A 57,159-nucleotide genomic window follows, 5' to 3' on the forward strand; every position below is an offset into this window, starting at 1 on the left:
ACCGTTGCTGCTTAGCTGGCCCAGGCTGTTGTAGGTACGCAGCACGTTGAGCGGCAAACCGTCGAACAGCATCCCTTCGTCGGCGCTTTGCAGGACCAGGTTGCCAGTGGCGGTGTTGACGTAGCTGCGCTGGCCGGCTTGGCCGAGCGAAGGCGAACCGCCTTGCGCGGTACCTAGCTGTGTCAACGACGTATTGCCCAGGCCCAGACCGTTGCCCGTGATCACTGCGACCATTGTGGTGCTCCCAGGAGAAAAACCACGACCGCCACCGCGGCGATCGTTTTGCGGGAGTACTAATCTGGGATTTGATGAAAAAGTTTAGGGCAAAATGCCATGACTTATGGCATAGATGCGTTTTTGTCCCAATAGGGACATGCCATTAAATTAATGACAAACAAAGCCATCGCCATTGCTTTGGTCGAGCTCATAACTTCAGATAAATTCGTCGCTTATACACGGCAAACGCAATAAGCCACCACAGAACTACGAAGGCGATGGCCCATGCAAGCGATGCGATGCAAGCGGCAGCCAAGAGCGTGATCCAACTAGCGAATAGATGTTTATAGAGCGGCTCCTTACCAACCGAGTGCAGGCAGCATGCCCTGCATCAGTTCAGAGCCAGCATAGGCGGCGATGTGTTCACTGACTGCTCTTGGCTGTGCTAGCAGGAACCAGCGAAATACTGTCGATGGCATACAAAGGTCCATCGGTCGGTGCCGTGAATATCAGGCAAAGCGTGTGCTCACCATGCTGCGCAGTCAGTGCAGCGTTGAGTGCGAAACGCCTTGCACTGGATGCAGGATTCGGCAGCGGCGCCTTCGCCAACACCGGGCCATCGCAGCGATCCTGATGCACGACGAACTCGCCATATGGCGTGCTATGCGGCCGTGACACCACCAGTTTGATGTCGTGCGCAAGCGCGTAGTTGCGCTCCAGGCGCACTGCTTCGAGATGAATCGAGCGGATGCCATCGAGCGGTGCCGCCGGATACTGCTGGCAAGTATCGAAGACATTGACGGCATACACCGGCGTCATGCTGGTGGCATCTGGCATGGGTTGCACATGCAGGCGGAAATCGCTGCCCGCGCAGTTACTGAGTTCCATGCCCATCTTCGTCAGTAGATGAGTGCGATCGATCACTCGGGTACGCGTACCGGCAAGTACGCTGCCATCGCTTCCATAAGTTGCTGCCTTGATGGTCGAAGGCCATGTGACGTTGAAGGGCTTGATGTAGAGCGGTGCTTGTCGGTCTGGCGCACTGCCGTCCGTGGTGTAGTGGATCTCCCCATAACCAGCTTGATTAGAAAGCGTTACTTCCGCTTTGCCGCTCTTCAATGCAGCGTTGGTGTCAAACTGGATGACAGGCGCAAACGCACTATCCGCGACATCGACGTTTTGCATGGCGTAGCGTTGAAACTGTGCCGACAGGCGCGCGAGAAAATCTTTCCAGTCGAGCGAAGATGTGGGCGACCACACGATTTCGCTGAATGCATCCAGGCGTGGGAAAGCTGCGCGCTGGACGTGTCGCATACTCGGCATGTGCTCGGTCCACGCGTTTGCCTGGGCACCCAACACGTGCGCTGCTTGTGCGGCGTTCAACACGGAGGGCACGGGGTTGAAGCGATAGACGTTTTCCAGGCTGCGCACCGGATCGCGGCCAGCCGTTTCGTCGGGCAAATTGCTTTGCAAGCTATCGAGGTATAAATCGGGCGCGGGCGACATCACCACGTCGTGACCCAGCTTCGCTGCCTTGATCGCACCGTCGGTGCCGCGCCAGGACATCACCGTGGCGTCGGCCGGCACGCCGCCGTCGAGGATTTCATCCCAGCCGATCAGGCGACGACCATGCGCCGCAAGATAGCTGCCGATGCGGCCGATAAACCAACCTTGCAGCGCATCTTCATCTTTCAAATGCAGCGCGTGGAGCTTTGCCTGGATGGCGGGCGAAGCCTTCCATTGATCCTTGATGGCCTCGTCGCCGCCAACGTGGATGTAATGCGACGGGAACAGCGCCATTACTTCATCGAGTACGTTGTCGATGAACTGGAAAGTCGCATCGTCAACGTTATAGAGATAGGGATTCACGCCCCAATCGACCGATACCGGCGGACGCTTGCCGGTTACGCCGATCTGAGGATAGGAAGCGACGGCGGCCTGCGCGTGGCCGGGCATGTCGATTTCCGGCACCACCGTGATATGGCGCGCAGCGGCATACGCCACGACGTCACGAATCTGATCCTGCGTGTAGAAGCCGCCATAGCGTTGCGGCTCACCATCGTGTCCCGCGTCCGGCGGTGTGCGCCAAGCGCCGATGCGCGTGAGTTCCGGATAACGCTTGATCTCGATGCGCCAACCCTGATCGTCGGTAAGATGCCAATGCAGCACGTTGAGCTTGTGCTGGGCCATCTGATCCAACAGCTTCTTCACATCCTCGGCTGATTGGAAGTGGCGGGCGGAATCCAGCATTACGCCACGCCAGGCGAAGCGCGGTGAATCGCTGATGTGCAGGGCCGGGATATTCACTTCGCCATGCTTCGAATTCGGCGTCAGTAGTTGGAACAGTGTAACTGCGCCGTAGAAGAGGCCAGCGTCATCGCTTGCTTCGATGCGAATACCTTGCGGAGTGACGTCGATCGTGTAGCTCTCGGCGTGCGAAGCGGCACTTTTAGAATTGTGCTGGAAGACGATGCCACGGTTTTCGCCCGTCGTTTCCACCACATTGAGATGCAGTCCGCGCGTGTGCTCGACCAAATCGGCGAGATACTGTGCTGAGCTGCGCGCTGCCGCATCGTTTGCAGGGATGAGGATGGGCGTACCGTCGTCTACCTTGAACGAACCGCTGTTCTGTTGAAGCTCCTCGGGCCGGGGTATGAGCGACACGGGAGCAGCCTGAGCCAGGCAACAGATGGTTAAGCAAAGAAGCAGAACGGCAGTTCGCATACGTTTTCCTACTGATCTATTAAGGCTTCTATTTCCAGAAACATCGGCGCCCATTCTGGTTCGGCAATGCGCATCCGTTCTTTGCCGTCATTCCCGCGAAAGCGGGAATCCATCTTCGCTTTTGCATCAGAGGGAAGTGGATTCCCGCTTTCGCGGGAATGACGGCCTTAAGAGTTGAGCATACCGAACGCGAATGTGGATACCCACGCCTTATGCAAATTAGTCATGCGGCAAGCTCACTGCATACAGATACCACGCATCATGTGGCAGCCATTGCTCGGTCCAGCGCCAGTCATCGTCACGACCGGTCTGCGCATAGCCCAGGTTGAAGGCAATACCGTCTTCGTCATCGAGCCCTGCTGTGATGCCGTTGGTGATGGCACCCGGCGCACTGGTGTACTCGTAGGAATGAAAGAACATATATGGCGCGTTGCGCTGGCCGCTGCCCATCAGCATGCTGGTGTTGTATGGGTTGCGACCAAGGATCCAGTGCAACTGGCTCCAGGCGTAATTTTCAAGCTTGGCATGAAATGCTGGATCGTCGGAGAACAGCGGCGCAGCCATGCGCGCAGCTGCGGCTAACGAAGCGATGCGCGCATTTTCACCCTGCCACCAGGGTGCTGCTTCCGTGTCATGCGGAAAGAAGAAAGCAGTGCGCACCGTGCCGTTGCCCATGCGTACGAGTTGTCGCGCATAGCCGAACGGGTTGTTGACTTGATCGGTGGCCTGCAATTCGTAGCTCAGTGAACGACGCACGGCATCACGCACTTCCTGCTGCCGTGATGGCGCGGCGATCAGGTCGTATTCCAGCAAGGCCACGACTGGCAGACCGGCATCGGAGGGATGGAAGAACGGACGCGTATCTGCATCGGCGCGCCAGTAATCCCTTTGCCCGTCGTGTGTGATCAGGCGCGCCATCAAACTCTGCGCACGATGGTCGGCCGCTTGGCGCCAGGCTTCGTCATGCGTGGCGCGGTATAGCTCAGTTGCTGCAAGCAGCGCGCAGTAGTCGTCGATGATGTTTTCTACGCCGTCGTTCAGCAGCTCTTTGTTGTGTGCGTCCAGAAAGCGATATGCCGTCTCGGCAGCGTGCAAATAATCTTGGCGAGTGAAATCGCCATCGATGTTCATGCTGCTGGCAAGCGCCAGTGCGGCGATCGCCATGCCGCCGCCCGCACGAAAGCTGGACTCGTAAGCATGCGGTCCATGTGGAGGTTGCTCTACTTGCGATCCCACATCGCTCGCACTGCGCTTGATCTGCGTGCGCCAATTGGGATCGCCGATACGGCGATCTTGCGCCAGCTTGTCCTTACCCGGTGCGTCAATCGATTCGTAGAAGGAACCGTCGGGCCGCTTGTCGCGCACCAGGAAATCCGCGCCGAACAAACCCTCATCGAGCAAGCGACGCAGGTACTGCCGAAAATTGGGGTCGTGCCGTGCGTCGAGTTGCTGGTAGCTGCGCAGCAGACTCCATACCACTAGCGGCACCTGTTGCGTGTTGAAGTAGGACGTGAGGTTCTGGTGCGACAGATGGATGCCGTAGTCTCCGGTGGCGTCATACCAACCACCGTGAATATCCAACGTGCCCGGCCGGCCATCCGGGTACGGTAGATGGCGATCCGCCTTGTCCATCTCGCCGCTGGCGCGTTGGCCTTTGAAGTAATAGATGACGTTGGAGAGCGTGTTGCGCTCCAGTACGTCGTCTTGCACCTGGAATTCGTCGGAGCGTACACAGGTGCCGTGATCCTTCAACTCAAGGACATAGCGACCTGGTGTTTTTACCGATGAGAAATCGGCTCGCCAATACTGCTGACTGCCCCATTTGCTCACGGGGCCTGTATCTTGCAGCGTGCCCGAATACACGGGCTTGCCGCTACTGGCGTCGATCACCTGGAAATCGCGCAGCGATTGCCCGGTGTCGGCCGAAACGATTGCCTGCTTGGCGGCTTGTCGCTCGTAGCCGACCTGGTCAACCAGGATGGTTGGCGCCGCTGCCCATCCCTGCAATACATAGAAACCCAGGCACGCGACAACCCATTGCGCGACAGACTTCATCCGCCAACTCCTAGTGTGGCATCTCGCAACACCTATACAACGGTGTTGCGAGCAGTCTTTGCCATCGACTTCCCCAAAAAAATGGACCTGGCAAACCTTCGCCAGGTCCTTGGCGGGGAAGAAGAAAGGTGGTGCGTTACATCAGAGCTTGAAGTGTGCTTCGAGCATGAATTCCCGACCGCTCGCGTACTCGTTGAGGAGTTCCGCACTGGTCTGCCCGAGGTACTGCCTATACGTTGAGTTCAGAAGATTCAGCATGTCAAACGACACGGAGAAGTGCTTGTTGAAGGCATACGCCGCAGAAGCATCCAGCTCCTTGTAGCTGGCGGTATAAGAGTCCGGCGCACCGGCCACATAGCCACCGGCCAGATACTTGCTGCGGTAGTTGTAGGAGAGGCTTGCGCTGTACGGGCCAAGCTCAAAATACGGCGCCAACGTATATGAGTTCCTGGAGTTGTAAGGCAGGTCGCCACCCGAGGCAGTGCGTGCATTGGAGTACGTGTAGTTGGCACGGACGCCAAAGCCGCTATCGCCAAATGCCTGTTGATAGGTGATCGCGCCGCCCCTGACCTTCGCCCGGCCGCCATTGATGGGAGCCGACACACTGTATGTACACATGCCCGACGTGGTGCACGACCCGTTGTTGACCAACATCTGACCGATCGGCCCCGGATAGAACGTGCCCCACGAGCCGTTCTCGCGCTGTTCGAACGACGACGCGTTGACGACGTAGTTCAGCACGTTCTTGTAGAAGGCGGATACCGCAACGAGCGAGTGCGGATTGAAGTACCACTCGGCGGAGAGATCCGCATTGAGCGAACGGTAAGGCTTCAGATTCGGATTGCCGCCGGTGGCGGTGAGCGTGGTGTCGTTGGCTTCGAAGTAGGGCGCCAACTGATTGTAGGGTGCGTAGGCAATGGTTTCCGACGCTGCGCCGCGCAGGATGATATCTGGCGTCAGGTTGTACGCGATATTGAATGCGGGCAACCAGTTGTTATGCGTGGAGGTCTGGCCGACGTAGCCGGTCCCCGGCCCGAAATTGCAATCCCACGAAACATTGCCGTCTGCACCCGGCGTCAGGCAACTGCTCGGAATGTAATAGCCATACGAGGTGACCTTGGTCCGCACCCAGCGCACACCGATATTGCCGTGCAAATTATCGTTACCGAAATTCACCTGACCATAGACGGCAGTGTTCTGCTGCTGCACGTTGAAGGTGTTGTCCCAGTAATCCACCGGGTCGTTCGCCACGAGCGGGCCGTTGTTGAGCACAGCGTTGTAGATGCAGGTGTAGCCACAGGTCTGAACGTGCTGGACCGAGCTACCCGTCAAGCCGATCGATGAGGCACCCTGCAGGTTGGTAAGACCGCCATAGCCAATCTGGTTCAGCGTCATATTGGGCACGCCGCGGTAGATCAACAGACTCTGGCTTTCCCAGTGCGAGGCATAACGGGCACCCACTTGCAGCTCGTTGAAGAAGCCGTCGAAATCCTTGCTGAAATCAAGTTGACCGTATTCGTCGCGCGCCTTGTACAGCTTGTAGCCGATGTTGCCGCCAAAGTCGTTATCGGCCCAGTAGTTTGGATTGTTGGCCGTGGAAGCATCCGTATACGTAAAGCCGTTCGGTATGCTCCAGTTGAAGCCGCCACCGTAGAACAGTTCCTTGAAGGCCTGGCTGATGTGATTTTCGGACGTGCTTACGCCAACCTGTCCACCGAGACGCCAGCCATCCCCATAGTAGTTCGCACGCAGGTCGATACCCTTGGTGCGGATGAATGAATGACGCGCATCGTTGTCCTGGAAGCTCTCGGCGGTACTCGTGCAACTGGTCGCCTGATAGCACGGTGTACCCACCTGAGTACCGGACGTGACAATGCCATTGGGGCCGGCCGTCAGATGCGAGATGCCCGCGAAGTTGAAGCCGGCAATCGGGTACAGCGAGGTATTGAGGTTGTTCAGGCTGTCATTCATGTACATCAAGCTGAGCGTGCTGTCGAAATGCTCGTTCGGCTTGTACTGCAGATTGACCAGGATGCTGTTGCGCTTCTCGATCTGCTGGAAGTTGGCGGAGTTGATTTCCGTCGGCATCTGATCGGAGCCCTTGAGCTGACCAGACGCGACCTCAGCCGCAATGGCGGGATTCACCGCAGCAATGGCCGACACCGGCGTGTAGCTGAAAATTTCCTGGCCCTGGCGCGAGGTGTCCTGCTCATAGTGCTGCGCGGAGACATCGACGCCGAAGGTCTTGGCATCGTTGTGCCAGCTATAGAACACCGAACCGTTCGGACGGTTCTTGTCGGTCATGTCGTTGTAGTTCGTGCCGAACGAACCGCTAAGCGTGTTGGCCGGCACATCGAGCGGCTGCACCGTGTGCATGAACACCGAGCCACCAAGACTGCCTTCCGGCAGACGCGCTTCGGGGCTTTTGTAAACTTCCAGCTTGCCCAGGATTTCCGCCGGCAGCAGCGAATAGTTGAAGCCGCGGTTCGGGCTGTCGCCATACAACCACAGAGCTTGCGCGACCGGGTGTCCGTCGAGGTAAGACAGGTTCAAGCTCGGATCGATGCCATCAATGCTCACGCGCTGGGTCGCGGCAAGAGAATGGTCGAGCGTGACGCCGGGCACTTCCTCCAGCGCTTCAGCCACGTTGGTGGCGGGGAACTTGCCGATGTCTGTTGCGGTAATCGCATCGACGATGGCGTCGGCATTGCGCTTGGTATCCATCGATGCCTGCAAGCTGGCGCGGATACCGGTGACGGTAACGGTCGCCAGCTGTTTGACATTAGCCTTCCTGGCTTGCTCTGCTGATTGCTGCTCAGTCGTCTGCGACGTCTGCGTAGTGGTTTGTTGACTCGTATCCTGTGCATGTAACGCACCGGACAGACAACATAGGCCGGCGATAATGCTCGCGGCAAGCAGGGTCTTGCGCTGTGACATGACTTCCTCCCCTCAGAGGCGTTTTTTCAGCACGGAAAATGTTCGCGGCATGTCCGTACTGCGTGGCGTTATGGGCTTGCGCCCGGTTCGTTTCTAAACTTCCTCTACCCTTTACATCGCTGCAGCACGCGCATCAGTGCGCGTGCTGACCATCTAGATACAAGCCAGCGGCGCCGATGACGCCGAGCTGGCCGTGCTCCATCAGTCGTACAGGTACCTGTTGCAGAAAAGGGCGCATCACGCCCTTGTTGAAAAAGCGCTCGGCAAACGTGCTCGACAACAGCAGATCGCGGATCTGCGGCAGAATGCCGCCGGCCAGATACACACCGCCGCGCGCGCCATACAGCAGCACGAGATCGCCAACAAAGCTGCCGAGCAATCCGCAGAACACATTCAAGGCTTCGATCGCCGCTGCATCGGTGCGCTCCACCGCGCTGCGCGTTACATCGGCCGGCAACTGCAGATTTGGCTTTGCACCACGCAAATCGCAGATTGCGTTGTACAGATTGAGCAAGCCCGGGCCGGACAGCGCATGCTCGTAAGACACGTAAGCGCGCTCGCGTGCAAGCCAGCGCAGAATGTCGATTTCCAGTTCGTTGCCAGGCGCAAGCGACACTTGTCCTGCTTCCGTCGCCAATACGGTGGCATGCGGCTTACCAGGTAGCAGCACAGCCGAACCGAGACCCGTGCCCGGTCCCATCACCAACACCGGACCTGGCGCTTGCGGCGCACTGGTTTCGATCACCGCCACGGTGTCGGCCTGGGTCATGAACTGGGTGGCGTAGGCGACCGCTTCGAAATCGTTGATCACCGCCAGGCTGGATATGCCCAAGCTCTCGCGGATGTCGCGAATGGAGACCGGCCACGGCAAGTTGTCATTGACGATCGAATCGCCCAGCACGTAACCGGCGCTGGCCACGGCACAACTTTCCACGTGTGTGCCGGCGTTGAGCTGGCCGACGAAATCTTTCAGAACAGCAGTGAGGCTGGGCCATTCGGCGCAGGCATAGCGGCGATATTCCAGCACCGTGACGGGGCGGCGACCATCCGGACGCGGACTGACCAGCCCGATGCGCGCATGCGTACCGCCTACATCGGCTGCCAGAAATGCCAGCTCCGGCGATGGTGCCGATTGCGCCTTGCCATGTACGACAGCCTGAGCCACGCCCCCTCCCTCACATTTTTTGTCGTGCCCGCCCTACCGAAGTTGCCGGCTTACCCGTCTAGGCACGTCTTGATGTCGGAGTCTGGTCAGGAATGACAACGCTGTCAACAGGTCGCAACACATGCCGTACATCGACTTGTGCCGCACCGCGAAACGGCTGTCTGCATGGTTACAGATGAAATTTTTTAATTCTTTGACAAGCAATGCTTTTTTGACCAATGATCTAGGTCGAATGGCCTAGATTTCGTGCTGCTGCGATGCATCACGCATGAAGGCCAGAGAGGAGCAAATGACGCACGTTGTCGGCGTCGCGGAAAGCCTCCGATTGACAACGTTGTGCCTTGAGGACAATAAAGGTCGGTACGGTGATGTCGGTTGCCGACATCGGGTTCAGCCACGGGGAAATTGCTACATGTCGTCCACCACATACACTGCCGACGCACGCACGTCGACCTTGCTGCCGATGATGATCATCGGCGTGCTGTTCTTCATCATGGGATTTTTCACCTGGCTCAACGGGCCACTGATCTCGTTCGTCAAGGTGGCTTTTACGCTGGACGACATCAACGCTTTCTTGGTGCCTTTTGCGTTCTACGTGTCCTACTTCGTACTCGCGTTGCCCGCGGGTGCAGTACTCAAGCGCACGGGTATGAAAAAGGGCATGGCGCTGGGCCTTTTCATCATGGCGATTGGCGCGGCGTTGTTCGGAGAATTCGTGCGCATTCGCATCTATCCGGGTGCACTGACGGGCTTGTTCCTGATCGGCGCAGGTCTGTCGTTGCTGCAGACGGCGTCCAATCCCTACATCAGCATTCTTGGTCCGATCGACAGCGCCGCACAGCGTATTGCACTGATGGGCATCTGCAACAAGGTGGCCGGTGCATTGGCGCCGCTGGCATTCGGTGCGCTGGTGATGACGGGCATCGATACGTTTCTGGGCCAGGTGACCAACATGGCCGAAGGCCCGGCACGCGAAGGCCTGCTCAATGAATTTGCCGCGCGTGTGTTCTGGCCGTACATGAGCTTGGCCGGATTGCTGGTGGTGCTGGCGATCTGGATCCTGCTTTCCTCGCTACCGGAAATCAAACCGTCCGGTGCCAACAGCGAACGCTCGATCGGACACAGCAAGGGCGGCATTTTCAGCTTTCCTCATTTGTGGCTGGGCGTGCTTTGTCTGTTCCTCTACGTTGGCGTGGAAGTGATGGCGGGCGACGCCATCAACACCTACGGCCAGGGCTTTGGTCTGCCGCTGCAAGTGACCTCGCACTTCACCACTTACACCATGGCGGCCATGCTGGCCGGCTACCTCTTCGGCTCCGTACTGACTCCGCGCGTCATCTCGCAGCAGAGCTATCTGGCTGTATCCGCGGTGCTCGGCGTGGTGTTCGCTATCGGCGCCTACGTCACGCACGGCTACGTATCGGTAGCCTTCGTCGCCGCACTGGGCTTTGCCAACGCCATGATGTGGCCGGCCATCTTCCCACTGGCGATTAAAGGCTTGGGCAGCCATACCGAGCTGGGCTCTGCGGTGCTGATCATGGGCATCGTAGGCGGGGCACTGCTGCCGCAGGCTTTCGTACACCTGAAGCAGCACATCGATTTCCAGCTCGCCTTCGTGATTGTCATCGTGCCGTGCTATCTCTACATCCTGTACTACGGGATGCGTGGCCATAACGTGGGCACGCACGCCGGCTAAGGCAGCTTCGTGAAGTCAGGCATCGCACGCTTCATCTCCATTACACCCCGACATCGGGCGGGTCATTGGGCTACGATGCCCACCCGATACCCGGGAGGATCTCTCGTTGCACAGTCCCACCATCAAGGACGTAGCCAAGCACGCCGGCGTTTCGTTGAAGACGGTTTCCCGCGTCATCAACCACGAGGCGGCGGTACGGCCCGAAACCCGCGAAAAGGTGGAACGGGCGATCGAGCAGCTCGGCTATCGTCCGGACCCTTCCGCGCGCAGCCTGCGCAGCAGTTCCCATGCGTATGCGATCGGCCTGGTTTACGACAATCCGAACGCGCACTACGTGATCGACATGCAGAACGGCGTGCTGTCGGCCTGTCGCGAACGTGGCTTCGGCCTGCAGATCTACCCGTGCGATTCCACTGCGCCAGGCTTGGCGGAAGAACTGGTTTCGCTGGTGCAGCGCGCACGCTTGGCGGGTTTGATTCTGGCGCCGCCGATGTCGGAACAATCGGCGCTGCTCGCCACACTGAAAGCGCACGACGTGGATTTCGTGCGCATCATCGCTGCCCGCGAGGATCCCAAGGACGGGATGCCCTGCGTGTACGTGGACGACCACGACGCGGCCTATGCGATCACCGAGCATTTGATCCAGCTCGGGCATACACGTATCGGCTTCCTGTGGGGCGAGCCGCATCACCGCTCCAGCCCGGAGCGTTACCAAGGCTATGCGGACGCGTTGAAGGATTACGGTATTCCACTCAACCGCAAGCTGATTCTTCCCGGCCGTTACGCGTTCGACGATGGTTTTCGCGGTGCGCGCAAGCTGCTTGCCTTGAAGGAACCGCCCACCGCAATCTTCGGTTGCAACGACGAGATTGCCGCAGGTGTGCTGGCCGCAGCACGTTCCGCGGGTTTGGATGTGCCGTGGGATCTTTCCATCGCGGGGTTCGAGGACAGTCCGTTCTCCAAGCAGGCATGGCCAGCATTGACCACCGCGCGGCAATCGACCAGCGAAATTGGCAGGCATGCAGCGCTGCATCTGATCAGCGGCTTGCAGCAGGATGCCGATCTGCCCAACGAAGGCTTTATGCCGGAACTGGTGGTGCGTGGATCGACGGCGCCGCCGCGGCAGACCTGACGATTACACACTCGACGAGAGTGCCCCCTCTCCCCTTCGGGGAGAGGGCTGGGGTGAGGGGCCGCACTAGCCAAGTTCTCACCTCATTCTCGAAAAACTTTTTTATCCATCTCCGACGCCATTGCCTGCAATACGGCGAGGTTCGCCCCTCACCCCAACCCTCTCCCCCATCCTTAATCAAAGATGGGGGAGAGGGAGCAGCGTATCCCGCGTCTTGTCTTTTCCGGAGCCTCCATGAAATCCGCTCGTGACACCCTGATGTACAACGAGGCGCAGGAAAGCGCCGCTGCTGTCGAACGACAGCTTGCGCAAAACGCATCGATCCTGAAAGCGCTCGGTGAACGCCTGCGCGCCAATCCGCCGCGCTTCATCGTGACGTGTGCACGTGGCAGTTCCGATCATGCCGCGGCGTATGCGAAGTATGTGTTCGAAACGCGACTCGGCTTGGTGACTGCATCGGCGTCGCCATCCATTTCCTCCATCTACGATGCGAACTTGAAGCTGGATGGCGCATTGTTCGTGGCGATTTCGCAATCTGGCAAAAGCCCCGATCTGTTGCGCAGCGCGGAAGCCGCAAAACAAGCCGGCGCCTACGTGCTCGCCTTGGTAAACGTGGAGGATTCACCGCTCGCAGCGCTGGCCGACACAGTGATCCCGCTGCGCGCTGGCCCCGAGCAAAGCGTTGCCGCTACCAAGAGCTATCTCGCCACGCTTGCCGCCGTACTGCAGTTGACGGCGCATTGGTCCAACGACGCGGCATTGCACGCCGCCATCGCACGCCTGCCCGACGATTTGCGTCGCGGCTGGGAAGGTGACTGGACCCCGCTGGAACAAGGCTTGGTCAATGTGCACAACCTGTTCGTGGTCGGCCGCGGCTATGGTTTCGGCGCAGCGCTGGAAGCAGCGCTCAAACTCAAGGAAACCTGTGGCCTGCACGCGGAAGCGTTCAGCGCAGCGGAAGTAAAACACGGCCCGATGGCGCTGGTGGGTGAAGGCTTTCCGGTGCTGTTCCTCGCACAGGACGATGGCACGCTGGAAAACACCTTGGCCGTCGCCAATGAATTTCGTTCGCGCGGCGCACGCGTGTGGGTGGCCGCACCCGGTGCACAAGGTGCCGATGCGCTGCCACTGCCCAGCGGCATCGATGCCATCGTGACGCCGCTGCTCGCCGTGCAAAGCTTCTATCGCGCTGCGAGCGCATTGTCGCTTGCACGTGGCTACGACCCGGATGTACCGCCGCATCTGCGCAAGGTCACGGAGACCGTGTGATGCCCCCGAATCCGATCATTGCCCTCGTCAACGGTCGCGTGCTTGGCGATCACGGTCCGCGCGAGGGCTTGGCCGTATTAGTGCGTGGCAAGCGTATCGTCGCCATCGTCGCGCATGACGATGCACGCGTCGCCGAGGCACAGAAGCACGATCTGCATGGTCATCTATTGCTCCCAGGCTTCATCGATGTGCAAGTGAACGGCGGCGGCGGCCTGCTGTTCAACGATTCGCCCACGGTGGAAACGCTGCGTGGCATCGCCGAAGCGCATCGCAAGTACGGCACCACCGGCATGCTGCCCACGCTCATCACCGACACGGCCGAGAAAATGCGCGCCGCGCTGCAAGCGGTGGACGATGCGATCGAGCAACGCATTCCGGGCATTCTCGGCATCCACGTGGAAGGCCCTTTTCTTGCCAATGCACGCAAGGGCATTCACAACGCCGATCTGTTTCGCCTACCCGACGACGACGACATCGAAGCACTGATCGCACCGCATAAAGGTCCGGTGATGCTGACGCTCGCGCCGGACCAGGTGCCGTTACCGGTGATTGCACGTCTCGCCGGCGCAGGTGTTGTCGTCGTTGCCGGACACACCGCTGCCGACTACGCCACCACGCACGCCGCGCTCGATGCAGGCGTGCGCGGCTTCACTCATCTCTATAACGCCATGACACCACTCGCCAGCCGCGATCCAGGCGTGGTGGGCGCAGCGCTGGATGATCCAGATAGCTGGTGCGGCCTGATCGTGGACGGCCATCACGTGCATCCGGCTACCCTGCGCGTGGCGATCGCCGCCAAGCCGCGCGGTAAGTGCGTACTGGTCACTGACGCGATGCCGCCGGTCGGCAGCGATCGTCCGGAATACGTGCTCAACGGCCAGACCATCGTGATGCGCGACGGCATCTGCCAAAGCGAAGCTGGCGTGCTGGCCGGCTCCGGCCTCGACATGGCCGGCGCCGTACGCAATTCCGTGCAGATGCTCGGGCTGCCGTTGGCGGAGGCATCGCGGATGGCCAGTAGCTATCCCGCAGCGTGGATCGGGCTGGATCGCACGCATGGGCGCATCGCTGCAGGCTATCAGGCGGATTTTGCCGTAATGGATGATGCGCTGGTGGTGCGTGAGACGTGGATGGGTGGAGTGGCTTATCCAGCCGCCGCATAGACTGAAATCGTAGGTTGGGTTAGTGCAGCGTAACCCAACATGTTCCATGCGGTATTGTTGGGTTACGCTGCGCTAACCCAACCTACGGGTTGTCGGTTCATCCAAACGGCTTGAACGCGAGAACATCTTCATGCATCACATCGACCACGCCACTCAACACGCTGTACAGCGCTTTCTCGCGCTGATCGCGCCTCGCTATGCGATGGAGGGCGCGATCCTCTATGGCAGCCGCGCACGTGGTACCCACCAGCCTGATAGCGATGCCGACGTGGCGATCTTGCTTCGTGGAGAGCATCAACGCTTCGTGGCCACGAAACTGGCAATGGCCGATACGGCGTTCGATGTCCTACTTGAAACAGGCATCAACATCTCGCCGTTGCCTGTCTGGTTAGACGAATGGGAGCATCCTGAGGATTTCTCCAACCCCGAGCTGCTTCGGAATATCGCCAAAGAAGGTGTTCGTTTGTGAGCCGTGCCCTGGCACCGACAAGCTTGATGACCAAAGCGAACAGGGCTTGCGAGTCGGCCCGCCTGTTATGTGAAGCAGGAGACGCAGAGGGCGCCTGTAATCGCGCTTACTATGCGATGTTCGATGCGGCTCGCGCCGCCTTACTGGCCTCGGGCGCACCCGTGCGCTCAGATATCGGTAAAACGCACGGAGGGCTGATATCCGCCTTCAGCGAGCATCTCGTCAAGACTAGCCGGGTATCCAAAGACATAGGGCGACTATTAAAGCGCGCGGAGGAAATTCGCTTGGTAGCGGATTACACCGGGGATCTGATCGAGCTAACTGACGCTATTGAACTGGTCGATCAAGCCGAAATCTTCGTTCGCGAAATGCGCAAGATTTTCGTGGAAAAACAATCCAACGAAGCTCAGCGCAAATAGACGCCGTCTACATGTACAGGATGTTAGGGTTTGCACCTCAACCTACAAAGCATTCCGACGGTCTCATAGAGGCTGTGCACACGACAAGCTTGCTACTGGTACACGCGCAACCGGTTGAAGACCCATCCGTAATACGATTTGACCAGGCTCTTGTCTGCACAATCCGCATACATACCGTTGCACCGCTCCCGCAACGATGTCAGGGCCGAAAAATACGAATCCATCGGCAATCCAGCAGCCTTCAGCACCATTCCCGGCAGATGCGCGATATCAAGCATGGGATAGGTCGGCAAGGCCGCGCCGGGAACATTGCTCTTGATCATGTAGTAGGTGAGGTAGTCCTGATACGGCACCAGTGCAGGCGGCAGCTTGCGCGGCAACGTGCGCATCAGATCATCGAAGGAAGGCTGATGGTCGCCGAAGTGCACCAGCACAGTGGGTTGCTCGCGATCGAGGAAATCGTGTTCCAGGCCTTTCATCGCCACGTCCGAATCATGCAGGCGCTGCAGGTAGGTATCGAAGTTCAACGCGGTGGCCGGCGGCAGCCCCTGCAGCAGGTTCTGGAACTGCTTGGGCAAGGTCGACATCGGATCGTTGTGCGGACCATGCTGATTGATGGTGAGGACCATCAGGAAGATCGGCTGACCCGGCTTCTTCAGCTTGTCGTAGACGCGCTTGGCGGCGTCGAACATCTGAGCATCCGTTTCATCCCAGTCGTCCAGGCCAAGCTCGCCGGCGCCGAAGAAATGATCGATGCCGTAGGCTTTGTAAGCATCGCGGCCGTTGAGGAATTCGCCGTGCGTGGGATACACCGCCACGGTCGTATAGCCCAATTTTTTCAGCTGCAGCGGTAGCGAATTGCGCACATGCGGCGCCAGTACATACGGTGCGTACATGCCGCCGGGGCCGAAGATATCCTGCGGCATGCCGGTAAGTGCGGCGAACTCGCTCACCCAAGTGCCGCCGCCGAAAGTATGCACGCGCATCACGCCTGTGCCGCGTGTGCGTTCGTCCGGCTTGAACATCGCCAGCTGGCATTCGGGCACCGTGCAATGCTCAAACGGAGCCGGATCGAAGGTGCTTTCTTCCAGCACCTGCACGATGTCGGGATAGTGGCTGGGATCGACGTTTGAAGGCAGTTCGGTGGCGGTTGCCTGCCAGTCACGCGCGGCTGTCGCGTCATCCGAAGCCGCAGGCACGTGCACGCTGGAATCGCGCAGATTCACGAAGAAATTGGTGAGATCCGCATCGTCGGACATCTTCTCCCATGCACCGCGCGCATGCACTTGCTCGAACGGTCCGGCAGGAAGCAGGCAGATCCAGAACACCAGCGCGCATAACGCAATGCCTCCGATACGCAGCAAGGTTCGCGGCAGCTTGCGCCAGTGCAAAAACAGCTGCCGGTCGCAATACCACGCCAGCCACAACACGATGGGCACAGCGATGCCTACGCAAAGGCCCACGCTGTAGATGTCCGGATAGCGCCGCAGCGTTTCGAACAGACTAGAGCGCACGTAATACACAAAATCCGCCGGCATCAGCGGCGATTCCAGGTATTGCTCCTTCAGCACCGTGATGGCGCGCAGCAGCAGGAACAAGCCGCTGCTGAACACCAGCGCGAAGGCCATGCGCGTGAACACGAACAACGCAATGCCGAACACGCTCAGCATCAGCGTGAGCACAAACAGGCGCTGCTCCAGCAAGGGCTCCTGCCATGCGGTGAACCACACGCAGATGGCAAAGAACGCCAAGGCGCAGACCGCAGTCACGCGGCTTCGCTGGGCGCGAAACAGAATCAACGGCATGGGTGGCTTTCCCCTTATGGTCGCGCCGGTGGGGACGGCGCGTTGTCCTGGTTGTCAAAATACCGTCATTTTAGGTGGCTTTCGGTACCGGAGCATGTGCCTGGCCAGGCGCGGGCTGTCACCCATATCTGCTAGGTTCATGCATTTACCGTTGCCGAACCTCCCCATGGCCCACCGCTCCTACCTGCCCGCCCTCGCCGCCGCCCTGTTTCTTGCCGGCTGCGCAAGCCAACCGCATCCGGCGGAACAGCCTCGCACCCAGCCACTGCCGGACGGCCTGCGTGCCGACGTGGCCGTGCTGGAAACCACCGACCTGCATTCCAACATCCTCAGCTACGACTACTACAAGCAGAAAGCCGACCCGACGCTGGGCTTCGAGCGCACCGTCACCCTGATCCGCAAGGCGCGCGAGCAATTCACCAACAGCCTGCTGTTCGATGCCGGCGACACCATCCAGGGCAGCGTGCTGGCCGATTATCAGGCCCAGGTACACAAGGTGGATTGCAGCGAAGAGCTGGCGATCTACAAGGCGATGGATGCCGTGGGCTATGACGGCGGCACACTCGGCAACCACGAATTCAACTACGGCTTGCCCTTTCTCTCGCAAGTAACCGGCACGCCGATGAACGTGGACGGTGGCGCCGCACAACGCTGCGCCGGTCCGCACTATCCGCTGGTGCTGGCAAACGTGTACAGCACGCGCGACGGCAAACCGATCGTCCAGCCGTGGACGGTCGTGACGCGCCAGATGGCTGCGTTCACGCCCGATGGCAGCAAGATCAGTGTGCCGCTGAAGATCGCCATCATCGGCTTCACACCACCACCGATCATGCAGTGGGACAAGCAACATCTCGAAGGCAAGGTCACCGTCACCGGCGTGGTGGAAGCGGCGCAGAAATATCTGCCGGAGATCCAGGCCCAGCATCCGGATCTGGTCATCGCGATTCTGCACGGTGGCATGAACACATCGCCGTATACCCCGGATATGGAAAATGGCGGCTGGCACCTCGCTGGCGTGCCCGGCATCGACGTGCTGCTGATGGGCCACGAGCACACGGATTTCCCCGGCCCGCGTTTCGAGCACATGCAGGACGTGGATGACGAACACGGTTTTGTGCGCGGCGTGCCGGCGGTGATGGGCGGCTTCTTCGGCAAGGATCTCGGCGTGATCCGGCTTGCGCTGGTGCGCCAGCAAAATCATTGGGCGATCGACAAGAACAAAACCTTCAGCCAGGTGTGGCCGATCTGTCCGCCGATGCTGATCAAGGGCAAGCCTACCGTTACGCCTTCGAACTGTGTGCCGGCCGATCCACAGGTTTCGCTGGTGGTGGGCAAAGTGCAGCAATCGGCGATTGATTACGTAAACACGCCGATCGGCCAAAACACCGTGCGCATGAGCAGCTATTTCGCCGACGAGGGTGACATGAGTGCACTCGCGCCAGTGAATGCGGCGCAGATCGATGACGCGAAGCGTGAACTCCTTACCTCACACCCCGAATTGGCGAACACACCGGTGCTTGCGGCAGCTGCCGCGTTCCGCAACGGTTTCGGCGGTTCGGACGATTACACCGATGTGCAAGCAGGCCCGCTCACGTTGCGCAATGCTGCAGACCTTTACTTCTATCCGAACACGTTGTCGGCGGTGAAGATCGACAGCGCAACGCTCAAGGCGTGGCTGGAAAAATCCGCCGAGCGCTTCAATCGCATCGATCCGAATGCAGACGGCGAGCAGCAGCTGATCAACGCGAAATATCCGGGCTTCAATTTCGATCAGATCCAAGGCGGCATCAGCTATCTCATCGATGTTTCCAAGCCGGTTGGACAGCGCATCGAAAAGCTGCGCTATCAGGGCAAGCCGGTGCAACCATCACAGACGTTCGTGGTAGTGACGAACAACTATCGCGCCAGCGGCGGCGGACGTTTTCCAGGATTGGATGGCAGCAACATCGTGCTGGCTTCGCCAGATGGTACGCGTGAGATTCTTGCGGACTGGCTGAAGGCGCATCCGACGCTTAGCGCCGATGATTTGCCGCGTGCCTCTTGGCATTTTGCACGGCTGAAGACGCGCGGGGCAGTGGTGTTTACGTCCGCGAGCGACAAGCAGGCCGTGGCGGAAGCGGATGGATTGCGCGATGTTCGCCAGCTTCGTGACAACGGCGATGGGACGGCCGTTTACGCAATCGATCTCTCGCATTAGTCGCTTTACTCCCTCTCCCATCCTTAATCAAAGATGGGGGGAGAGGGGACTACATCGCGTGGGGCGATGACACAGTTTCTCCTGAAACTTTTCCCACTTGACCTCATGCAATAGTTTCATTAGGCAACAGTTGACAGCCGCTGCAGCGCACAACTATTGTCGAGCCCATGTCGCACGCATCCACGCCAGCACGCATCGAATTCGCACCGGTCATTACCGGTCGTATTGGCGCTGCAGCGACAACAATTATCGCCACGATTATTACCTCCACTACCGGAACCGGAACGACTGGGTCTGGGGTGGTGTCTGTGCGCGAATAGTCTTCACACGCAAACGGTCCCGCCCTCGACGAGGCGGGCCGGCACTCCCGAACCGCCAGCGAGTAAGGGGCCTCTACCGGAGGCCGTCATGGAAAGCTGTGCATCACTCATCGCCGAACATCCCCATCGTCTGCCTCCCCTGCAGGCCGCCGTTTCACGACGACGAACGCTCGCTGTCGGCCTCATCGGTCCGGGCCGGGTCGGCAGTGTGCTGTTGGCGCAATTGCGTGCTGCGCAGGAACGTCTGCTGCGCGAAGCAGGATTGGAATTAAAACTCTGCGGCGTGGCCGCCAGTCGCCGCATGTGGCTGGATTGCGACGATCCGGAACTCAATGCGCAGCATGACGCCCAGACGTGGCGCCCTACCGATCTTGATCAATTCGCCGCGCACGTTCGTGCCGATGGCACGCGCCACGCCATGCTGATCGACTGCAGCGCGAACGATATGGTGGCTTCGCAGTATCCCTACTGGCTCGCCTCCGGTGTGCACGTGGTAACGCCGAACAAACTCGCCAGCAGCGGCCCGCTTTCGCGCTGGCAATCGATTCGCGCAGCAAGCCAGCATGGTGGCCGTTTCCGTTACGAAGCCACGGTCTGCGCCGGCCTTCCGGTGGTGCAGACACTGCGCGATCTCCTCGACACGGGCGATCAACTGCTTTCGGTGGAAGGCATGTTCTCCGGCACGCTCGCCTGGCTGTGCTGCCATTACGATGGCAAACGTCCCTTCTCCGCACTGGTGCGCGAAGCGCATGCGCTGGGTTATACGGAACCCGATCCGCGCGACGATCTTTCCGGGATGGACGTGGCGCGCAAGCTGGTGATCCTCGCGCGCGAAGCCGGCTGGCCGATGTCCTTGCATGATGTGACGGTAGAAAGCCTGGTGCCGCCCGAACTAGCCGAGGTGCCACTGGAGGAATTCATGGCGCGGCTGGACGAAATGGACGCGCCGATGGCTGCGCGCATTGCCGAGGCTCATGCCGGTCAGGGCGTGCTGCGCCATGTCGCCAGCCTCGACCGCAACGGCCGCGCGCAGGTCGGTTTGCAGGTGCTGCCAGGCACTCACCCGTTCGCGCACACGCGGCTTACGGATAACATCGTGCAATTCCGCACACAGCGTTACCGCGATAATCCGCTGCTGGTGCAAGGTCCTGGGGCCGGTCCGGAAGTCACGGCGGCCGGGATTTTTGCCGATCTGCTGCGCATTGCCGAATCGCTGGAGGTGCGCGCATGAACGCTCCTTTTGCCGTGAAACCCGCCATGCCCGTGCAACGTCTGCAAGCTGCCTCCGCTACCGCCTTTGCCAGCGTCGGCAACGTAGGCGTGGGGTTCGACATCCTTGGGCATTGCATCGCCGGTGCAGGCGACCGCGCCGATGTGCGCCGGATCGATGCGCCGGTCGTACGCATTGCGAGCATCGACGGCTGCGTGGAAGTGCTTCCCACCGACGCTGCGCAGAACACGGCAGGCGCCGCACTCATGGCGTTGCGCAAAGCGCTCGGCCTGCAACACGGCTTCGAGATTTCGCTGCACAAAGGCATCGCGCTGGGCTCGGGCATGGGTGGTTCAGCCGCTTCGTGCGTGGCTGCGCTGGTCGCGGCAAACGCGCTGCTGGAACGGCCGCTGTCGCGCGAATCGCTGTATGGCTTTGCGGTAGAAGGTGAAGCGGTTGCCAGCGGCGGACGCCATGGCGATAACGTAGGCCCCATGTTGCTGGGTGGCCTGGTGCTCGCTACGCGTGATCGCCTGGTACGCCTTCCCGTGCCGGCAAGCTGGCACTGTGCACTGGTGCATCCGCACGTGGTGTTGGAAACGCGCAAGGCGCGCGCGGCGCTGGCCGGCGATTACGCGCTTGGCGAATTCGTGGCGCAGTCGGCCAATCTTGCACTGGTGCTGGCGGGTTGTTTCAACGGCGATGCGGAGCTGGTGCGCGAGGGTTTGAACGACGTGTTGGTTGAACCGCGCCGTGCACCGCTGGTACCGAATTTTTCGCGCGTAAAACAGGCGGCGATGGATCACAAGGCGCTGGGTGCCAGCATTTCAGGCGCTGGGCCAAGCGTGTTCGGCTGGTTCGAACATCGCGCTGGAGCCGAAGCTGCCGCCGAAGCCATGCGGCACGCATTTGCAGAAGTTGGGCTGGATAGCGATACCTTCGTTTCGCCGGTCGACGGACCCGCCGCAACGCTTGTTCCTTCGACCGACGCAGGTGCGAACGCATGAGTGCAAGCTTGCATTATCTGAGCACGCGCGGCACCAGCCCGGTTGCCACACTAAGCGAAGCCATCGCTGCGGGTCTTGCCCCAGATGGTGGCCTGTACGTGCCGGATCATCTTCCGAAGCTTAGCGTCGGCGATTTCAAACCGGACGGCAGCCTTGACGAAACGGCCTCGATGCTGCTTGCGCCTTTCTTCGCCGGTGATGCACTGGAAGCCGAATTGCCCGCAATCTGCGCGGAGGCGCTTACGTTTCCAACGCCGTTGCGGGCGCTGCCGCAGCATCCGAAAACGTCAGTGCTCGAACTCTTTCATGGGCCAACAGCGGCGTTCAAAGATGTCGGCGCACGCTTTCTAGCAGCTTGTCTGCGCCGCCTGCGTGGCGATAGCGCCGCACCACTGACCATCCTGGTGGCGACCTCTGGCGACACGGGCGCAGCCGTCGGCGCTGCGTTCCATCATCAACCTGGCGTCGAGGTGGTGATCCTTTATCCGGATGGTCGCGTGTCACCGCGACAAGCGCATCAGCTGGGCTGTTTCGGCGACAACGTGCAGGCACTACGCGTACAAGGTCGTTTTGACGACTGTCAGCGCATGGTGAAAGCCGCGTTGAACGACACGGCCCTGCAAGCCCAATCACCTCTTTCTTCCGCCAACAGCATCAGCCTTGGCCGCCTGCTGCCGCAAATGAGCTACTACGCGCACGCTGCAGTGGCGTGGTGGCATGCGCATCATGAGCCGCTTAACCTGATCGTCCCCACCGGCAACCTCGGCAATGCACTAGCGGCGGCGTGGGTGCGAGCGATGGGTCTGCCGCTTGGAAAAATCCGCCTTGCGTGCAATGCCAACGCCACGTTGCCGGATTTCTTTGCTGGAAGCGACTACGCACCGCGTGAAGCGGTAGCGACGTTAGCCAATGCTATGGATGTGGGTGCTCCCAGCAATTTCGAGCGTCTGCGTTGGACGTTCCCGCAAGCAGATGTGTTGCGCGAGCAACTGCAAGCGCAGAGCGTGGACGATCGAACGATCTCCGACACCATCGCCTTGCACGCACGCGAGCACAGTGAAGTGTTCTGCCCGCACACAGCCACGGCAATCCATGTGTTGGATCAGTTGCGTGCCGCGGGTGATAGCTCACCGTGGGCCGTGGTTGCTACGGCGCATCCCGCGAAGTTCGAGAGTGTGGTTGAGCCGTTGATCGGCAAGTCCGTGGAAGTGCCACCCGCATTGGCAGCCATGTTGCAACGGCCGGCTTCTGCAGAGCCGATGGTGGCTAGAGACGAAGCATTACGCGAATGGCTATTGGAAGAAGCCGCGCGGCACGTAGATGCCGCCCCCTGAAGTCATCCTCACAGCCGTCATTCCCGCGAAAGCGGGAATCCATTTTGCCATGGTGCAAAAAAGCAGAGATGGATTCCCGCTTTCGCGGGAATGACGGCTATGAGGAACTATCGACTAACTGCCAAGCGCCTCACCATTCGTCTCAATCACCTTCGCATAAAACTTCGCCGACGCCTTCGGCGTCCGCTTCAAGCTCGCGTAATCCACGTGATACAAACCGAAGCGTTTGGCAAAACCCAGTGACCATTCCAGGTTGTCCAGCAGCGACCACGCGTAATAGCCCTTGAGATTCACGCCCGCCTCGATGCACTGATGCAGCGCGCGCAGATGTTTACGCAAATAGGCGATACGCAGCGGATCTTCCACCACATTGCCCTCTGCCACCGGCGGATCATAGAAGGCCGCTCCATTCTCGGTGATGTACAGCGGCAGATCGCCATAACGATCCTTGAACCACATCAAGGTGTCCACCAGCCCCTGCTCGTAGACCTCCCAATCGGTTTCGGTGTGCGTGGCGTTCGCCTGGCGCACGCGTGTGGCATGGCAGGGATAGCCGTCATCATCATGCTTCACCACCGAACGGGTGTAATAGTTGATGCCAACGAAATCCACGGGTTGCTTGGTGAGCTGGAAATCCTCGGCCGGGAAATCGGGCCATGCATCGCCGAAAATCTCCTTCAGTTCCGGCGGATAGGAGCCGAGCAAGGCGGGATTGGCGAACTGCTCGTTCATATAAGCGTGCGCACGGCGCGCGGCGGCAACGTCTGCGCGACTCTGCGAAGCCGGATACTTCGGTTCGATATTGAACACCACGCCGATCTGATGACGACCCATCGCGCGATAGACCTGGATGGCCGCACCGCTTGCCCGCATCAGGTTGTGCGCCACGATCGGCGCCTCGTATTTGCTGCGATGCCCCGGCGCAAGCGCGCCATGCAGGTAACCGCCATCGGTGACCACCCACGGTTCGTTGATGGTGGACCAGCGCTTCACCCGATCATCCAGCGCATCGAACATCACCTGCGCATACTCGGCGAACCAATGTGCGACATCGCGGTTCAACCAGCCGCCGCGATCATCGAGCGCAGCGGGCAAGTCCCAATGAAACAGCGTGGCGTTAGGCTCGATGCCGTTCGCAAGCAGTTCGTCGACCAGGCGCGAATAGAAATCCAGGCCTTTCTGATTCACGCGGCCGGTGCCCTCCGGCAACACGCGCGCCCAGGCAATACTGAAGCGGTAGCTCTGCAAACCCAATGCGCGCATCAGTTGCACGTCGTCCTTGTAGCGACGGTAATGATCACAAGCCACATCGCCATGATCACCGTTTGCCATCATGCCGGGCGTGTGCGCGAAGCGCTGCCAGATGCTGGGGCCCGCGCCATCGGCCAACGGCGAACCTTCGATCTGGTAAGCCGAGGTGGCAGCGCCCCACACGAAACCGACCGGGAAGCGATAGCTACGGGTCATGATGCGAAACTCTCCATGCCGCAATGCGGCTTGATGTAACCGATTACGCGGTGAGAATAACCCATTGCTACGGAACGGACTGCATTTCGATGGCGACAGTTAGTCTTGAGCAGGTGCGCAAGGTCTATCCCAACGGCCATGTCGGCGTCGAGGAGGCGAGTTTCACCATCAAGGACGGCGAGCTGCTGGTGCTGGTTGGTCCTTCTGGCTGTGGCAAGACCACTCTGCTCAGGATGATTGCCGGCCTGGAATCGATTTCCTCCGGCACGCTGCGCATCGGTGAGCGTGTGGTCAACGACGTTGCGCCCAAGGATCGGGATATCGCGATGGTGTTCCAGAATTACGCGCTGTATCCACACATGACGGTGGCGGAAAACCTTGGTTTCGGCCTGCATTTGCGCGGCAAACGCAAGGAGGAGATCGACCGCCGCGTGCGCGAAGCTGCGCGCGTGCTCGAACTGGAGCAACGCCTGGATGCAAGGCCGGCTGCGTTGTCCGGTGGCCAACGTCAGCGCGTAGCGCTGGGTCGTGCGCTGGTACGCGAACCGAAGGTGTTTCTGCTCGACGAACCGCTCTCCAATCTGGATGCCAAGCTGCGCCTTACGATGCGCGTGGAGATCGCGCGGCTGCATCGGCAACTCGGCACCACCACCGTCTACGTCACGCACGATCAGGTGGAAGCGATGACGCTCGGGGAGCGCATCGTGGTGCTCGATGGCGGCAGGATTCAGCAGATCGATACGCCGATGAATTTGTATGCGCGGCCCGCCAATCTGTTCGTTGCCGCTTTTTTGGGTTCGCCGGCCATGAATCTGCTGCGTGGGCGGCTGCATCGGGAAAATGGCTGGCAGTTGATGCTGCCGAACGCCACGCTGCCACTCAGCTTGTTCCCCGGCCAAGGCGCGACCCTCGAAACATGGAACGAATGCGAGATCGTGCTGGGTGTGCGCCCGGAAGATCTGCAACCGGCTGCGCCGCACGCTGCGGCGCTGGAAGCGCAGGTGGAGGTCATTGAGCCGGTTGGCAACGAGGTGTTTCTCAATCTGCGCTTCGGCGATCAGCGCATCGTTTCGCGCGTACCGCCGCAGCAGATGCCTGCGCCGAGCAGTTCGCTGCATCTGGGCTTTCATCCGGAGCGTTTGCATTTCTTCGATGCAGAAAGCGGCGCGCGCATTGAGTAACACCATGATGTCGTCATTCCCGCGAAAGCGGGCACGCGGGGAGAGCACATGGATGTGCTCTGCTCGCGTGCCCGCTTTCGCGGGAATGACGGCTATGCCGGGGGTGAATGGCATCATCGCAAGCATCACCCTTTCACACTGCCTAACAGCAAACCTTCCAGGTAATACCGCTGCAACGCCAGAAACAGCACCAATACCGGCGCCACGGTGATCATCGAGCCGGCCATCATCAGCTCCGCATCCGTCGCGTGTTCGCGCGCCAGCGACGCCAAGCCCAGCGGCAAGGTGTAATGCTCCTGCCCGGTCAGCACGATCAACGGCCACATGAAGTCGTTCCACGCGAGCAGAAACGTATAGATCGCCAGCGTTACCATGATCGGCTTGAGCAACGGCAGCACGATGCGCACGAAGATGCGCAACTCGCCTGCGCCATCGATACGCGCTGCCTCAAGCAACTCATCAGGAATGCTGCGCGCATACTGGCGAACCAGGAAGATGCCGAATGCACTGGCCATCGCCGGCACGATCACGCCGCCATAATTGTTCACCAGGCCCACGGGCTTGAGCATCAAAAACAAAGGCAGCATCGCCACCTGCGCAGGAATGGCCAGCATCCCGACCACGGCCCTGAACAAGGCATCGCGCCCGGCAAAGCGCAATTTGGCGAAGGCATAGCCAGCCATCAGATTCAGTGCGAGCGACAACACCGTAATCGCCGTGGATACCAGCAGGCTGTTGAGCAGATAGCGCCCCATGCCTGCGCGCACAAACAATTCCTGATAGTTGTGTAGCGTCGCATGCGCCGGCAGCAACGGTGGCGGCAATGCACCCGCCTCACCCGGCTGCATCAGCGATACGGACAGCATCCACAGCATGGGAAATAGCGCGACGAAGGTACCGCCGATCAGCAAGCCGTTGATCAAAGCCTTGGCGATGCGCGGATTCATGCTTCGGCTTCCTTGCGACCAAGCCGCAACATGCATGCCGTGACGACGAACATGATCAGGAACAGCAGGAAGGCAATGGCGGAAGCGGAACCGAGGTTCCACCATTTGAAGCCTTCGTTGTACATCAGATACAGCACGCTGACCGTGCTTTGCAGCGGGCCGCCCTCGGTAATCACGTACGGCTCGGCGAACAATTGGAAGTAACCGGAAACGGTAAGAATGCCCACCATCCACAGCGTCGGCGCGAGCATCGGCAAGGTGATGTGGCGAAACTGCCGCCAGGTGGACGCACCATCGATCCGCGCCGCTTCATAAAGCTCAGCTGGAATGGCCTGCAAGCCCGCCAACAGGATGATCATGTTGTAGCCGAAGTTCTTCCACACCGCGAACAGGATGATCGCGGGCATCGCCCAATGTGGATCGCCCAGCCAATCGACGGGATGAAGGCCGATCCAGCCCAACGCGTAATTCACCAACCCGTACTTGGTGTTGAACAGGTAACGCCAGACCACCGCCACCGCGACCACCGTGGTGACCACTGGCGCAAACAACGCAGTACGGAAGAATGGTTTGCAACGCGCAAGCGGAGAATGGAGTAGCAGCGCAGCGCACAGCGAAATTACCATCGACAGCGGTACACCCACTGCAACGAAATACACGGTATGCCCGAGCGCCGACCAGAACAACGGACGGTGCAGCAACGTCCAGTAGTTGCCGAGTGCGACAAAGCGCAGATTATGGATATCGGCCAGCGCGTAGAGATCGTAATCAGTGAGGCTCAACACGAATGCGCCGATCACCGGCAACAGGAAAAACACCCCTAGCACGATCGCGGCTGGCGCGAGAAACAACCATGCGGAGCGCTGGGCACTCATGGCGGCGCACTCGACGTGTGTTGCGCTCGATCCAGCATCCAGCGCCGCTTTTCCAGAATGCGGTCGGCACGCCGATCGATTTCGGCCGCAGCCTGATCGATGCTGAGATCACCCGCGACGGCTTGTGCGGCGACGAGTTGCATTTCGTTAGCGATCTGCTCCCATTCCGGCACCGGCGGTGTGGGCTTTACGTGTTCCAACTGTTCACGGAACGCCTGCGCCTTGATATCGCTGCGCAAGCTGCCTTCGTTCCACGAGCTGCGCCGCGGTGGCATGTCGCCCAGCAGATCGTAGAAGCGGCTCTGCACTTCGGGACGCGAGAGGTATTCAATCAGCTTCCACGCCGCATCCTTGTTTTTGGCCTTGCGGAAGATCACCAGACTGGAACCGCCGGCAACCGCTGCGCCCGGACCATCCGACCCTGGCAGCAACGCCGTGTTCCATGTGCTCTCTGCCGAGGATGGCAGACGTTTACGAAATTCGCCGATGTTCCATGGGCCGGAGAAGTAGAAACTGTACACGCCGCGGCCGAATTCGACCCACGGATTGCCAGCTTCGACGTTGGTGATGGGCGGCGCTTGATGCAGGCGAAACGTATCGACGTAGAACATCAGCGCGCGCTTGAAACCCGCGCTTTCGAAGTTGCCATAGCGGCCGCCATCGCGCAGCAGCGGGTCGGGTTGCTGCAGCGCCAGCGACATCAGCTGCTCGTATTCATTGGTAGGCAGCAGGATGCCGTATTGGCCGCGCTCAGGATGACTCAATGCGGCGAGCATGCGCCGCCAATCGTTCCAATCGCGCGGCGGCGCATTGAAGCCTGCCGCTTTCAACAAATCGCTGCGATAGAACAGCAGGCGCGTGTCGACGTACCACGGTATGCCATAGAGCGCACCATCGTAGACATTGGTAGACCAGATGCTGGGAAAGTAGTCGTCTGGATGGATGGTCTTTGAGTTGGCGACGCGCGTCTGCAACGGCTCCAAGGCACCAAGTGCAACTAACTCCGGCAACCACGTGTTGCCGAGTTGGGTCATGTCAGGTGTGGAGTCACCAGCGAAGGCTGTGAGTAGCTTCTGATGCGCGGCGCTGAGCGGCAGTTGCTGTAGCGATACGTGGATGTCGGGGTTTTCGCGTTCGAATTCCGGCAGCAGTTGGGTGATGGCTTCGCCTTCGCGGCCGATGGTCCAGAAGGTAAGGGTGCGGGGATCGGAATTTTGTGCACATGCAACCAGACACACATAGACCAGCATTACAGCAATGATTTGCCAAAATGCGGACCGCGCCCTTCCCCCTTCTCTGAGATAGTTGATCTCCTTGGGGCCGTCATTCCCGCGAAAGCGGGAATCCATCTTCGCCTCTGCATCAGGGCGAATGGATTCCCGCTTTCGCGGGAATGACGGCGGGGCAAAATGGATCTTCATGGAAAGATGTAGATACCCATGCCTCTGGATAGAAGAAGTACGCGGAAAGGCGGTCACCTAGTTGTGTGTTCCAGCCACCCTCCCGAGAATCCTGCACGCTGAAGCCCCTTCCGGATATACGGATTCCTGCGCATCACGTTCCACACAAAATCACTACGCCAGTTTTCGATCATCAACACGATCGGCCCCTGATCGATGCCGATCTGCAACGTATCGAACCAGCCTTTTCCGCGTACCACCCTACCCTCTTTGGGTGAAGCATCCGTATCCAAGCTAGGATTGAACGCATCGACGAAACCGTAGCGATCGTAAACATCGTCCCCGTAACGATCTTTCATCGCTTGCAACGCCGGCACCACGACGTCCGGTGCGAAAGCGATGGAGCCGCCCGCTGCAGTGGGCGCGATGGTGCCGTCGTCGGAAACATAGTCCAGGCCGGCACCACGCGCGGTGTAACCATCGAACTTGTGCTCCTTACCATCGGGAAGGCGCAAGGTGATGTCGCCAGGACCATTGCACGCCGTGAGTCCCCACACGTTCGCGTCATAGCCCTTCCAGTGGCCGGGATTGGCGACCGCATACGCACGCTGCGCGTAGACGGCGCGGCGGCCGTTCTCGAAGTAGTCCAGTCCGTGTTCGCGACTCCACGCGTCGCGAATACCACGGAAGTCCACCCACGCTTCACTGTATTGATGGCCGAACAACGGTGCAAAGTTGAGAAAGGTCTGTCCGTAGAAGCTGCCCCATTGCGCGGGATAGCTGCTCGTCCATGCCGGCCAGGCTTTATCGGAAACCGTATGCGTCGGCGAACCCAAGGCGAGGATGTAGACCAGCATGCCCTCGTCATAGCCTTTCCAATCCGCATCGATGAACTTGCCGCCCGGCGTCCAGCCCATGCTGATCAGCGGTGCGCGCGGCTGCATCCAGGTCCAGTCGACGCGTCGATAGATGTCATCTGCTAGCTTGCGGATTTCCTTTTCCTTCGACGTATCACGGTCGTAATAGCTCTGCGCGAACAGCACTCCACCTAGCAATAGCGTGGTGTCGACGCTAGACAGCTCAATCGAGCGCTCGAAGCGCTTACCGGTCTGCATGTCCAGGAAGTGGTAAAAGAAACCGTGATAGCCAGAGGCATTATCTTCGCTGTCGTTTTGCGGGGCATTGGCAAAGAAGCGCAACGTGACCAGCGTGCGATCGACCGCTTGCGCACGCGTAATGTAGCCACGCTCCGCACCAATGCCGTAAGCCGTGAGGCCGAAACCTACCGAAGCAATGCTTGAGAACGAAGGACCCGGATAGTGATCGGGTATCAAGCCGGTGGCAGGATTGGCGCTATCCCAGAACCACTGGAACGTGCGTCGCTCCAGATCCTCCACCATAACCTGCTGCGGTTTGGAAAAGCTCTCGAAGCTGTGCGCGGCCGTACGCGTCCACGCCAGCTGCGTCGCGCCACTGCAGAACACTAGGGCGGCAAGCAGCGCTTTCAGTGCGACAACTCGAAGAAGTCGGGAGGTCATGCGTGGGGACTTTACTCAAGAACATAGGAAAAGGCTCGCGAATTCCGGTACGTCGAGGGGACGCGTACCGGAATTCGAGAGCACTCCCTTTCCATAGGGAGCAAGCGTCATCAGAACTTCACGCCCAGCGTCAGCTTCACTTCGCGCGGCGTGCCATAGATGTTACCGGTGGGGTCATACGACACCAGAACCTTGTTCAACACACTGTTCTGGCCGGGGTTGTAGATGTAATCGCTATAGTTGTTCCAGTTGAACGCGTTGAGCAGATCGAAACGCACGTATCCACTTACGTTCTGATAGATCTTGAAGTTCTTGGTGATCTGGAAATCGATCGAGCGATAGCCAAAGATCGGACCACTCAGGAAGCGTGAACCTGAAGGTGTGTAGGAATACGGGAGGCAACCACTGCCGAGACTACCGTTGCCCGGAGCCGGCGCACCATAGCAAGCGAGATTGATGCCCGGAATAGGCGTGGCCAACGTGAGCTTGTAACCAAACAGAAGTCCCCATGGCGCATCGTTCGAACCGGAAACCACTAAGCGATGCTTGGCCACGGCTGAAGTAAGGTAGGGATAATCTTGAATGGTGGCTTCGTCGAACGCGTATTGATCGGTCACATCCTGGTTGTCGTTGTTCTGCTTCGCCTTCGTGTATGTGTAGGCGATGTTGATGCCCCAGCCCGATTCCGGCGTGTAGGGTTTCTGCGCCGAGATCAGCACCTGCTGCGTCTTCTGCGTCAGGCCATTGTTGGCGATGATCAGATTGCCAAAGCCCGGAATACTCTGGCTCCACGGCTGGCCGCCACCCTGCCAGAAAGCCCCGTTGGGCCAGCGGTTGCCAAGGGTGAACACCACACCCTGGAAACGATTGACCTGCGCCCACGTCACATCGGTGATCCAGTCACCGAGCTGGTTGCGCATGCCAATGCTGACCTGATCGGAGTACGGCGTTTTCAGATGATTGTTCATCAGGTCCACTTCGCGGCCCGCAGTGGTGCCGGTCAGCAGTCCCTGCAGCACACCGATACCGCTCAGATAAGCCGGATTCCACGGAATGCAATTCGGGCTCGGCGTGCACGAGTGGTATTGGTTGGGGAACGTGATGGTCGCTTCGGCCAATGCCAGCTTGGTTTGTTCCAGCTGCAGGATCTCGTAGATGGTGCGGTCATAGGAACGACCGACGCCACCGTGGATCACATGCTGCTGATCACCGTTGATGTCATACGAGAAACCAAAGCGTGGCTGGAATTCATTCTTCTGCGCGTGACGATTGTGCCCGTTGCTGATGTAGTCGTTGACGTTCACTCCGCCCAATGCCAGCGATTGCGCATAAGTCACGCCTGGCGCTGCGTTCGGATTCTGCGAATACAGCGCATTGACCACCGATTGCGGCGTGACGAAATTGAGGTACGACGGTGTTTCTTCGTAATCCCAGCGAACACCCAAGTTCAACGTGAGATGCTGATCCACCGTCCAATCGTCCTGGATATACGCACCGAACTGTTTGTCATTGGTTCTTACGATCGGGCTGGTGCCAGGTAGCGCAATCGGAAACAGCACCTGATATGGCTCTGATAGCGTGCCCGTGGGCGTGACGTCATACGTGAACTGCGGATTGAACTCACCCGCGTCCTGCGCGATGAGCTGAATCAGCTTGTACTTGGCGCCCATTTTGATGACGTGATCGCCATGCCATTCAAGATCATTGAACGTCAAGTCATCCTGAATCGCTGGACCTTTCTGGCCCTTGTCCTGCGTGCCGCGCGGGTCGGCCGCACCCACAGTCAGGATCGATGTGTTTTGGTCGTTATAAGGCGTATACGTGGAACCGTTGCCGATGTTGATGGCACTCGGCTTGAAGAACGCGTTCTCATAGGTGAGCTGCAGGCGGTTGAACCATGCATCTGCACTGTGATCCCAACGGATATCGAAGCGGCGATCGTAGTTGATTTGATTGAGCGCCGAGGACGCTGCCACACCGGTACCGGTCCCGGTGATGGCGGTTTCATGGCGGTACTTGCCACTTACTTCGATGCGATCACGATTAGTCGGCTCGTAGTCGAACTTTAGGAAGTACAAATTTTCCTTGAACGGTAAGCCAGACGGTCCGAGTTGGGCCAACGCGCTGGCCGGCAATTGCGAAATCAATTGCTGAGAGGCCGCACCTGGCACAACCGTGATAGGTGTGTCGTATTCCTTGCCCTCGTAGGCAAGGAAGAAATGCGCCTTGTCCTTGATAATCGGTCCACCGAATGAGAAACCGTATTCCTTATCGTGTGAAGGTGTCTTCTCCCCAGTAGCGGTTTCCGACGGTGTCATTGAGCGCATGCGCGTATCGGTCCAGTCGCCGAACACTTCCCCGTGGTATTCATTGGTACCGGACTTGGTTTCGGCGATCACCGCAGCGCTGGAAATCTGGTCGTACTCGGCCTTGTAGTTAGAGGTGACAACTTTGTACTCGCCGATCGCCAACTGCGGAAACGGGTTGCCTTGGGTGTTGTTCTGCCCGGTAATGCCACCGTTCTCCACGTAGTTCTTCTGGCCAATACCGTCGATGTAGACATTAATGCCGGATGGCGCCTGACCGCCGGATTGCAGGCTGGTGTTGCCGTTCTGCTGCACAGTAAACACCATGCCGGGCACGGTGTCGGCGAACTCAAGGAAGTTACGCGTGATCTGCGGAACCGTCGCGATGTCACGCTGCGACACGAGGGTGCCGACTTCGGAAGTGGTCATCTCCGGCAAGGTGGTAGCACTGACCGTGACCGGACCGAGATTTTGCGCGTTAACGGCAGGTGCTGCTGCAGCTAGATTGAGCGTGGAGGTGGATGCCACCGTCAACGTTACCGTGTGCTCAGTGCCCGTACCTGCGTCAACTTGATAGGTGCCGGGCGGCAAGCTCACCAGCGCGTAGCTGCCATCCTTGCCGGATGTAGTGACGCGCGTGTATCCCGTGGCAACGTTTCGGGCAGTAACCGTGACATTGGGGGCAGCCGTACCGCGCAAGTTCGCATCGGAGCTCTGCGCGAAGGAGATCATCGGCAAAGCTGCAGTGGCGGTGATCGATGCGGCAATCCATCGCGCCAGCATGAGCTTCCGGACATTCGATACGGCTTTCATTGTTTCTCCCCTCCCCGAGCGATGTGCGGGTGTCGTTATGTGGGTGATGGTCGTGGCGACCTGCGGGGCTTGTTCGGTGCGGCAACCGAGCCCTTCTTTGCACCGCAGGATTCGCGGATGACGATGTCGCATCCCAGCGTTTCGACCGATGCTGGCGTGCTATCGGCCGGGTTCAGCAAAGCCGCAAGACGGTCCAATGCAATGCGTCCCAGATCCGCGATACGCACTTGCACCGTGCTCAGTGGCGGCGTGATGTAGCGCGCGATCAGAATGTCGTCGAAGCCAGCTAGCGCGATGTCGCCGGGAACATCGATACCGGCTTCCTTGAAGGCGTACAGGCAGCCGATCGCCATCATGTCGTTGGCGGCGAATACGGCTTGCGGGCGCGGTTTTTTGGCCAACAGTTCACGCCCTGCGCGATAGCCCGATTCCTCGGTGAAGTTGCCATCGACGATGGTGAGCGGCATGCCCGGCGCATGCTTGGTCATGGCGGCGCGATAACCTTTCTCGCGCTGCTGTGCGTCGAAGTTGGTCTTCGGGCCGCTAATGAAAGCGACCTGCTGGTGTCCCGTTTCAATCAAGTGCTGCACCATGGCGATGGCGCCGGCACGGTTGTCGATGTTCAACACCGGGTAGCGCGCGCTTTTCACTGGGCTGTTCAGCAGCACCGCCGACAGTTTTTCGGGGAGGTTTTCTTCCAGAAAGGCTGCGTCGACGTATTCGGAAAGGATCAGCATGCCGTCCACGCGTCCACGCATGGCGCGCACCGCGGCGGCGGCATCGGCCACGCCGTCGTGCGAGCTGGAAACCAACAAGTGCAATCCGCGTGCGCGGGCGGCGAGGTCGATGCCGCGAATCAGTTCCGAGAAGAATTCGCCATACAGATCCGGCAGCACCGCGCCAATGGTGTGCGTGCGACCGGTGATCAAACTACGCGCTGCGTTGTCCGGGATGTAATTGAGGCGATTGGCCACTTCGCGCACGATTTTCTGCGTTTCGGGCGTGACGCCGCCCAGGCCATTGAGCACACGCGATACCGAGGCGACCGAGACCTTTGCCTCGCGCGCAACGTCCTTGATGGTTGCGTTTTTGGTCGTCATCGAAAGCGTCCTTTTGGTTGGATGAATGGCCTTACATCCTAAAGGCTGGCGCAAACGTAAACGTTTTCATGGCAGCTTGTAAAGGCGCTGCTGCGGCCATTTGCGTTGCAGCGCAAAAACCAGAAGGGGTGGTCAACTCACACAAATACGCGCGCTTCGCGCCGTGCCGCTTTCGCAAAGGCGCAAGTCTTCACGCGGCGACGCAGCATCAAATGGTCATCGAAGGCGCCCTTAGCGGGCGAATGTGCGTGAAGGGTATGTGTTGTAGAGGTGTTGCGTGCGCGAAAGGCGTTGCAACGTTGCGCTTACCGCATCATTTGAGTTCATCGCGAGGTTGCTTCACCCCACCCCACCTCCTCCTGCTTGCAGGAGGAGAAGAGAAAGTACGCCCCCTACTGCACGTAGGGGAGGAGGTTGATCTGGCGCGCTGATATTTCCCCAACAATCAGCCCAACATCTCCAACACCTGCGCCGTAGCGCGCACACGTCCCAGTCTTGGAAAGATGTTCTCGATTGCGAAGGCATGATGTTCGCTGCTCGTCGCGCTCATTGCATCCTCGGCGAAGACGATGCCGAACCCGAGTTCCCACGCATTGCGCGCAGTGGATTCCACACCGATGTTGGTGGCGATGCCGCCAAGCACGATATGCTCGATGCCGCGGCGACGCAATTGCAACTCCAGCTCGGTACCGTAGAACGCACCCCACTGCCGCTTGATCACGCGGATGTCGCTGTCGATCGCGCCGAGTTCGTCGGCGAAATCCCACCAGTCAGCCGATGTTGGCTTGGCGGGCGGCGGCCGATCGACCGGCTGGCGCAGAGCGTCGCCACCATCGGCAGACCAGCCCACGCGCACCAGCACTACGGGCGAGCCCAGTTCATGAAAACGCCGAACCAGCGCGCCGGCCTTTTCCAACACTTCGGCAGCAGTGTGGGGGCCGCCCGCGAACGGTAGGATACCCTTCTGCAAATCGATGAGAACGAGCGCCGTGCGGCGCGAATCAAGCTTGTCCACGAGATGCTCCAATTGAGAAAAGTGAGGATATCCTCACTTTGGAGTTTATGAGGATGTCCTCACAAAATTCAACCGGCGTGCGCCGCAAACCCCAACGCCAGCGCGGTCACGAGCGCGTGGCCACGCTGCTGGAAGCAGCCGGTGCATGCTTCGTCGAGAAAGGTTATGAGGGTGCGACGATGACCGAGGTGGCAGCACGCGCTGGCGCGTCGATCGGGTCGCTGTACCAGTTCTTTCCCACCAAGGAAGCGCTGGCGCGCGCACTGCTGCAGCAGTACGCGGAAGCAGTCTACGCGGAACTTGGGAAATTCGCGGAACCGTCGGTGCAATGGACCGTCGAGGAATGGGCCGAGCGGCTGTGCGGGTTCCTGATCAACTTCCGCAAACGCCACCCTGCATTCGTGCCGCTGGTGGAATCCATGCCGAAACCGGCCGCCGATGGCTTGAACATTCGCCGCCGCTTGCGGGCCGAACTGCAGGCGTTGCTGGCACGCCGTGCACCGCATCGTTCGGAAGAAGAAACCTATGCAGCCGCCGTCGTCGTGCAGCAAATGATGAAAGGCGCGGCAGCGATCCAGGCGGAACCGGCTATGCCGGGCCGCCAAGTCGCACTACTGGAAATGCAAAACGCCATGCAGTCGTATCTGCATGGCGTTTTCGGCTGAAAATTCGCTTAGCCGCCCTTCGCGGGATAAGTCTGGAATCCGCCACCTTGTTGTGCCGGCGCTTGCTGCATCGGCTGCGTACCCGGATTTTGCGCGGGTGGCGGTGTGGACGAACCCGGCTGGCGCGCGCCGCACACATAAGCTTCCCAGGGCTGCGAACCGTCCACCGGATCGCCCAGCGGCTTGATGGTGTCTGCATGCATGCCCAAAGCGCTATTGCGCGCCTGCACCTGCAGCTCGTCACGCACTTTGATGTTGTTGCGATCGAACGGACCAACGCGGCTCATCACCGACACCGTGATCTTGCCCAGATCGCGGCAACCGGTAACCTCGCCGCTCCACACGGTACGGACGTTGCTCGAACCCGGATCCGGGTTGATGCCCCAGGTGCAGCCGCCAAGCAACGTAAGAGGTGCGAGCAGCAGCAGAGTCTTGCGCATATGTAGCTCCATCAAAGCGAGAAAGGTGAAAGCTTCCGCATAGCATCGTAGCGCGTCGCTGTTGCCGATCGCAGAACGCCCGCTTAGCGCAGCGCCGTTCGAACGCTCCGCGGACACTGTCCGGTGCGGAGTGTCCGGTGTCCGCGGACAGTCGAGTGCACCCTAACGTACCGACACAAACCCTTTTAGATCAAAGTATTGCAGATGCAAACAGGGCTGGCACAGGGATTGCTGAGTTAAGGGTGAGGGCCTTCGGCCTCTTTTGCTCGAATCGGAGATACGGACATGAAATTCGAAACAGTGATCCTGCGTGGTTTGTTCGTGGCGTGCACGGTGGTTTGCGGCTTGATCCTGGCGGCCATGGTTACCAGCAAGCCGGCGCCGACGCATCTGGCATTCGCCAGCTCCATCGCCGCTCTGCTGACCTCGGCGCCATCGTCCTGCGTGGTGCCCATCGTCGACAACATGATCTGCGTGCGCGCTGCGGGCTGATCCCATCCCCAACTTAAGGAAATACCGTCATGAAATTCGAGACTCTCTTCCTTCGCGGCTTGTTCGGCGCTTGCGTGCTGGTTTGCGGACTCACATTGCTGGCGATGGTGACTGCCAAACCTGCTTCTGCCGTGTCGGCCACCAGCCACACTATCGCGGTCGTCTCGGCAAACACGACGAGCCACGCAGGGACGGCCGGCTAAGCACAGTGCATCGCACCCGATCCATCCGATAATGGCGGCATGCTGCATGTCATTCTCTTCCGTCCCGAAATCCCGCCCAACACCGGCAACGTGATCCGGCTGTGCGCCAACACTGGCGCCGCATTGCACCTGATCCGCCCCTTGGGCTTCGAACTTGACGATACGCGTCTACGCCGCGCCGGACTGGACTATCACGAATACGCACGCGTCACCGTGCACGACGATCTCGATGCCTGCCTCACAGCACTCGATCATCCGCGTGTTTTCGCGTTTTCTACGCGCGGACGCACCTGGCACGTGGACGCGCACTTCAAGCACGGTGATGCACTTCTGTTCGGCTGCGAAACAGCTGGCTTACCCGACGCCGTATTGTCCGCACTGCCTGCCGAACAACGGCTACGGCTACCGATGCGTGCAGACAGCCGCAGCTTGAACCTGTCCAACAGCGTGGCGGTGGCCGTGTACGAAGCGTGGCGGCAGCTCGGCTTTCCGGGCGCCGTCGAGCTTTGAGGCGGCAGGCCCGGCGCGCGGCCGGCTACAATTCCGGAATGACTGCCTCCGCTGCTCCGAACCTGCTCCCCCGGCCATTGCGCAAACTGGCCGGCCGCGCACTGGAAACTGCGCTCAATCACGCGCTTTCGCTCGATCCGGAAAGCCAAGCCAAGCTCATTGCGCTCGACGGACGCAGCGTGCAACTGCATTTGCAAGGCATGGACATGGCCTTGGCGGTGACGGTCGAGGGTCAGCGCCTGAAGGTCGGGCCCGCCGCAGAAAGCAGTGATCTCCGGGTGGCCGCCACGCCGGGCAGCTTGCTGTCGATGTTGTTCCGTCGCCACAACGAAAACCTTGCTCCCGGCAAGGTGGAGATTGCCGGCGACGCGGAATTGGCACGGCGCCTGGAAAAACTCGCCAGCGGCTTCGCACCGGATTTTGAGGAAGCCTTCGCCCGTACCTTCGGCGACGTAATCGGCGTGCCGCTGGCCAAGGCAGTTCGCGAAGGTTTGGCGCACGCGCGCGAAACCGCTTCGCATCTCACCCAGGACGGCGCGGCCTGGTTGCGCGACGAAACAGGCATCGCCGTAGCGCCGGGCGAAGTGGAAAGCTTTCTCGATGATGTCGACGCCTTGCGCGAACGCACCGAACGACTGGAAGCACGCCTTGCACGGCTGGAACGCCTGCAGCGGGGAGCGCGCCCGTGACGTCGTGGAAAGTGATACCTGGTTTGCTGCGTGTCGCCATCGTCCTGTTGCGCTATCGGCTCGATGAGCTGGTGGATGCCACGCATCTGTTCCGTCCGCTCAAATTCGTGCGCCCTTTGCTGGGACGGCCGGTGGTGGACGTGCGCCCGCTCTTGCGCGGCGCACGCATTCGTCTGGCGTTGAACGAACTCGGACCGATCTTCGTCAAGGCCGGGCAGATTCTGTCGACACGCCGCGACCTGGTGCCCGCCGATATTGCCGACGAACTGGCGCTGTTGCAGGACCAGGTGCCACCGTTCCCCGGCGATGAAGCGCGCGCCATCATCGAGCGCGAATTGAAACTTCCGGTGGAGAAGTTGTACGCCAGCTTCGATCCCGTGCCGCTCGCCTCCGCGTCGATCTCGCAGGTGCATGCCGCGACGCTGCACGACGGCCGCGCGGTGGTCGTGAAGGTGCTGCGTCCACGCATCAATGAGCGCATCGCGCGCGACGTCAGCTTGCTGCATTCGCTGGGTGAGATGGCGCAACGCTGGCATCCGAACGCGGACAAGATTCGTCCACTCGACGCGGTGGCCGAAGTCGAGAAAATGCTGGAGAACGAACTCGATTTGCAGCGCGAAGGCGCCAACGCCAGCCTGCTGCGTCGTAACTTCATCAGCGGTGTTGACCTGTATGTACCCGAGGTGCATTGGGAACTCACCACCGCAGGCGTGCTCACGCTGGAGCGCGTCAACGGCCTTTCCAGCGACGATATCGCCGCCATCGATGCGGCCGGCATCGATCGCAAGCAGCTTGCGGCCAAAGGTGTGCGCCTGTTCTATGAGCAGGTATTCCGTGACAATTTCTTTCACGCCGATGCGCACCCCGGCAATATCTGGGTGGACGCGACGCGCGCCCACGAGCCGCGCTTCATTGCGCTGGATTTCGGCATCATGGGGTCGCTGCCGGAAGCCGACCAATATTGGCTGGCGCAGAACTTTATCGCCTTGTTCGAACGCGACTATGCGCGCATTGCCAAGCTGCACGTAGACGCGGGCTGGATGCCATCCAGTGTGCGACTGGACGAACTGGAAGCTGCTGTGCGTACCGTATGCGAGCCGTATTTCACGCGTCCGCTGTCGCAGATCTCACTGGCCGAATTGGTGGTGAAGCTGTTCCAGACTGCGCGCCGCTTCGAGCTCACCCTGCAGCCACAGTTGATCCTGCTGCAGAAAACCCTGCTCAACATCGAAGGCGTGGGCCGATTGCTCGATCCGGACATCGACATCTGGGCGGTGGCCCACCCGGTGCTCAAGCGCATCCTGCGCGAACGCTACAGCCCATTGCGCACGCTGCGCGAAGTCCGCAAGCGCATCCCGGAGTGGTTCCACAACGCGCCGCAATGGCCGGACCTGGTGCGCGATGCCATGCGCCAGGTTGCCGCCGGCGAGCAAAAGCTGCTGCATGATGCAGATCATCTTTTGCATCAACGCAAACTGGTCCGGCGCATGCTGGAGGTGGCTGGCAGCTTATTGCTAGGCACGACGCTGATTGTCTGCGCCACGGTGATGTGGACGTTCGGACATCACCAAAATCCATGGGTGCCGTTGGGCATGGGTGCAGGCGGGCTGCTTTCGTTTGTGAATGGATGGATGCGGCGGTAACGCTTTTTCGATTCACCTCTTTCCATCCATGCTCGACATCCTCTACCAAGACGACGCCTTCATCGCGGTCAACAAACCTGCGGGCCTCGCCGTGCATCGCTCGAAGATGGTGGGCAATGCCGATACCTTCCTGATCGACGTGCTGCGCGAACAAGTCGGCGGCACGCTGTATCTGGCGCATCGCCTGGATCGCGCCACCAGCGGCGTACTGCTGATCGCCCGGTCGACGGAAATCGCCGCTGTATTCGGCGAGCAGTTCATGGGCCGCGATGTGCACAAGCAGTACCTCACGGTCGTGCGCGGTTGGCCGGAACCGGCCGAAGGCGTCGTCGATTACCCGTTGCCGGGTTCGCGCGAGACGGGTCCTCGTCGCGAAGCACAGACTGCGTATCGCCGATTGGAGACGGTGGAGGTACCCATCACGCTGGGGCGCTATCCACAGCAACGGTATGCCTTGGTGCTGGCGGAGCCGAAGACCGGTCGCTTCCGGCAGATCCGCAAGCATATGGCGCACATCCATCATCCCGTGATCGGTGATTGCCAGCATGGCCGCAGCGATCACAACCGTCTCTACAAGCAGTATTTCAGCTGTTATCGCATGCTGTTGCATGCCTGGCGCCTGAGCTTCCGGCATCCGGTCGACAGCCGGCCGATGATGCTGGAGGCACCGCTCGATGCGGCTTACAAGGCGTTGTTGGAGCGCTTCGGCTGGTCGTTACCCAACGATGAAACGATAAGCGTCATGCCGACCGGCTAAACTTGACGGCATGTTGCCCGTAAGCCGAACCATCAACCTGCCGGAATCCGAACTGACCGAGCGCTTTCTACGCGCAGACGGTCCCGGTGGCCAGCATGTCAATCGCACCGAAAGCGCGGTGGAATTGCGCTTCGACGTGCTGCACTCGCCTTCCCTGCCGGACGATGTGCGGGCACGCTTGCTTGCACGCAGCGACCGACGCATGACGGACGAAGGCGTGCTGGTGATCCAGGCGCGCCGCTTTCGCGATCAGGGGCGCAACCGCGAAGATGCGCGGGAGCGCCTGGTGGAAATCCTGCGCAGCGCCCTGGTCGCACCGAAGAAGCGCATCGCGACCAAGCCGACCCGCGCCTCAAAGTTGCGTCGCCTGGAAGGCAAGCAGCAGCGAGCCAAGGTCAAACAAAACCGTTCGCGTTCCTGGAGCCATGAGTGAGCGAATTTCTCCTGCCGGCAGTACCGCCGCAAGCTCCGCGGATCAACAGCCGCTTCTGGCCCTGGCTCATGCGCACCCTGCTTCGGCTTTCCGGATGGCGCCTGCTTGGGCAGTTTCCCGACCAACCTAAGCTGATACTGATCGGTGCTCCGCACTCCTCCTATTGGGATGGCGTGTGGGGGCTGATGATCAAGATCGCGCTGGGCATCAACATCAACATCATGATCAAACGCGAAGTGCTGGATGGTCCGCTTGGCGTGATCCTGCGTCCGATCGGCATGATTCCGATCAACCGCAAGGCGGCATTGAACGTGGTGGGCCAGATGGTGGAACGCTTCAATGAGCGCGAGCAGATGTGGTTGGGCATCACGCCCGAAGGCACACGCAAGCACGTCAAACATTGGAAATCCGGTTTTCTACGTATCGCGCACGAAGCGAACGTGCCGATCCTGCCCATCTTCATCGACTATCCCAGCAAGAGCTTCACGCTCGGTCCGCTGGTTTGTGCCACGGATGATCACGATGCGGACATGGCCGCGATTCGCACGCTGTTCCGTCCGTATCGCGGAAAGCATCGCAATACCGAAGCATCCTAAGAAGGGGATAAGGTGGAAACGTTCGGCATCCAGCATTACGAAGCATTTCTACTCGCCAGCATCGCGCTCAACCTCACACCGGGGCTGGATACGTTCTACATCCTCACGCGCAGCGGGCGCGAAGGGCATGGCGTAGGCATGGCGGCAGCGCTCGGCATCAATGCGGGTTGCATCGTGCATACGCTTGCTGCGGTGCTCGGCATTTCAGCCATCCTGATGACCTCGGCACTGGCGTTTAGCGTGTTGAAGTACCTGGGTGCGGCCTACCTGGTGTGGATCGGCTTGCGCATGGTGTTCTCACGCGCAACCACCCGACCACCCACGGAAACGCTCGGGAAAGGCTTTGCCGCAGCCTTTCGGCAAGGCATGCTGACTAACGTGCTCAATCCCAAGGTTGCGTTGTTCTTCCTGGCCTTTCTGCCGCAATTCGTTTCCATGCATGCAGCGCATCCACAAATTGGCTTGATGCTGCTGGGCTTGAGCTTCATCGGCACCGGCCTGACGTGGTCGACCGTGCTCGCCTTGATGGGTGGCCGCATTCATCGGTTGCTGACAACTCGCCCGCAGTTTGGTCAGTGGATGGATCGGCTGTGTGGAACGGTGCTGGTGGCGTTTGGTGTAAAGCTGGCACTGCAACAACGCAGCTGATGGTTTGCGCGCAAAATCACCTTTCGGAGTGACCGGGTTCGTCGTAGTCGCGGTGCGTCAGCAGTCCCGGCCGAATCAGATCGATGAACGCCTGCGCTTCCCTACTGAGGAATTTCCCTTTGCGCATCACCACGCCATAACTTCGCTGTGGAAAGTACTGGCGCATATTGCGCACAGCCAAACGCTGACGATCTGACTCGGTGATGCATATGCCGGTGACGATGGATATACCTAAGCCCATCGCCACGTATTCCTTGATAACGTCCCAGCCACCAACTTCGATCGCGACGTGATAGGGCACTTGCCGTTGCTGAAACACCAGATCCACCATGCGGTAGGTGGAGAGGCGTTGCGGCGGCAGGATCAAGCCGTAGGGCGAGAGGTCATCCAGCAGCACGCTTTCCTTGCGCGCCAGCGGATGATCAAGCGGCGTAATCAACATCGGGTCGTAGTGATAGACCGGCGCCCACGCAATGTCGTTGGGCACGTCGAGCATGGAGCCCACGGCAAAATCCGCTTCGTCCGCGCGCAATAGTGACAAACCGTCCTTGCCAGTGACGTTAGCCAATTGCAGTTGCACGTCTGGAAAGCGCTCGCGGTATTGCCGAACCAGATGGGGCAGCAGGTATTGGATGGTGGAAGTACCCGCCGCCACGGTCAGCTTGCCCGCCTGCAGACCTTTCACCTTGGCCTGAAACTGGCGATCGAGGTTCTCCCACCCTTCCACCAATGGGCGCGCCAGTTCGTACAACGCTTCGCCGGCATCGGTCAGGTTGATGCGCCGTCGGCTGCGATGAAGCAGTTCCGCCCCCAGCTCACGCTCGAGCGCCTGCAACTGCAGGCTGACGGACGGCTGGGACAGGTATAGCGCCTCGGCCGCACGACTAAGCGTGCCCAGTTTCACTGTGGTGACGAAGGCGCGTATCTGCTTGAGCCGGCTGCCTTTGTAGTAGTAGCGCCCGGTGTCTGCCGCAGGTGCTGTGGTGCGCTTTCGCGCAGCTCGTTTTGGTGTCGCTGGCGGTAGCTTTTTTGTCATGTTCTGGCCTCAAACGCCCCCTTGGATGACAATCGGTTCAATACTTTAGAGTATGTATTGTTTTTTTTAATATCAAAAATTGAAACATTTGCTTTGTCAAATATAGCTTGCTGGCCTAGCTTTTCCACCGGACCCCAAGATCCCAAGGTGGAGCAACCCAATGGCAGTACCCAGCGAAAAACTCGTCAGCCGGCCCATCCAGGTTCATGCAAATACCGCCGGCCATGCGGACGTCCTCACCCCTGAAGCCCTGGCTTTCCTTGGCCGCCTGCATCGGTTCGCCGAACCGCGGCGCCAGCAGCTACTGAAGGTCCGACGTGAACGCCAGGCCCGCTATGACGCGGGGGTGTTGCCGGATTTCCGGCCCGATACCCAGGCGATCCGCGAGAGCGATTGGACAGTGGCGCCCATTCCGGTGCCGCTGCTGGACCGCCGCGTGGAAATCACTGGCCCGGTCGAACGGAAGATGATCATCAACGCGCTTAATTCCGGCGCGAAGGTCTTCATGGCGGATTTCGAAGATTCCTCCGCGCCGAGCTTCGCCAACCAGCTCGACGGCCAGATCAACTTGCGCGATGCCGTAAACGGCCGGCTGGAATACCGCTCACCTGAGGGCAAGAACTATCGCGTGGGTGCCAACCCTGCCCAGCTGGTGGTACGTCCACGTGGCTGGCATCTGCCGGAACGGCACATCACGGTGGACGGCGAAACGATCGCCGGCGCGCTGGTCGACTTCGGCCTGTTTGCCTTCCACAACGCTCACGCGCTGCATGCCCAGGACCGTGGCCCGTATTTCTACTTGCCCAAGCTCGAAGCCATGGAAGAAGCCGCGCTGTGGAATGAGGTGATGGCGCTGGCGGAGGACGAGCTCGATCTGCCGTACGGCACGATGAAAGCCACCGTGCTGATCGAAACGCTGCCGGCAGTGTTTCAGATGCACGAGATCCTGCATGCGCTTCGGGATCGTGCGGTGGGCCTCAACTGCGGCCGCTGGGATTACATCTTTTCCTACCTCAAGACCTTCCGAGGCCATCGCGATCGCCTGTTGCCCGACCGCGGCCAGGTGGTGATGACCGTGCCGTTCCTCAAGACGTATTCGGAACTGCTGATCCAGACGTGCCATCGTCGCGGCGCATTCGCCATGGGCGGCATGGCTGCGCAGATTCCGATCAAGAACGACGACGCAGCGAACGACCAGGCGATGGCCAAAGTGCGCGCCGACAAGTTGCGCGAAGTGCAGGCCGGTCATGACGGCACGTGGGTGGCACATCCTGCGCTGGTGCAGGTAGCGCTGGACATCTTCGACCAGCACATGCCGACACCCAACCAGCTGCACGTCAAACGCGAAGATGTGCACGCCGACCGCGACACGCTGATTGCACCCTGCAGCGGCACCATCACGCGTGCCGGTTTTGACAACAACGTGGAAGTTGCGTTGCGTTACACCGCGGCATGGCTGGAGGGCTTGGGTTGTGTGCCGATCCACAACCTGATGGAAGATGCGGCGACTGCAGAAATCGCACGTGCGCAGTTGTGGCAGTGGCTGCATCACGGCCAACTGGAATTTACCGACCATGCGCCGATCGATTTCGCACTGTTCGATCACGCACTCGCCACTCATGCGCATCGCTTGCAGGAAAGCACTCTCCCCGGCGCGCGGCGCGCGGCCGATGCCGCGCAGTTGCTAGCCGAACTGACGCACGCCGACGAGCTTGGCAACTTCCTCACCCTTCCCGCCTACGAACAGCTCGCCTGATTGCGCGCTGTCGAAGAAAACTTACGGAGCACATGTCATGAAAACCCATTTGCCGACCGCCGAACAGATTGCGCTGGATTGGAAGAACAACCCACGTTGGACAGGTATCCAGCGCACCTACACCGCGGAAGACGTCGCCCGTTTGCGCGGCACGGTAGCCGTCGAACATTCTCTTGCACGGCGTGGCGCGGAACGTTTGTGGAAATCGCTGCACAAGGAGCCGTTCGTCAATGCACTTGGTGCATTGACGGGCAACCAGGCGATGCAGCAAGTGAAAGCCGGCCTGCAGGCGATCTACCTAAGCGGCTGGCAAGTTGCTGCCGACGCTAACGTCGCAGGCGAGATGTATCCGGATCAGTCGTTGTATCCGGCCAACTCGGTACCGTTGGTGGTGAAGCGCATCAACAACACGCTACTGCGCGCCGATCAATTGCATCACGCGGAAGGCAAAGATGACACCGACTGGATGGTACCGATCGTCGCCGATGCAGAAGCAGGCTTCGGAGGCGTGCTCAACGCCTTTGAACTGATGAAGGCGATGATTGAAGCAGGTGCGGCCGGCGTGCACTTCGAGGATCAACTCGCTTCGGTGAAAAAGTGTGGCCATATGGGCGGCAAAGTACTGGTGCCTACGCGCGAAGCCGTCGAGAAGTTGAATGCTGCACGCCTGGCTGCTGACGTGGCCGGCGTGCCGACGATCCTGGTTGCGCGTACCGATGCGGATGCAGCGGATTTGCTCACATCCGACATCGACGAGAACGACACACCGTTTACTACCGGCGAGCGCACCGTCGAAGGTTTCTATCGTGTACGTCCGGGGATCGAACAAGCCATCAGCCGGGGCCTAGCCTATGCACCGCATGCCGACTTGGTGTGGTGTGAAACCAGCAAGCCGAATCTGGAACAGGCGCGCCAGTTCGCTGAAGCGATCCACGCAAAATTCCCGGGCAAACTGCTTGCCTATAACTGCTCGCCAAGCTTCAATTGGAAGCGCAACCTGGATGACACCACGATCGCGAAATTCCAGCGCGAACTTGGTGCGATGGGTTACAAGTTCCAGTTCATCACGCTCGCCGGCTTCCACAGCTTGAACTACAGCATGTTCGAACTTGCACATGGCTACGCACGTCGACAGATGAGTGCGTTCGTGGAATTGCAGGAGAAAGAGTTTGCTGCTGCGGATCTAGGGTTTACGGCTGTGAAGCATCAGCGCGAAGTGGGTACCGGCTATTTCGATGCAGTGACGCAGGCCATCCAGCAAGGTAAGTCGTCGACGACGGCGCTGAAGGGATCGACGGAAGAAGAGCAGTTTCATCAGGCATCGGCGGCGTAAGCTTCTGCATACCCTCCTCTGTGTTCAGGGGAGGGTTGATGCGGGATGTTGAAGTTTGTCGCGTACGCTGGCGATGAGCGTTTGCGTCCCGCCTGCGTAAAAATGCGCAGTGCCCGGCAAGACGAATTAATCGGATAGCAAAGACAACCGTCGATACTGCAGCGCTTCGGCCAAATGCTGACGATCTAGCGCTGCCGCGCCGTTATCCAGATCAGCAATCGTACGCGCCACACGTAGCGTTCGATGATAGGCACGGGCTGACAAACCAAGCCGTTCCAGCGCCGCATCGAACCATTTGCGTTCCGCCGGCCCCAATGCGCAATCGCGTTCCAGTTCGCGATTGCTGATTTCCGCGTTCGGCCGACCGGCACGCGCAAGCGCATGCTGACGCGCGCGCATAACGCGTTTGCGCACCGTGGCGGAATCCTCGGCATAAGCGCTGCGCTGCGTACTCAATTCACTCAACGGCACGGCAGGTACTTCCACGCATAGATCGATGCGATCGAGCAGCGGGCCGGAAATGCGCGAACGATAGCGTTGCACTTGATCGGGCGTGCAGCGGCAGCGCTGACGCGTGTCGCCAGCGTAACCGCAAGGGCACGGATTCATGGCTCCCACGAACTGGAACTGCGCAGGGAATCGAAGTTGGCGCGCTGCGCGTGAAATCAGAATGCTTCCAGACTCCAACGGTTCGCGCAGCACTTCCAGTACGTGGCGGCTGAATTCCGGCAGTTCGTCGAGGAACAGTACACCGTTGTGTGCGAGCGAGATTTCACCGGGTCGTGGCTGCGAACCGCCACCCACCAGCGCCACCGCCGAGGCCGTGTGATGCGGTGCCCGAAACGGGCGTCGGCGCCAATGCGTGAGATCCACGTTCTGACCGGCGACCGAGAGCACAGCACAGGTTTCAAGCGCCTCGGATTCACTCATCGGCGGCAAGATGCCGGGCAAACGCTCAGCCAGCATGGTCTTGCCGGTGCCTGGCGGGCCCATCAGCAGCAGGTGGTGGCCGCCGACGGCAGTGATCTCCAGAGCACGCCGAGCCTGTAGCTGGCCGCGTACGTCGATGAGGTCTGGGCCTACATCGTTGTCGGAGGTCAGCGTCAGCGTTGCGGCGGGCTGCAGCAGTTCCTGAGAGCCACGCAGCCAGCCGCACACGTCGGAAAGCGTGTCGGCGACGCGTACATCCACTTCGGGAATCAACGCGGCTTCATCGGCATTCGCACGCGGCACCACCACTCGACGGCCCCGTGCTCGCGCGCGCAACAGAGCCGGCAACACACCGGAAACCGGGCGCAATTGGCCGGAGAGGGCTAACTCGCCCAGGAACTCGCAATCGTCGAGCTTTTCACGGGGAACCTGATTGCCAGCAGCCAGAATGCCGAGCGCAATCGCCAGATCGAAACGGCCGCCGTCCTTCGGCAGCTCCGCGGGAGCGAGGTTTACTGTCACCCGACGGTTGGGATATTCGAACGCGGCGCTCTGAATGGCCACGCGCACGCGGTCACGCGCCTCGCGTACCGCCGCTTCGGGTAAGCCGACAATATGGGTGCCTGGCAATCCGCCGGAAAGATGTACTTCCACCATCACCTGCGGCGCGGCCACTCCCTCCTGCGCACGACTTAGCGTGACAGCCAAACTCATGGGATGCGGCGACTGGCCATGCGTGTGGAGTCGCTGGTTGGTCGATCCATCGAGCGACTCCGTGGTATCTGGGCGGGTAAAAACGGCCGCCCCCGATTCCTTGGGGTGATGGTGACGAATCGGGGACGGCTACCGGAACTGAACTAGGTCCCTGGAGGCGACATGGCGGCTTCCAGCTCCGCCACACGCGTTTCGAGTTCCTCGACCCGGGCGCGGGTACGCGCCAATACTTGGGTCTGAACGTCGAATTCCTCTCGGGTAACTAGCTCGAGATGGCGCAGTCCCTGCGCCAGGATATCGCGAAAATTGGCGCGCAAATCCGTGTGCGCGTCTACCATCCCTGGCGGAACCAACGAAGCAAGTCGAAGGGCAATTTGATCGATATCCTGCCTGCCCGTCATGGTAGGCACCTCGAACTCGTCGGGGGAAAGTTTAAGTAGAAGTTCAAAAGCCGCGCCATCGGTGTGCTCCGTCAAAGTTTGTAGGAATTTTCCTACACCGCGAGGCAGACTGCCTTCGGAGCGCCAGAATGGATATGCTCCGCATCCGCACCGCGCGCCCTGGCCCGTCGTCCCGCCGAGGAAATTCCATGAAATTGGTTGTGGCTGTCATCAAACCGTTCAAGCTGGACGATGTCCGCGAAGCGCTGGCCGAAGCTGGCGTGCAAGGGATTACCGTCACCGAGGTCAAAGGTTTCGGCCGACAGAAGGGCCACACGGAACTTTACCGCGGGGCCGAGTACGTGGTCGATTTCCTACCCAAGATCAAGGTGGAAGTGGCCGTGGACGACGACCAGCTTGAGCGGGTGGTCGAGGCGATCAGCCAGTCAGCCCGTACCGGCAAGATCGGCGATGGCAAGATCTTCGTGAGCAACCTGGAGCAGGTGATCCGCATCCGCACCGGCGAGCTTGATCACGACGCGCTGTAATCAAGCCTGGTCCGGAATCCCCGGCCGACTCCTTACGATGCGCTGGTGATGGATCAGCAACCCGGCGTAATAGCAGATGTAGTACCCCACGAATAAGCCGAACATGGCCAGGGTCAGCGGACTCTGGCCGATCTCGGGGCCGTGGACGGGTGGCGTTGCGCCGGTCGGGTCTTGCAGCTGGGGCGAGAGCATAGCGAAGCGCCATACCAACCGCGCCAGCAGCAAAGCGGTGATGATGGCACCCATATAGGGATTGGGCACATAGCAGTCGCCCTTCACCGGATCCAACTCGAAGCGGCTGAGACGAAGCCCAAGAAGACCCAGCGCCACCCCGGCGATCACGCCGCCGGCAAGTCCCTCCATCAGCCGTATGTCGTGCACCGCGACGCTGGCAATGAGGCTGCCAATCACCGCAAAGATCACGATGCGCGCCATCATCTTGTTGCGTCGGATCGGCTGCAGACCGAACTGGGTGCGCACACGCCGCCATACGATGAAGATGATCACCGGAATCAAAGCCAGCGGCATGGTGAAATGAGGAGTCATGGAATCTGCCCGCGCAGGAAAGTCCCGAGCAGATTAACAGCGCTTTTCATGACAGGCGATTGACGCCTGTCATGCGTTTCCTGCGCAGGCGTCTTATTTGGCCTTGCCCTGATTGGCCACGGCCGCCATCTTGGCCGCGATCGCATCCGCATCGCCCAGGTAATAGTGGCGCAGCGGAGTGAGTTGGTCGTCGAATTCGTAGACCAACGGCACACCGTTAGGGATGTTCAATTCGACGATCTCCTCGTCGGAGATATTGTCCAGATACTTCACCAGCGCGCGGATCGAATTGCCGTGCGCCACAAGCAGCACGCGCTGGCCACTGCGGATCGCCGGGGCCAGCACCTCGTTCCAATAGGGCATCACGCGGTCCACGGTGTCCTTCAGGCACTCGGTGTCAGGGATCAGCTTGGGATCGAGTCCGGTGTAGCGCGGGTCTTTCAACGAGGGATTTTCGGCGCGCGGCAATGGCGGCGGCGGAATGTCATAGCTGCGACGCCAGACCTTTACCTGGTCCTCGCCGTACTTGGCCGCGGTTTCGGCCTTGTTGAGGCCGGTGAGGCCACCGTAATGTCGCTCGTTGAGGCGCCAATCGGTGAGCACCGGGATCCACATGAGGTCCATCGCATCCTGCACATGCCACAGCGTACGCACCGCGCGCTTGAGCACCGAGGTGTGTGCCACGTCGAAGTGATAACCGGCCTGCACCAGCAATTCGCCCGATTCGCGCGCCTCGGCGACGCCTTGCTCGGTGATGTCGACGTCGGCCCAACCGCTGAAGCGGTTTTCGAGGTTCCATTGAGACTGGCCGTGGCGGATCAAGACGAGTTTATGCATGGGTTTCGATTCAAATGAAGCGGGGCAAGTAGGGAATGGTGAAGGCGGTGCGTAGCCGCGTCAATTCCTGGCCCGTGTCGGAAGTCACGCTAAACCCTACTGGAACCGGGGGCATCCTATGCCAGTCTCATCCTTAGGAGTTTTCGACATGCGCTTCGTCACGCTGGCTCTGGCCCTGGTTCTGCCCCTTACGGCAGCGGCCCAGGATATCGACAAGATCAACGGCTCCATTTCCGTCAATGCCGGCGAGCATGCCGGAAACGTCCATAGCGTCAACGGCGCCGTGAACATCAACGATGGCGCCATCGTGCAAGACGCAAGCACCGTGAATGGTGCTGTGCGTGTCGGCGCCAAGGTCCAGGCCAACAGCCTGCATACGGTTAACGGCGCCATCGAGATTGGCCAAAGCAGCCAGGTACGCGGCGATGTCAGCAATACGAACGGAGGCATCTCGCTGAACGCGGGTGCTCAAGTAAATGGCAGCCTTGCCAACGTCAACGGCTCCATCCGCTTGGATCATGCGCACCTGAGCGGCGGTATCGAGACGACGAGCGGCGACATCACCATCGGCGAAGGCTCGCAAGTGGACGGCAGCATCCTTGTCCACGAGCAACATGGTTGGAACATGTCCAGCCGCCCACCGCGCGTTGTCATCGGTCCCCATGCGATCGTCCATGGCACGCTGGAGTTTCAACGCGAAGTCGTGCTTCAGGTCAGCGACAGTGCGCAGATCGGACAAGTGAAAGGCGCCACGCCGATGCGCTTCAGTGGTTCGCAACCATTGGAATAATCACAGCCATTCGCGCGGCTTGAGGTAATCCGCAAGCCGCGCTTCGGCCGAACCTGTTTCCGGCTGATAGGCATATTCGAAACGCACGCGAGGCGGCAGGCTCATCAGAATCGATTCCGTGCGTCCGCCGGATTGCAATCCAAACAAGGTACCGCGGTCGTACACCAGATTGAATTCCACATAGCGGCCACGCCGATAAAGTTGGAATTCGCGCTCCCGTTCGCCGTAAGGCATATCTTTTCGGCGTTCGAGTATGGGCAGATACGCATCGAGAAACCCCTGCCCTACGGCTTGCGTAAATGCGAAGCAGCGATCGAAGCCACCTTCATTCAGATCGTCGTAGAACAAACCACCCACACCGCGCGTTTCGGCGCGATGCTTGAGATAGAAATAGTCATCGCACCATTTCTTGTAACGCGCATAGACATCCGCACCGAACGGTGCACATAGATCGCGCGCCACGGTATGCCAATGCCGCACGTCTTCGTCGAACGGATAGAACGGCGTGAGATCGAAACCACCACCGAACCACCACACCGGCTCGACGCCTTCCTTGCGCGCCTCGAAATAACGCACGTTCGCATGGGTGGTGGGCACGTACGGATTACGCGGATGCAATACCAGCGACACGCCGGTAGCGATGAAACTGCCACCTGCCAGTTCTGGCCGATGGGCCGTGGCGCTGGGCGGCAACTTGTCCCCATGGACCAGAGAGAAGTTCACTCCGGCCTGCTCGAACACGGCGCCGTCACGCAGCACGCGTGTGCGACCGCCGCCACCGGCCGGACGGGTCCATGCATCTTCGATAAAGCGAGCCTGGCCATCGGCCTGTTCGACTGCGTGGCAAATGCGATCCTGCAGTTCACGCAAGAAATGTTCGGCTCGTTCGACCTGCTCGCTTTTCATCCGCTCGTCCGGCTTGTTGATCATCCCCGCAAGCTTAGCAAGGCCGTATCCGCGGGAAGATGCGTTGGATCAAATGAACGCCAGCTACCACGACCCTGGAAACCATCTAGGCAAGCCCCTGCCCGCTGGCTAGGCTCGTGGCATGCGTGCGACAACCTTTCCACTTGCGGTAACGGCCTATACCGCCACCTCCGCACTGGGGCTAGGCCTGGACGCCCACCTCGATGCGCTCTGCCAACAACGCAGTGGACTGCGTGCCAACGACTTCAGCGACGCGCCGCTGCCGTGTTGGATCGGGCGTGTCCAAGGCTTGGAAGATGCCCCACTACCGACGACTTATACCGAATGGGAGTGCCGCAACAACCGTCTGGCCTGGCTGGGTTTGAACCAGGATGATTTCCTGGCAAAAGTGCACAGGGCTCGTGACCGTTACGGCGCAGCGCGCCTGGCACTGTTGCTGGGCACATCGACTGCGAGCATTGCGGCAACCGAAGAAGGTTATCGGCGTCTGGAAGGTGAGCGACTCCCTGCGGACTTGCATCGCAAGGTCATCCACACGCCTCATTCGCTGACTGCGTTCGTGACCACTGCGCTGGCTATCGGCGGCCCTTGCCTCACCATCTCCACGGCCTGCTCTTCCAGCGCCAAAGTATTTGCCAGTGCGGAGCGACTCATCCGTTTAGGCGTAGTTGATGCTGCCATCGTGGGCGGCGTGGATTCGCTGTGCGCTAGCACGCTGTTCGGCTTCAACTCCCTCGAACTGGTGTCGCCCGAGCCTTGCCGCCCATTCGACGCGTCACGACGCGGCATCTCTATCGGAGAAGCTGCAGGCTTTGCGCTGCTCGAACGGATTGAGGCGCATCCGGACGCACCACTGCGCTTTCTAGGCTGTGGCGAATCGAGTGATGCGCATCACATGTCTACGCCGGATCCGGAAGGCATAGGTGCTGAACTCGCCTTGCGTAACATGTTCGAGCATGCGGGCATCGATGTTTCGCAAGTGGATTACATCAATCTGCATGGCACGGCGAGCCAGAAAAACGATGCCATGGAGGCTGCCCTGGTAGCACGCCTGTTTCCAAACAATACCCGTGTGAGTTCCACCAAAGGACTCACCGGCCACACCTTAGGTGCGGCGGGCATCTTGGAGGCCGCCATCTCGCTGCTGGCGCTGCGCGAAGGTTTCGTGCCCGGCAATGCCAGTACCGTGCAACCTGATCCGCTGTGCACCACGCATTTTGCATGGCATAACGAAACGCGACCGATGCGCGTAGCACTCAGTCATTCGTTCGGTTTCGGCGGCAACAATGCCTGCCTCGCTTTTGCACGTAAGGACATGAGTGCGTGAATGCCTTGAATATTCAAGTAGAAGGCATCGGCCTGTGGTCGCCGCAACTGGCGAATTTTGACTCGCTGCGACGCTTGCTTGCTGGTGAGGCATACATGGCGCCAAGGGCGCGCCCTGAAGCATCGGCGCTGTCACCCAATGAACGGAGGCGCGCGCCGGAGAGCGTTCTGATCGCGATCGAAGCTGCTTCGCAAGCCGTGGCTATGAGTGGACTCGCCGTCGCCAGCCTGGCATGTGTATTTGCCTCGGCCTATGGCGATCTAGCCACCACCGACTACATGTGCCGCGTACTGGCGTACGCGCCCACTGAGCTTTCACCCACGCGCTTCCACAATTCCGTGCATAACGCCGCGGCAGGCTACTGGACCATCGCCGGCGATTGTCGTGCATCTTCCAGTGCGGTGTGTGCAGGCGATGCAAGTTTTGGCGCGGGCTTGCTGGAGGCAGCCGTGCTTGCGTGTGCTGACCACCGACCCGTGTTGCTGGTATCGAGCGATACAGCTGGTATCGGGCCGCTGGGCGAGTTGATCGAATGCACGCAGGCGTTCGGCTGCGCGTTAGTCATTTCTCCAAACATCGATACCGGCAAACGGTTGCGTCTTGCGACCACGACATCCGCGCCTCGTCACCTACCATTGCCTGCGGAGTGCACAGCACGGATGCGCGACAATCCTTCTGCGGCATGCCTGCCATTGCTGGCCATGCTGGCGAAGGGTGAAGGCGAATGTGTGCTGGCAGCGTCGGAGCAACTTGGATTGCAATTGCAGATGGAGGTTGCTGCGTGAGCAGTGCGTTACGTTGGTGTGTATTGATCCCTTGCCTCAACGAGGAAAAGGCCATCGCCTCGGTGGTGAAGTCGGCGCTGCGTCTTCACGCGCCAGTAATCGTCATCGACGATGGCTCCGACGATCGCACGCCAGAACTCGTCAGCGCATTGCCCGTAACGCTGTTGCGTCACGATCAACGCCAAGGAAAGGGCGAAGCTTTGCGCACGGGTTTTCGCGAAGCGCTGCGACAAGGTTTCGATGCAGTGGTCACAATGGACGGCGATGGCCAACATTTGGCGGAGGACATTCCGCGCCTAGTCGACGTAGGCAAGCGCTTCCCAGACCACATCGTGATCGGCGCGCGCCTGCTGCAGCGCGAACAGCAGCCCAGTGTACGTCGTCGCGCCAACGCCTTCGCGGACTGGGGCATTTCCTGGGCTTGCGCGCAACCGGTTGCCGATACACAGAGTGGCCAACGCTGGTACCCACGTAGCGCGCTCGACTTGGTGGAACTGGATGCGCAGAACTTCGTATTCGAGGCGGCTGTATTGATCGCGGCCTCGCGCGAGAAAGGTCTCGGCATTGTCTCGGTACCGATCGCCTCGCGTTACGAAGGATCATTCCGCCTGAGCCATTTCAGTCCGGTGCGCGATTTCATGCGCATCACTATGTACACCATTGGGCGAGTATTCCATTACGGCAAGATCTGGGCGAGCTACAGCCGCTCTCGTGCTGCCCCACTGGTTGTAGACGACACCTATTCGAATCGCGCAGCGTGATTGCAGATTCGGTATCTCCCTTGATTAGGGGATAGGATCAGATTCATTCCACGACGTACATCACGGCAACGCGGCCAGACGCCAACGCTTGCCCTTGCTGCTCAACCTTGAACCTATATTGCGCACCGCGATCGTCGACATGGATGCGTTCCGCGTAGACGTCCAAATGTCCTTTCCTTAGATCGACGTATTCGACGGCCAGTTGTACATCGCGCAAGCTCACCAGCCTTCCCCCACGCGCGTCGGCCTCGCCCAGCAATGCCGCATGCACAGCGAGAGACTGAGCGCCGTATTCAGCGAGATGCACCGCGTGCAGACCGACGGGACTTCGCAGCGGATGGCTATCAGGAACATCCCGCGCGCCGATCGCATGGATGGCTGTTTCGTTCCAATCGACAACCGCATCGATCAGCGCCATCGCTTCGGCATGGGGAATCAGCGCAGCCCAGCTTTGCCGCGTGAGCATGCTTACGCCTCGTGGAAGGTGCGGGTACCGGTGATCGCTCGCGGTTGTGCGCCTTCCTGCTGCCAGAAGTCGTAGAAATTGAACCAGTTGTACGGTTCGAGGCGCGCGTAATGTTCCAGGCGCTGCGCGTAGCGGCGCAGCACGTCGTCGAGGGCTTGCTGACGAGCCTCACGCGGAATATCCACGCGTTCCATGAACAGCTCGAAGCTCAACGCATAGCGACGTCCGCCACGATAGAGGCCAAAGCACAATATCACCGGCACCTGCAGCATGCTGGCCAATAGCCAGGGCCCGGTGGGAAAGGGTGCCGGCTCGCCCAGAAAATCAACGCGACGCAACGTTTCATGGGCACGTCCTCGGTCGGCCAGCAAGGCTGCCATGCCACCCGCGCGGCAGGTTTCCGCAACGGCCAGCGTAATCGCAGCGCCACCTTGCGAAACGTCGATGACCGCCTCACCGACTTCAGGAGCAAGCGCTTCCAATAGCTCAGTCATAGCGGGGGTCTTCTGCTTGTCCAGCAGAACGCGCAATGGCACATCAGGACAACGTGCGGCTAGCGTACGCAACACCTCGAAACTGCCTTGATGCGAGCCAACCAGCAGCACACCGTGTCCTTGCGCAAGGTATTGCTGAAGCTGCTCAATGCCATTCACCTCGATCTCGAAATCGCGCTCGCCGTGTGCAAGCAGGTAGATGCGATCGAGCTGGGTCACTGCGAAATAGTGAATGTGCTTGAACACCTGCCAGAGGCTCGCGCGTCGGCCAAACAAGCGTGTGAGGTAATCGCGCGAAGCACGCCGCTCAGCTCCGCGGCGCAGGAAGTAATAGACGCTGATGAGATACAGGAAGCGGTGCATGAAGCCGTAGCCAAAGCGCAGCGAAGCAGCGACCAGCACGCCGAGCCAGAAACGATTGCCGCCTTCACGCTGATTCTGCCAATGCCCGCTCACGCTTCACCCTCGATCACACCACGCGCCAACACCTTTCCATTGCGACGCAATTCAAAACGGACTTGTCCGGAGCGATCCATCAACTCCAGTTCGGCGACTTCCTCTGGATGCAAGGGCGCCAGAAACTTCGCCTCGCGCAGGCGCGCAAGACGCTGATTGCGCCAATCACGCAAAGCTTGTGCTACTCGCTCCAGCACAAGCACGCCCGGCACGAGTGGATGGCCAGGAAAATGCCCG

Annotated in this window: 53 protein-coding genes (1 of these 53 running past the window's edge); 29 read left to right on the top strand and 24 right to left on the bottom strand. The window is 59.9% G+C overall.

What is annotated here, in order from left to right; all coding sequences use genetic code 11:
• From QQJ86_RS11135 to glk, 5 genes are all read right to left on the bottom strand, one after another.
• A partial coding sequence (locus QQJ86_RS11135) for a hypothetical protein (protein ID WP_284321017.1) occupies window positions 1-234 on the bottom strand: 234 nt, incomplete at its 3' end.
• 405 nt (window positions 235-639) lie between these two features.
• The gene (locus QQJ86_RS11140; protein WP_345782815.1) at window positions 640-2,880 is read right to left on the bottom strand and encodes a family 20 glycosylhydrolase; all 2,241 of its coding nucleotides are present in this window, start codon (window positions 2,878-2,880) and stop codon (window positions 640-642) included.
• A gap of 279 nt (window positions 2,881-3,159) precedes the next feature.
• Window positions 3,160-4,995: a glycoside hydrolase family 9 protein gene (locus QQJ86_RS11145; protein ID WP_284321019.1), complete on the bottom strand. Its 1,836-nt coding sequence runs from the start codon at window positions 4,993-4,995 to the stop codon at window positions 3,160-3,162.
• Window positions 4,996-5,136: 141 nt separating this feature from the next.
• Window positions 5,137-7,932 (bottom strand): TonB-dependent receptor, encoded by a 2,796-nt coding sequence (locus tag QQJ86_RS11150; RefSeq protein ID WP_284321020.1) that lies wholly within the window; start codon window positions 7,930-7,932, stop codon window positions 5,137-5,139.
• A gap of 133 nt (window positions 7,933-8,065) precedes the next feature.
• Window positions 8,066-9,097, bottom strand: coding sequence for a glucokinase (gene glk, locus QQJ86_RS11155; RefSeq protein ID WP_284321021.1), 1,032 nt, complete (start codon window positions 9,095-9,097; stop codon window positions 8,066-8,068).
• A gap of 412 nt (window positions 9,098-9,509) precedes the next feature.
• Here glk and QQJ86_RS11160 point away from each other — a divergent pair, with 412 nt between their 5' ends.
• The 6 genes from QQJ86_RS11160 (at window position 9,510) to QQJ86_RS11185 (ending at window position 15,245) form a co-directional block, all read left to right on the top strand.
• A complete protein-coding gene (locus tag QQJ86_RS11160) occupies window positions 9,510-10,793 on the top strand; it encodes a sugar MFS transporter (protein ID WP_284321022.1) in 1,284 nt (427 codons plus the stop codon).
• A 106-nt stretch (window positions 10,794-10,899) separates the two neighbouring features.
• The gene (locus tag QQJ86_RS11165; protein ID WP_284321023.1) at window positions 10,900-11,925 is read left to right on the top strand and encodes a LacI family DNA-binding transcriptional regulator; all 1,026 of its coding nucleotides are present in this window, start codon (window positions 10,900-10,902) and stop codon (window positions 11,923-11,925) included.
• A 234-nt stretch (window positions 11,926-12,159) separates the two neighbouring features.
• Window positions 12,160-13,194, top strand: coding sequence for an SIS domain-containing protein (locus QQJ86_RS11170; RefSeq protein WP_284321024.1), 1,035 nt, complete (start codon window positions 12,160-12,162; stop codon window positions 13,192-13,194).
• Window positions 13,194-14,357, top strand: coding sequence for an N-acetylglucosamine-6-phosphate deacetylase (nagA, locus tag QQJ86_RS11175; RefSeq protein WP_284321025.1), 1,164 nt, complete (start codon window positions 13,194-13,196; stop codon window positions 14,355-14,357). Before QQJ86_RS11170 ends, nagA begins: the two co-directional genes overlap by 1 nt.
• Window positions 14,358-14,487: 130 nt before the next feature.
• Window positions 14,488-14,826 (top strand): nucleotidyltransferase domain-containing protein, encoded by a 339-nt coding sequence (locus QQJ86_RS11180; RefSeq protein ID WP_284321026.1) that lies wholly within the window; start codon window positions 14,488-14,490, stop codon window positions 14,824-14,826.
• Window positions 14,823-15,245 (top strand): HEPN domain-containing protein, encoded by a 423-nt coding sequence (locus QQJ86_RS11185; protein ID WP_284321027.1) that lies wholly within the window; start codon window positions 14,823-14,825, stop codon window positions 15,243-15,245. Before QQJ86_RS11180 ends, QQJ86_RS11185 begins: the two co-directional genes overlap by 4 nt.
• 92 nt (window positions 15,246-15,337) lie before the next feature.
• On the opposite strand, the gene QQJ86_RS11190 is transcribed toward QQJ86_RS11185, so the two are convergent.
• On the bottom strand, window positions 15,338-17,050 hold the full coding sequence (locus QQJ86_RS11190) for an LTA synthase family protein (protein ID WP_284321028.1): 1,713 nt from the start codon (window positions 17,048-17,050) through the stop codon (window positions 15,338-15,340).
• 166 nt (window positions 17,051-17,216) lie between these two features.
• On the opposite strand from QQJ86_RS11190, the gene QQJ86_RS11195 reads away from it, so the two are divergent.
• The 5 genes from QQJ86_RS11195 (at window position 17,217) to thrC (ending at window position 23,118) form a co-directional block, all read left to right on the top strand.
• On the top strand, window positions 17,217-19,247 hold the full coding sequence (locus QQJ86_RS11195; protein WP_284321029.1) for a bifunctional 2',3'-cyclic-nucleotide 2'-phosphodiesterase/3'-nucleotidase: 2,031 nt from the start codon (window positions 17,217-17,219) through the stop codon (window positions 19,245-19,247).
• 167 nt (window positions 19,248-19,414) lie between these two features.
• Window positions 19,415-19,567, top strand: a complete 153-nt coding sequence (locus QQJ86_RS11200) for a hypothetical protein (protein ID WP_284321030.1) — start codon at window positions 19,415-19,417, stop codon at window positions 19,565-19,567.
• Window positions 19,568-19,655: 88 nt separating this feature from the next.
• Window positions 19,656-20,798: a homoserine dehydrogenase family protein gene (locus QQJ86_RS11205; RefSeq protein ID WP_284321031.1), complete on the top strand. Its 1,143-nt coding sequence runs from the start codon at window positions 19,656-19,658 to the stop codon at window positions 20,796-20,798.
• Window positions 20,795-21,784: a homoserine kinase gene (locus QQJ86_RS11210; RefSeq protein WP_284321032.1), complete on the top strand. Its 990-nt coding sequence runs from the start codon at window positions 20,795-20,797 to the stop codon at window positions 21,782-21,784. Before QQJ86_RS11205 ends, QQJ86_RS11210 begins: the two co-directional genes overlap by 4 nt.
• A complete protein-coding gene (thrC, locus tag QQJ86_RS11215) occupies window positions 21,781-23,118 on the top strand; it encodes a threonine synthase (protein WP_284321033.1) in 1,338 nt (445 codons plus the stop codon). Before QQJ86_RS11210 ends, thrC begins: the two co-directional genes overlap by 4 nt.
• Window positions 23,119-23,232: 114 nt before the next feature.
• Here thrC and QQJ86_RS11220 read toward each other — a convergent pair whose 3' ends face one another.
• Window positions 23,233-24,585, bottom strand: a complete 1,353-nt coding sequence (locus QQJ86_RS11220) for a GH1 family beta-glucosidase (RefSeq protein WP_284321034.1) — start codon at window positions 24,583-24,585, stop codon at window positions 23,233-23,235.
• A gap of 89 nt (window positions 24,586-24,674) precedes the next feature.
• On the opposite strand from QQJ86_RS11220, the gene QQJ86_RS11225 reads away from it, so the two are divergent.
• Entirely contained in the window at window positions 24,675-25,766 is a 1,092-nt protein-coding gene (locus tag QQJ86_RS11225) for an ABC transporter ATP-binding protein (RefSeq protein WP_284321035.1), read from the top strand.
• 125 nt (window positions 25,767-25,891) lie between these two features.
• Here the strand turns inward: QQJ86_RS11225 and QQJ86_RS11230 are convergent, their stop codons facing one another.
• The 7 genes from QQJ86_RS11230 to QQJ86_RS11260 all read right to left on the bottom strand — a co-directional run bounded on the left by QQJ86_RS11230 (window position 25,892) and on the right by QQJ86_RS11260 (window position 35,760).
• The gene (locus QQJ86_RS11230) at window positions 25,892-26,713 is read right to left on the bottom strand and encodes a carbohydrate ABC transporter permease (RefSeq protein WP_284321036.1); all 822 of its coding nucleotides are present in this window, start codon (window positions 26,711-26,713) and stop codon (window positions 25,892-25,894) included.
• Window positions 26,710-27,588: a carbohydrate ABC transporter permease gene (locus QQJ86_RS11235; RefSeq protein WP_284321037.1), complete on the bottom strand. Its 879-nt coding sequence runs from the start codon at window positions 27,586-27,588 to the stop codon at window positions 26,710-26,712. Before QQJ86_RS11235 ends, QQJ86_RS11230 begins: the two co-directional genes overlap by 4 nt.
• Window positions 27,585-28,838, bottom strand: coding sequence for a sugar ABC transporter substrate-binding protein (locus tag QQJ86_RS11240; protein WP_284321038.1), 1,254 nt, complete (start codon window positions 28,836-28,838; stop codon window positions 27,585-27,587). The genes QQJ86_RS11235 and QQJ86_RS11240 overlap by 4 nt, the downstream gene beginning before the upstream one ends.
• A 224-nt stretch (window positions 28,839-29,062) precedes the next feature.
• On the bottom strand, window positions 29,063-30,526 hold the full coding sequence (locus QQJ86_RS11245) for a glucoamylase family protein (RefSeq protein WP_284321039.1): 1,464 nt from the start codon (window positions 30,524-30,526) through the stop codon (window positions 29,063-29,065).
• A gap of 110 nt (window positions 30,527-30,636) precedes the next feature.
• Window positions 30,637-33,645, bottom strand: a complete 3,009-nt coding sequence (locus QQJ86_RS11250) for a TonB-dependent receptor (protein ID WP_284321040.1) — start codon at window positions 33,643-33,645, stop codon at window positions 30,637-30,639.
• Window positions 33,646-33,680: 35 nt separating this feature from the next.
• Window positions 33,681-34,745: a LacI family DNA-binding transcriptional regulator gene (locus QQJ86_RS11255; RefSeq protein WP_284321041.1), complete on the bottom strand. Its 1,065-nt coding sequence runs from the start codon at window positions 34,743-34,745 to the stop codon at window positions 33,681-33,683.
• A gap of 445 nt (window positions 34,746-35,190) precedes the next feature.
• Window positions 35,191-35,760, bottom strand: coding sequence for a hydrolase (locus QQJ86_RS11260; protein WP_284321042.1), 570 nt, complete (start codon window positions 35,758-35,760; stop codon window positions 35,191-35,193).
• A gap of 53 nt (window positions 35,761-35,813) precedes the next feature.
• On the opposite strand from QQJ86_RS11260, the gene QQJ86_RS11265 reads away from it, so the two are divergent.
• Complete coding sequence (locus QQJ86_RS11265) at window positions 35,814-36,425, top strand: TetR/AcrR family transcriptional regulator (protein WP_284321043.1); 612 nt, start codon at window positions 35,814-35,816, stop codon at window positions 36,423-36,425.
• Between the two features lie 8 nt (window positions 36,426-36,433).
• Here QQJ86_RS11265 and QQJ86_RS11270 read toward each other — a convergent pair whose 3' ends face one another.
• A complete protein-coding gene (locus QQJ86_RS11270) occupies window positions 36,434-36,865 on the bottom strand; it encodes a DUF4156 domain-containing protein (protein WP_284321044.1) in 432 nt (143 codons plus the stop codon).
• Between the two features lie 285 nt (window positions 36,866-37,150).
• Here QQJ86_RS11270 and QQJ86_RS11275 point away from each other — a divergent pair, with 285 nt between their 5' ends.
• From QQJ86_RS11275 to QQJ86_RS11315, 9 genes are all read left to right on the top strand, one after another.
• Window positions 37,151-37,357, top strand: coding sequence for a hypothetical protein (locus QQJ86_RS11275; RefSeq protein ID WP_284321045.1), 207 nt, complete (start codon window positions 37,151-37,153; stop codon window positions 37,355-37,357).
• Between the two features lie 29 nt (window positions 37,358-37,386).
• Entirely contained in the window at window positions 37,387-37,560 is a 174-nt protein-coding gene (locus QQJ86_RS11280; protein WP_284321046.1) for a hypothetical protein, read from the top strand.
• Window positions 37,561-37,599: 39 nt separating this feature from the next.
• Entirely contained in the window at window positions 37,600-38,070 is a 471-nt protein-coding gene (gene trmL, locus QQJ86_RS11285) for a tRNA (uridine(34)/cytosine(34)/5-carboxymethylaminomethyluridine(34)-2'-O)-methyltransferase TrmL (protein WP_284321047.1), read from the top strand.
• Window positions 38,071-38,108: 38 nt separating this feature from the next.
• On the top strand, window positions 38,109-38,759 hold the full coding sequence (locus QQJ86_RS11290) for a ubiquinone biosynthesis accessory factor UbiJ (RefSeq protein WP_284321048.1): 651 nt from the start codon (window positions 38,109-38,111) through the stop codon (window positions 38,757-38,759).
• Window positions 38,756-40,402 (top strand): ubiquinone biosynthesis regulatory protein kinase UbiB, encoded by a 1,647-nt coding sequence (gene ubiB / locus QQJ86_RS11295; RefSeq protein WP_284321049.1) that lies wholly within the window; start codon window positions 38,756-38,758, stop codon window positions 40,400-40,402. Before QQJ86_RS11290 ends, ubiB begins: the two co-directional genes overlap by 4 nt.
• Before the next feature lie 28 nt (window positions 40,403-40,430).
• The gene (locus QQJ86_RS11300) at window positions 40,431-41,159 is read left to right on the top strand and encodes a pseudouridine synthase (protein WP_284321050.1); all 729 of its coding nucleotides are present in this window, start codon (window positions 40,431-40,433) and stop codon (window positions 41,157-41,159) included.
• Between the two features lie 10 nt (window positions 41,160-41,169).
• Window positions 41,170-41,592 (top strand): alternative ribosome rescue aminoacyl-tRNA hydrolase ArfB, encoded by a 423-nt coding sequence (gene arfB, locus QQJ86_RS11305; protein ID WP_284321051.1) that lies wholly within the window; start codon window positions 41,170-41,172, stop codon window positions 41,590-41,592.
• Between the two features lie 68 nt (window positions 41,593-41,660).
• Window positions 41,661-42,188, top strand: a complete 528-nt coding sequence (locus tag QQJ86_RS11310; protein WP_423372997.1) for a 1-acyl-sn-glycerol-3-phosphate acyltransferase — start codon at window positions 41,661-41,663, stop codon at window positions 42,186-42,188.
• Window positions 42,189-42,200: 12 nt separating this feature from the next.
• The gene (locus tag QQJ86_RS11315) at window positions 42,201-42,836 is read left to right on the top strand and encodes a LysE family translocator (RefSeq protein ID WP_284321053.1); all 636 of its coding nucleotides are present in this window, start codon (window positions 42,201-42,203) and stop codon (window positions 42,834-42,836) included.
• Window positions 42,837-42,852: 16 nt separating this feature from the next.
• Here the strand turns inward: QQJ86_RS11315 and QQJ86_RS11320 are convergent, their stop codons facing one another.
• Entirely contained in the window at window positions 42,853-43,872 is a 1,020-nt protein-coding gene (locus QQJ86_RS11320) for a LysR family transcriptional regulator (protein WP_284321054.1), read from the bottom strand.
• 160 nt (window positions 43,873-44,032) lie between these two features.
• On the opposite strand from QQJ86_RS11320, the gene aceB reads away from it, so the two are divergent.
• Together aceB and aceA are read left to right on the top strand one after the other, a co-directional pair.
• Window positions 44,033-45,628 (top strand): malate synthase A, encoded by a 1,596-nt coding sequence (aceB, locus tag QQJ86_RS11325; RefSeq protein WP_284321055.1) that lies wholly within the window; start codon window positions 44,033-44,035, stop codon window positions 45,626-45,628.
• A gap of 37 nt (window positions 45,629-45,665) precedes the next feature.
• On the top strand, window positions 45,666-46,961 hold the full coding sequence (gene aceA / locus QQJ86_RS11330; RefSeq protein WP_284321056.1) for an isocitrate lyase: 1,296 nt from the start codon (window positions 45,666-45,668) through the stop codon (window positions 46,959-46,961).
• Window positions 46,962-47,087: 126 nt separating this feature from the next.
• Here the strand turns inward: aceA and QQJ86_RS11335 are convergent, their stop codons facing one another.
• Entirely contained in the window at window positions 47,088-48,605 is a 1,518-nt protein-coding gene (locus QQJ86_RS11335; RefSeq protein WP_284321057.1) for a YifB family Mg chelatase-like AAA ATPase, read from the bottom strand.
• Between the two features lie 143 nt (window positions 48,606-48,748).
• On the bottom strand, window positions 48,749-49,081 hold the full coding sequence (locus tag QQJ86_RS11340) for an accessory factor UbiK family protein (RefSeq protein WP_423372863.1): 333 nt from the start codon (window positions 49,079-49,081) through the stop codon (window positions 48,749-48,751).
• A gap of 113 nt (window positions 49,082-49,194) precedes the next feature.
• Here QQJ86_RS11340 and glnK point away from each other — a divergent pair, with 113 nt between their 5' ends.
• Window positions 49,195-49,533: a P-II family nitrogen regulator gene (glnK, locus tag QQJ86_RS11345; RefSeq protein ID WP_284321058.1), complete on the top strand. Its 339-nt coding sequence runs from the start codon at window positions 49,195-49,197 to the stop codon at window positions 49,531-49,533.
• Here glnK and QQJ86_RS11350 read toward each other — a convergent pair whose 3' ends face one another.
• Together QQJ86_RS11350 and gpmA are read right to left on the bottom strand one after the other, a co-directional pair.
• Window positions 49,534-50,079 carry a CcdC protein domain-containing protein gene (locus QQJ86_RS11350; RefSeq protein ID WP_284321059.1) on the bottom strand — a complete coding sequence of 182 codons (546 nt, stop codon included), beginning with the start codon at window positions 50,077-50,079 and terminating at the stop codon, window positions 49,534-49,536.
• Window positions 50,080-50,172: 93 nt separating this feature from the next.
• Window positions 50,173-50,916, bottom strand: a complete 744-nt coding sequence (gpmA, locus tag QQJ86_RS11355) for a 2,3-diphosphoglycerate-dependent phosphoglycerate mutase (protein WP_284321060.1) — start codon at window positions 50,914-50,916, stop codon at window positions 50,173-50,175.
• 148 nt (window positions 50,917-51,064) lie between these two features.
• Between gpmA and QQJ86_RS11360 the strand changes: the two genes are divergently transcribed.
• The gene (locus QQJ86_RS11360; protein WP_284321061.1) at window positions 51,065-51,706 is read left to right on the top strand and encodes a DUF4097 family beta strand repeat-containing protein; all 642 of its coding nucleotides are present in this window, start codon (window positions 51,065-51,067) and stop codon (window positions 51,704-51,706) included.
• On the opposite strand, the gene hemF is transcribed toward QQJ86_RS11360, so the two are convergent.
• Complete coding sequence (gene hemF, locus QQJ86_RS11365; RefSeq protein WP_284321062.1) at window positions 51,707-52,612, bottom strand: oxygen-dependent coproporphyrinogen oxidase; 906 nt, start codon at window positions 52,610-52,612, stop codon at window positions 51,707-51,709.
• Window positions 52,613-52,754: 142 nt separating this feature from the next.
• Here hemF and QQJ86_RS11370 point away from each other — a divergent pair, with 142 nt between their 5' ends.
• Genes QQJ86_RS11370 through QQJ86_RS11380 form a run of 3 tightly spaced genes read left to right on the top strand, consistent with a single transcriptional unit; the run spans window position 52,755 to window position 55,506 of the window.
• The gene (locus tag QQJ86_RS11370; protein WP_284321063.1) at window positions 52,755-53,960 is read left to right on the top strand and encodes a beta-ketoacyl-[acyl-carrier-protein] synthase family protein; all 1,206 of its coding nucleotides are present in this window, start codon (window positions 52,755-52,757) and stop codon (window positions 53,958-53,960) included.
• Window positions 53,957-54,745, top strand: a complete 789-nt coding sequence (locus tag QQJ86_RS11375) for a beta-ketoacyl synthase chain length factor (protein ID WP_284321064.1) — start codon at window positions 53,957-53,959, stop codon at window positions 54,743-54,745. The genes QQJ86_RS11370 and QQJ86_RS11375 overlap by 4 nt, the downstream gene beginning before the upstream one ends.
• Complete coding sequence (locus tag QQJ86_RS11380; RefSeq protein WP_284321065.1) at window positions 54,742-55,506, top strand: glycosyltransferase family 2 protein; 765 nt, start codon at window positions 54,742-54,744, stop codon at window positions 55,504-55,506. The genes QQJ86_RS11375 and QQJ86_RS11380 overlap by 4 nt, the downstream gene beginning before the upstream one ends.
• A gap of 43 nt (window positions 55,507-55,549) precedes the next feature.
• Here the strand turns inward: QQJ86_RS11380 and QQJ86_RS11385 are convergent, their stop codons facing one another.
• The 3 genes in view from QQJ86_RS11385 to QQJ86_RS11395 are tightly spaced (at most 2 nt apart) and all read right to left on the bottom strand, a layout consistent with a single transcriptional unit that may run on beyond the window.
• Window positions 55,550-55,972 (bottom strand): hotdog family protein, encoded by a 423-nt coding sequence (locus QQJ86_RS11385; protein WP_284321066.1) that lies wholly within the window; start codon window positions 55,970-55,972, stop codon window positions 55,550-55,552.
• Window positions 55,973-55,974: 2 nt separating this feature from the next.
• On the bottom strand, window positions 55,975-56,922 hold the full coding sequence (locus QQJ86_RS11390) for a lysophospholipid acyltransferase family protein (RefSeq protein ID WP_284321067.1): 948 nt from the start codon (window positions 56,920-56,922) through the stop codon (window positions 55,975-55,977).
• Window positions 56,919-57,159 carry the 3' portion of a 3-hydroxyacyl-ACP dehydratase FabZ family protein gene (locus QQJ86_RS11395; RefSeq protein WP_284321068.1) on the bottom strand. It continues 74 nt past the right edge of the window, so the window shows 241 of its 315 coding nt (coding positions 75-315); its start codon lies off the right edge, out of view — the gene reads right to left on this strand; its stop codon occupies window positions 56,919-56,921. The genes QQJ86_RS11390 and QQJ86_RS11395 overlap by 4 nt, the downstream gene beginning before the upstream one ends.

It is taken from the genome of Dyella acidisoli, from assembly GCF_030160295.1.
GTDB lineage: Bacteria > Pseudomonadota > Gammaproteobacteria > Xanthomonadales > Rhodanobacteraceae > Dyella_B > Dyella_B acidisoli.

What these genes read in the sequence shown, in the direction of transcription:
- QQJ86_RS11145 (WP_284321019.1), bottom strand. Translation starts at nt 4,995, where the DNA reads ATGAAGTCTGTCGCGCAATGGGTTGTCGCGTGCCTGGGTTTCTATGTA.
- QQJ86_RS11150 (WP_284321020.1), bottom strand. Translation starts at nt 7,932, where the DNA reads ATGTCACAGCGCAAGACCCTGCTTGCCGCGAGCATTATCGCCGGCCTA.
- QQJ86_RS11160 (WP_284321022.1), top strand. Translation starts at nt 9,510, where the DNA reads ATGTCGTCCACCACATACACTGCCGACGCACGCACGTCGACCTTGCTG.
- QQJ86_RS11170 (WP_284321024.1), top strand. Translation starts at nt 12,160, where the DNA reads ATGAAATCCGCTCGTGACACCCTGATGTACAACGAGGCGCAGGAAAGC.
- nagA (WP_284321025.1), top strand. Translation starts at nt 13,194, where the DNA reads ATGCCCCCGAATCCGATCATTGCCCTCGTCAACGGTCGCGTGCTTGGC.
- QQJ86_RS11180 (WP_284321026.1), top strand. Translation starts at nt 14,488, where the DNA reads ATGCATCACATCGACCACGCCACTCAACACGCTGTACAGCGCTTTCTC.
- QQJ86_RS11190 (WP_284321028.1), bottom strand. Translation starts at nt 17,050, where the DNA reads ATGCCGTTGATTCTGTTTCGCGCCCAGCGAAGCCGCGTGACTGCGGTC.
- QQJ86_RS11195 (WP_284321029.1), top strand. Translation starts at nt 17,217, where the DNA reads ATGGCCCACCGCTCCTACCTGCCCGCCCTCGCCGCCGCCCTGTTTCTT.
- QQJ86_RS11200 (WP_284321030.1), top strand. Translation starts at nt 19,415, where the DNA reads ATGTCGCACGCATCCACGCCAGCACGCATCGAATTCGCACCGGTCATT.
- QQJ86_RS11205 (WP_284321031.1), top strand. Translation starts at nt 19,656, where the DNA reads ATGGAAAGCTGTGCATCACTCATCGCCGAACATCCCCATCGTCTGCCT.
- QQJ86_RS11210 (WP_284321032.1), top strand. Translation starts at nt 20,795, where the DNA reads ATGAACGCTCCTTTTGCCGTGAAACCCGCCATGCCCGTGCAACGTCTG.
- thrC (WP_284321033.1), top strand. Translation starts at nt 21,781, where the DNA reads ATGAGTGCAAGCTTGCATTATCTGAGCACGCGCGGCACCAGCCCGGTT.
- QQJ86_RS11220 (WP_284321034.1), bottom strand. Translation starts at nt 24,585, where the DNA reads ATGACCCGTAGCTATCGCTTCCCGGTCGGTTTCGTGTGGGGCGCTGCC.
- QQJ86_RS11225 (WP_284321035.1), top strand. Translation starts at nt 24,675, where the DNA reads ATGGCGACAGTTAGTCTTGAGCAGGTGCGCAAGGTCTATCCCAACGGC.
- QQJ86_RS11230 (WP_284321036.1), bottom strand. Translation starts at nt 26,713, where the DNA reads ATGAATCCGCGCATCGCCAAGGCTTTGATCAACGGCTTGCTGATCGGC.
- QQJ86_RS11235 (WP_284321037.1), bottom strand. Translation starts at nt 27,588, where the DNA reads ATGAGTGCCCAGCGCTCCGCATGGTTGTTTCTCGCGCCAGCCGCGATC.
- QQJ86_RS11240 (WP_284321038.1), bottom strand. Translation starts at nt 28,838, where the DNA reads ATGCTGGTCTATGTGTGTCTGGTTGCATGTGCACAAAATTCCGATCCC.
- QQJ86_RS11245 (WP_284321039.1), bottom strand. Translation starts at nt 30,526, where the DNA reads ATGACCTCCCGACTTCTTCGAGTTGTCGCACTGAAAGCGCTGCTTGCC.
- QQJ86_RS11250 (WP_284321040.1), bottom strand. Translation starts at nt 33,645, where the DNA reads ATGAAAGCCGTATCGAATGTCCGGAAGCTCATGCTGGCGCGATGGATT.
- QQJ86_RS11255 (WP_284321041.1), bottom strand. Translation starts at nt 34,745, where the DNA reads ATGACGACCAAAAACGCAACCATCAAGGACGTTGCGCGCGAGGCAAAG.
- QQJ86_RS11265 (WP_284321043.1), top strand. Translation starts at nt 35,814, where the DNA reads ATGTCCTCACAAAATTCAACCGGCGTGCGCCGCAAACCCCAACGCCAG.
- QQJ86_RS11270 (WP_284321044.1), bottom strand. Translation starts at nt 36,865, where the DNA reads ATGCGCAAGACTCTGCTGCTGCTCGCACCTCTTACGTTGCTTGGCGGC.
- QQJ86_RS11275 (WP_284321045.1), top strand. Translation starts at nt 37,151, where the DNA reads ATGAAATTCGAAACAGTGATCCTGCGTGGTTTGTTCGTGGCGTGCACG.
- QQJ86_RS11280 (WP_284321046.1), top strand. Translation starts at nt 37,387, where the DNA reads ATGAAATTCGAGACTCTCTTCCTTCGCGGCTTGTTCGGCGCTTGCGTG.
- trmL (WP_284321047.1), top strand. Translation starts at nt 37,600, where the DNA reads ATGCTGCATGTCATTCTCTTCCGTCCCGAAATCCCGCCCAACACCGGC.
- QQJ86_RS11290 (WP_284321048.1), top strand. Translation starts at nt 38,109, where the DNA reads ATGACTGCCTCCGCTGCTCCGAACCTGCTCCCCCGGCCATTGCGCAAA.
- QQJ86_RS11300 (WP_284321050.1), top strand. Translation starts at nt 40,431, where the DNA reads ATGCTCGACATCCTCTACCAAGACGACGCCTTCATCGCGGTCAACAAA.
- arfB (WP_284321051.1), top strand. Translation starts at nt 41,170, where the DNA reads ATGTTGCCCGTAAGCCGAACCATCAACCTGCCGGAATCCGAACTGACC.
- QQJ86_RS11310 (WP_423372997.1), top strand. Translation starts at nt 41,661, where the DNA reads ATGCGCACCCTGCTTCGGCTTTCCGGATGGCGCCTGCTTGGGCAGTTT.
- QQJ86_RS11320 (WP_284321054.1), bottom strand. Translation starts at nt 43,872, where the DNA reads ATGACAAAAAAGCTACCGCCAGCGACACCAAAACGAGCTGCGCGAAAG.
- aceB (WP_284321055.1), top strand. Translation starts at nt 44,033, where the DNA reads ATGGCAGTACCCAGCGAAAAACTCGTCAGCCGGCCCATCCAGGTTCAT.
- aceA (WP_284321056.1), top strand. Translation starts at nt 45,666, where the DNA reads ATGAAAACCCATTTGCCGACCGCCGAACAGATTGCGCTGGATTGGAAG.
- QQJ86_RS11335 (WP_284321057.1), bottom strand. Translation starts at nt 48,605, where the DNA reads ATGAGTTTGGCTGTCACGCTAAGTCGTGCGCAGGAGGGAGTGGCCGCG.
- glnK (WP_284321058.1), top strand. Translation starts at nt 49,195, where the DNA reads ATGAAATTGGTTGTGGCTGTCATCAAACCGTTCAAGCTGGACGATGTC.
- QQJ86_RS11350 (WP_284321059.1), bottom strand. Translation starts at nt 50,079, where the DNA reads ATGACTCCTCATTTCACCATGCCGCTGGCTTTGATTCCGGTGATCATC.
- gpmA (WP_284321060.1), bottom strand. Translation starts at nt 50,916, where the DNA reads ATGCATAAACTCGTCTTGATCCGCCACGGCCAGTCTCAATGGAACCTC.
- QQJ86_RS11360 (WP_284321061.1), top strand. Translation starts at nt 51,065, where the DNA reads ATGCGCTTCGTCACGCTGGCTCTGGCCCTGGTTCTGCCCCTTACGGCA.
- hemF (WP_284321062.1), bottom strand. Translation starts at nt 52,612, where the DNA reads ATGAAAAGCGAGCAGGTCGAACGAGCCGAACATTTCTTGCGTGAACTG.
- QQJ86_RS11370 (WP_284321063.1), top strand. Translation starts at nt 52,755, where the DNA reads ATGCGTGCGACAACCTTTCCACTTGCGGTAACGGCCTATACCGCCACC.
- QQJ86_RS11385 (WP_284321066.1), bottom strand. Translation starts at nt 55,972, where the DNA reads ATGCTCACGCGGCAAAGCTGGGCTGCGCTGATTCCCCATGCCGAAGCG.